This is a genomic window from Pseudomonas sp. Irchel 3H9, assembly GCF_900187495.1.
GTDB lineage: Bacteria > Pseudomonadota > Gammaproteobacteria > Pseudomonadales > Pseudomonadaceae > Aquipseudomonas > Aquipseudomonas sivasensis.
The window spans coordinates 56,249-111,230 of record NZ_FYDK01000008.1 but is presented as its reverse complement, the minus strand read 5'-3'; the positions used below and the strand labels follow the sequence as shown (position 1 = coordinate 111,230).

At 60.9% G+C, this 54,982-nt stretch carries 60 protein-coding genes (1 of these 60 only partly in view); 27 read left to right on the top strand and 33 right to left on the bottom strand.

Annotated features, from left to right (window positions below):
* Positions 1-44: 44 nt before the first annotated feature.
* The 13 genes from CKW32_RS24490 to CKW32_RS24430 all read right to left on the bottom strand — a co-directional run bounded on the left by CKW32_RS24490 (position 45) and on the right by CKW32_RS24430 (position 12,506).
* Positions 45-965: an LD-carboxypeptidase gene (locus tag CKW32_RS24490; protein WP_095186206.1), complete on the bottom strand. Its 921-nt coding sequence runs from the start codon at positions 963-965 to the stop codon at positions 45-47.
* 139 nt (positions 966-1,104) lie between these two features.
* Entirely contained in the window at positions 1,105-2,106 is a 1,002-nt protein-coding gene (gene lipA, locus CKW32_RS24485) for a lipoyl synthase (RefSeq protein WP_162163623.1), read from the bottom strand.
* Positions 2,107-2,132: 26 nt separating this feature from the next.
* Entirely contained in the window at positions 2,133-2,780 is a 648-nt protein-coding gene (gene lipB, locus CKW32_RS24480) for a lipoyl(octanoyl) transferase LipB (protein ID WP_032884599.1), read from the bottom strand.
* Complete coding sequence (locus CKW32_RS24475; RefSeq protein WP_032884598.1) at positions 2,780-3,055, bottom strand: DUF493 domain-containing protein; 276 nt, start codon at positions 3,053-3,055, stop codon at positions 2,780-2,782. Before CKW32_RS24475 ends, lipB begins: the two co-directional genes overlap by 1 nt.
* Positions 3,056-3,139: 84 nt before the next feature.
* Positions 3,140-4,297, bottom strand: a complete 1,158-nt coding sequence (locus tag CKW32_RS24470) for a D-alanyl-D-alanine carboxypeptidase family protein (protein ID WP_032884597.1) — start codon at positions 4,295-4,297, stop codon at positions 3,140-3,142.
* Positions 4,298-4,477: 180 nt separating this feature from the next.
* Positions 4,478-5,479, bottom strand: a complete 1,002-nt coding sequence (locus CKW32_RS24465; RefSeq protein WP_032884596.1) for a septal ring lytic transglycosylase RlpA family protein — start codon at positions 5,477-5,479, stop codon at positions 4,478-4,480.
* Entirely contained in the window at positions 5,479-6,489 is a 1,011-nt protein-coding gene (gene mltB / locus CKW32_RS24460) for a lytic murein transglycosylase B (RefSeq protein ID WP_032884595.1), read from the bottom strand. The genes CKW32_RS24465 and mltB overlap by 1 nt, the downstream gene beginning before the upstream one ends.
* A 17-nt stretch (positions 6,490-6,506) precedes the next feature.
* On the bottom strand, positions 6,507-7,610 hold the full coding sequence (gene rodA / locus CKW32_RS24455; RefSeq protein WP_050442794.1) for a rod shape-determining protein RodA: 1,104 nt from the start codon (positions 7,608-7,610) through the stop codon (positions 6,507-6,509).
* 31 nt (positions 7,611-7,641) lie between these two features.
* The gene (mrdA, locus tag CKW32_RS24450; protein ID WP_032884594.1) at positions 7,642-9,540 is read right to left on the bottom strand and encodes a penicillin-binding protein 2; all 1,899 of its coding nucleotides are present in this window, start codon (positions 9,538-9,540) and stop codon (positions 7,642-7,644) included.
* 15 nt (positions 9,541-9,555) lie between these two features.
* On the bottom strand, positions 9,556-10,023 hold the full coding sequence (gene rlmH / locus CKW32_RS24445; protein WP_003176297.1) for a 23S rRNA (pseudouridine(1915)-N(3))-methyltransferase RlmH: 468 nt from the start codon (positions 10,021-10,023) through the stop codon (positions 9,556-9,558).
* A gap of 9 nt (positions 10,024-10,032) precedes the next feature.
* Positions 10,033-10,527 (bottom strand): ribosome silencing factor, encoded by a 495-nt coding sequence (gene rsfS / locus CKW32_RS24440; RefSeq protein ID WP_003176298.1) that lies wholly within the window; start codon positions 10,525-10,527, stop codon positions 10,033-10,035.
* 69 nt (positions 10,528-10,596) lie between these two features.
* Positions 10,597-11,241, bottom strand: a complete 645-nt coding sequence (gene nadD, locus CKW32_RS24435) for a nicotinate-nucleotide adenylyltransferase (protein WP_095186205.1) — start codon at positions 11,239-11,241, stop codon at positions 10,597-10,599.
* Entirely contained in the window at positions 11,241-12,506 is a 1,266-nt protein-coding gene (locus CKW32_RS24430; protein WP_095186204.1) for a glutamate-5-semialdehyde dehydrogenase, read from the bottom strand. Before CKW32_RS24430 ends, nadD begins: the two co-directional genes overlap by 1 nt.
* A 174-nt stretch (positions 12,507-12,680) precedes the next feature.
* On the opposite strand from CKW32_RS24430, the gene CKW32_RS24425 reads away from it, so the two are divergent.
* On the top strand, positions 12,681-13,364 hold the full coding sequence (locus tag CKW32_RS24425; RefSeq protein WP_095186266.1) for a DNA-3-methyladenine glycosylase: 684 nt from the start codon (positions 12,681-12,683) through the stop codon (positions 13,362-13,364).
* A gap of 25 nt (positions 13,365-13,389) precedes the next feature.
* Positions 13,390-14,706 (top strand): bifunctional DedA family/phosphatase PAP2 family protein, encoded by a 1,317-nt coding sequence (locus CKW32_RS24420; RefSeq protein ID WP_032884591.1) that lies wholly within the window; start codon positions 13,390-13,392, stop codon positions 14,704-14,706.
* Here the strand turns inward: CKW32_RS24420 and CKW32_RS24415 are convergent.
* From CKW32_RS24415 to CKW32_RS24405, 3 genes are read right to left on the bottom strand one after another with little or no spacing between them, the layout of a single operon-like run.
* The gene (locus tag CKW32_RS24415; RefSeq protein ID WP_095186203.1) at positions 14,700-15,293 is read right to left on the bottom strand and encodes an LON peptidase substrate-binding domain-containing protein; all 594 of its coding nucleotides are present in this window, start codon (positions 15,291-15,293) and stop codon (positions 14,700-14,702) included. The genes CKW32_RS24420 and CKW32_RS24415 overlap by 7 nt on opposite strands.
* A 21-nt stretch (positions 15,294-15,314) precedes the next feature.
* On the bottom strand, positions 15,315-16,031 hold the full coding sequence (locus CKW32_RS24410; RefSeq protein WP_032884589.1) for an LrgB family protein: 717 nt from the start codon (positions 16,029-16,031) through the stop codon (positions 15,315-15,317).
* Complete coding sequence (locus CKW32_RS24405) at positions 16,028-16,381, bottom strand: CidA/LrgA family protein (protein ID WP_032884588.1); 354 nt, start codon at positions 16,379-16,381, stop codon at positions 16,028-16,030. The genes CKW32_RS24410 and CKW32_RS24405 overlap by 4 nt, the downstream gene beginning before the upstream one ends.
* Before the next feature lie 165 nt (positions 16,382-16,546).
* On the opposite strand from CKW32_RS24405, the gene CKW32_RS24400 reads away from it, so the two are divergent.
* The 3 genes from CKW32_RS24400 (at position 16,547) to CKW32_RS24390 (ending at position 19,497) form a co-directional block, all read left to right on the top strand.
* The gene (locus CKW32_RS24400; RefSeq protein WP_095186202.1) at positions 16,547-17,002 is read left to right on the top strand and encodes a MaoC family dehydratase; all 456 of its coding nucleotides are present in this window, start codon (positions 16,547-16,549) and stop codon (positions 17,000-17,002) included.
* Positions 17,003-17,107: 105 nt separating this feature from the next.
* Positions 17,108-18,826 carry a C13 family peptidase gene (locus tag CKW32_RS24395; RefSeq protein WP_095186201.1) on the top strand — a complete coding sequence of 573 codons (1,719 nt, stop codon included), beginning with the start codon at positions 17,108-17,110 and terminating at the stop codon, positions 18,824-18,826.
* A 29-nt stretch (positions 18,827-18,855) separates the two neighbouring features.
* Complete coding sequence (locus CKW32_RS24390) at positions 18,856-19,497, top strand: oxidoreductase (RefSeq protein ID WP_032884585.1); 642 nt, start codon at positions 18,856-18,858, stop codon at positions 19,495-19,497.
* 137 nt (positions 19,498-19,634) lie between these two features.
* Here CKW32_RS24390 and CKW32_RS24385 read toward each other — a convergent pair whose 3' ends face one another.
* The 4 genes from CKW32_RS24385 to CKW32_RS24370 all read right to left on the bottom strand — a co-directional run bounded on the left by CKW32_RS24385 (position 19,635) and on the right by CKW32_RS24370 (position 23,868).
* Positions 19,635-19,919 carry a YceK/YidQ family lipoprotein gene (locus tag CKW32_RS24385; RefSeq protein WP_032884584.1) on the bottom strand — a complete coding sequence of 95 codons (285 nt, stop codon included), beginning with the start codon at positions 19,917-19,919 and terminating at the stop codon, positions 19,635-19,637.
* On the bottom strand, positions 19,912-20,541 hold the full coding sequence (gene ubiX, locus CKW32_RS24380; RefSeq protein WP_032884583.1) for a flavin prenyltransferase UbiX: 630 nt from the start codon (positions 20,539-20,541) through the stop codon (positions 19,912-19,914). Before ubiX ends, CKW32_RS24385 begins: the two co-directional genes overlap by 8 nt.
* On the bottom strand, positions 20,538-21,887 hold the full coding sequence (gene mpl / locus CKW32_RS24375; protein ID WP_032884582.1) for a UDP-N-acetylmuramate:L-alanyl-gamma-D-glutamyl-meso-diaminopimelate ligase: 1,350 nt from the start codon (positions 21,885-21,887) through the stop codon (positions 20,538-20,540). The genes ubiX and mpl overlap by 4 nt, the downstream gene beginning before the upstream one ends.
* Before the next feature lie 79 nt (positions 21,888-21,966).
* Positions 21,967-23,868 (bottom strand): sigma-54-dependent Fis family transcriptional regulator, encoded by a 1,902-nt coding sequence (locus tag CKW32_RS24370; protein ID WP_095186200.1) that lies wholly within the window; start codon positions 23,866-23,868, stop codon positions 21,967-21,969.
* A 272-nt stretch (positions 23,869-24,140) separates the two neighbouring features.
* Here CKW32_RS24370 and CKW32_RS24365 point away from each other — a divergent pair, with 272 nt between their 5' ends.
* The 14 genes from CKW32_RS24365 to CKW32_RS24295 all read left to right on the top strand — a co-directional run bounded on the left by CKW32_RS24365 (position 24,141) and on the right by CKW32_RS24295 (position 39,959).
* The gene (locus CKW32_RS24365; protein ID WP_032884580.1) at positions 24,141-25,661 is read left to right on the top strand and encodes an aldehyde dehydrogenase family protein; all 1,521 of its coding nucleotides are present in this window, start codon (positions 24,141-24,143) and stop codon (positions 25,659-25,661) included.
* A gap of 145 nt (positions 25,662-25,806) precedes the next feature.
* Positions 25,807-27,240, top strand: a complete 1,434-nt coding sequence (gene eat / locus CKW32_RS24360) for an ethanolamine permease (protein WP_095186199.1) — start codon at positions 25,807-25,809, stop codon at positions 27,238-27,240.
* Between the two features lie 52 nt (positions 27,241-27,292).
* The gene (locus CKW32_RS24355) at positions 27,293-28,687 is read left to right on the top strand and encodes an ethanolamine ammonia-lyase subunit EutB (RefSeq protein ID WP_095186198.1); all 1,395 of its coding nucleotides are present in this window, start codon (positions 27,293-27,295) and stop codon (positions 28,685-28,687) included.
* Positions 28,684-29,517, top strand: coding sequence for an ethanolamine ammonia-lyase subunit EutC (gene eutC, locus CKW32_RS24350; protein WP_032884577.1), 834 nt, complete (start codon positions 28,684-28,686; stop codon positions 29,515-29,517). The genes CKW32_RS24355 and eutC overlap by 4 nt, the downstream gene beginning before the upstream one ends.
* Positions 29,518-29,608: 91 nt before the next feature.
* Positions 29,609-30,067 carry an N-acetyltransferase gene (locus tag CKW32_RS24345; RefSeq protein ID WP_032884576.1) on the top strand — a complete coding sequence of 153 codons (459 nt, stop codon included), beginning with the start codon at positions 29,609-29,611 and terminating at the stop codon, positions 30,065-30,067.
* 300 nt (positions 30,068-30,367) lie between these two features.
* Positions 30,368-31,024: a DedA family protein gene (locus CKW32_RS24340; protein ID WP_032884575.1), complete on the top strand. Its 657-nt coding sequence runs from the start codon at positions 30,368-30,370 to the stop codon at positions 31,022-31,024.
* Positions 31,025-31,030: 6 nt separating this feature from the next.
* Positions 31,031-31,846: a zinc-dependent peptidase gene (locus CKW32_RS24335; protein ID WP_032884574.1), complete on the top strand. Its 816-nt coding sequence runs from the start codon at positions 31,031-31,033 to the stop codon at positions 31,844-31,846.
* A 108-nt stretch (positions 31,847-31,954) separates the two neighbouring features.
* Positions 31,955-32,482 carry an inorganic diphosphatase gene (gene ppa, locus CKW32_RS24330; protein ID WP_003176323.1) on the top strand — a complete coding sequence of 176 codons (528 nt, stop codon included), beginning with the start codon at positions 31,955-31,957 and terminating at the stop codon, positions 32,480-32,482.
* 211 nt (positions 32,483-32,693) lie between these two features.
* Positions 32,694-33,470 (top strand): XRE family transcriptional regulator, encoded by a 777-nt coding sequence (locus tag CKW32_RS24325; RefSeq protein WP_095186197.1) that lies wholly within the window; start codon positions 32,694-32,696, stop codon positions 33,468-33,470.
* A gap of 422 nt (positions 33,471-33,892) precedes the next feature.
* The gene (gene ycaC, locus CKW32_RS24315; RefSeq protein WP_027605204.1) at positions 33,893-34,525 is read left to right on the top strand and encodes an isochorismate family cysteine hydrolase YcaC; all 633 of its coding nucleotides are present in this window, start codon (positions 33,893-33,895) and stop codon (positions 34,523-34,525) included.
* Positions 34,526-34,790: 265 nt separating this feature from the next.
* The gene (locus CKW32_RS24310) at positions 34,791-35,033 is read left to right on the top strand and encodes an exodeoxyribonuclease VII small subunit (protein WP_003176346.1); all 243 of its coding nucleotides are present in this window, start codon (positions 34,791-34,793) and stop codon (positions 35,031-35,033) included.
* On the top strand, positions 35,030-35,917 hold the full coding sequence (gene ispA / locus CKW32_RS24305) for a (2E,6E)-farnesyl diphosphate synthase (protein WP_032884572.1): 888 nt from the start codon (positions 35,030-35,032) through the stop codon (positions 35,915-35,917). Before CKW32_RS24310 ends, ispA begins: the two co-directional genes overlap by 4 nt.
* A gap of 111 nt (positions 35,918-36,028) precedes the next feature.
* Positions 36,029-37,927, top strand: a complete 1,899-nt coding sequence (gene dxs, locus CKW32_RS24300; protein ID WP_095186196.1) for a 1-deoxy-D-xylulose-5-phosphate synthase — start codon at positions 36,029-36,031, stop codon at positions 37,925-37,927.
* Between the two features lie 142 nt (positions 37,928-38,069).
* Positions 38,070-39,959 carry a TonB-dependent receptor domain-containing protein gene (locus tag CKW32_RS24295; RefSeq protein WP_095186195.1) on the top strand — a complete coding sequence of 630 codons (1,890 nt, stop codon included), beginning with the start codon at positions 38,070-38,072 and terminating at the stop codon, positions 39,957-39,959.
* Positions 39,960-39,978: 19 nt separating this feature from the next.
* On the opposite strand, the gene CKW32_RS24290 is transcribed toward CKW32_RS24295, so the two are convergent.
* From CKW32_RS24290 to nrdR, 11 genes are all read right to left on the bottom strand, one after another.
* Entirely contained in the window at positions 39,979-40,767 is a 789-nt protein-coding gene (locus tag CKW32_RS24290; RefSeq protein ID WP_177434309.1) for a cobalamin-binding protein, read from the bottom strand.
* Positions 40,764-41,180: a nuclear FMR1 interacting 1 family protein gene (locus CKW32_RS24285; RefSeq protein WP_095186193.1), complete on the bottom strand. Its 417-nt coding sequence runs from the start codon at positions 41,178-41,180 to the stop codon at positions 40,764-40,766. Before CKW32_RS24285 ends, CKW32_RS24290 begins: the two co-directional genes overlap by 4 nt.
* Entirely contained in the window at positions 41,177-41,794 is a 618-nt protein-coding gene (ribA, locus tag CKW32_RS24280) for a GTP cyclohydrolase II (RefSeq protein WP_032884567.1), read from the bottom strand. Before ribA ends, CKW32_RS24285 begins: the two co-directional genes overlap by 4 nt.
* 128 nt (positions 41,795-41,922) lie before the next feature.
* Positions 41,923-42,651, bottom strand: coding sequence for a transporter substrate-binding domain-containing protein (locus tag CKW32_RS24275; protein WP_095186192.1), 729 nt, complete (start codon positions 42,649-42,651; stop codon positions 41,923-41,925).
* Between the two features lie 66 nt (positions 42,652-42,717).
* Complete coding sequence (gene thiL / locus CKW32_RS24270; RefSeq protein ID WP_095186191.1) at positions 42,718-43,683, bottom strand: thiamine-phosphate kinase; 966 nt, start codon at positions 43,681-43,683, stop codon at positions 42,718-42,720.
* Positions 43,684-43,701: 18 nt separating this feature from the next.
* Complete coding sequence (nusB, locus tag CKW32_RS24265; protein ID WP_032884564.1) at positions 43,702-44,202, bottom strand: transcription antitermination factor NusB; 501 nt, start codon at positions 44,200-44,202, stop codon at positions 43,702-43,704.
* Positions 44,199-44,675: a 6,7-dimethyl-8-ribityllumazine synthase gene (gene ribE / locus CKW32_RS24260; RefSeq protein ID WP_003176356.1), complete on the bottom strand. Its 477-nt coding sequence runs from the start codon at positions 44,673-44,675 to the stop codon at positions 44,199-44,201. Before ribE ends, nusB begins: the two co-directional genes overlap by 4 nt.
* Positions 44,676-44,763: 88 nt before the next feature.
* A complete protein-coding gene (ribBA, locus tag CKW32_RS24255) occupies positions 44,764-45,855 on the bottom strand; it encodes a bifunctional 3,4-dihydroxy-2-butanone-4-phosphate synthase/GTP cyclohydrolase II (protein ID WP_032884563.1) in 1,092 nt (363 codons plus the stop codon).
* A gap of 15 nt (positions 45,856-45,870) precedes the next feature.
* Positions 45,871-46,533 carry a riboflavin synthase gene (locus tag CKW32_RS24250; RefSeq protein WP_032884562.1) on the bottom strand — a complete coding sequence of 221 codons (663 nt, stop codon included), beginning with the start codon at positions 46,531-46,533 and terminating at the stop codon, positions 45,871-45,873.
* Between the two features lie 47 nt (positions 46,534-46,580).
* Positions 46,581-47,717, bottom strand: coding sequence for a bifunctional diaminohydroxyphosphoribosylaminopyrimidine deaminase/5-amino-6-(5-phosphoribosylamino)uracil reductase RibD (gene ribD, locus CKW32_RS24245; RefSeq protein ID WP_095186190.1), 1,137 nt, complete (start codon positions 47,715-47,717; stop codon positions 46,581-46,583).
* The gene (gene nrdR / locus CKW32_RS24240) at positions 47,714-48,184 is read right to left on the bottom strand and encodes a transcriptional regulator NrdR (protein ID WP_163033267.1); all 471 of its coding nucleotides are present in this window, start codon (positions 48,182-48,184) and stop codon (positions 47,714-47,716) included. Before nrdR ends, ribD begins: the two co-directional genes overlap by 4 nt.
* A gap of 139 nt (positions 48,185-48,323) precedes the next feature.
* Between nrdR and CKW32_RS24235 the strand changes: the two genes are divergently transcribed.
* Genes CKW32_RS24235 through trxA form a run of 3 tightly spaced genes read left to right on the top strand, consistent with a single transcriptional unit; the run spans position 48,324 to position 50,343 of the window.
* Positions 48,324-48,779 (top strand): YbaY family lipoprotein, encoded by a 456-nt coding sequence (locus CKW32_RS24235; protein ID WP_032884559.1) that lies wholly within the window; start codon positions 48,324-48,326, stop codon positions 48,777-48,779.
* Positions 48,776-49,438, top strand: coding sequence for a methyltransferase (locus CKW32_RS24230; protein ID WP_095186189.1), 663 nt, complete (start codon positions 48,776-48,778; stop codon positions 49,436-49,438). The genes CKW32_RS24235 and CKW32_RS24230 overlap by 4 nt, the downstream gene beginning before the upstream one ends.
* A gap of 32 nt (positions 49,439-49,470) precedes the next feature.
* On the top strand, positions 49,471-50,343 hold the full coding sequence (trxA, locus tag CKW32_RS24225) for a thioredoxin (protein WP_032884557.1): 873 nt from the start codon (positions 49,471-49,473) through the stop codon (positions 50,341-50,343).
* On the opposite strand, the gene CKW32_RS24220 is transcribed toward trxA, so the two are convergent.
* A complete protein-coding gene (locus CKW32_RS24220; RefSeq protein ID WP_095186188.1) occupies positions 50,340-50,678 on the bottom strand; it encodes a hypothetical protein in 339 nt (112 codons plus the stop codon). The genes trxA and CKW32_RS24220 overlap by 4 nt on opposite strands.
* Positions 50,679-50,810: 132 nt before the next feature.
* On the opposite strand from CKW32_RS24220, the gene CKW32_RS24215 reads away from it, so the two are divergent.
* The 5 genes from CKW32_RS24215 to CKW32_RS24195 all read left to right on the top strand — a co-directional run bounded on the left by CKW32_RS24215 (position 50,811) and on the right by CKW32_RS24195 (position 54,723).
* Entirely contained in the window at positions 50,811-51,413 is a 603-nt protein-coding gene (locus CKW32_RS24215; protein ID WP_095186187.1) for a DUF2796 domain-containing protein, read from the top strand.
* A gap of 6 nt (positions 51,414-51,419) precedes the next feature.
* On the top strand, positions 51,420-52,130 hold the full coding sequence (locus CKW32_RS24210) for an ABC transporter ATP-binding protein (protein WP_032884554.1): 711 nt from the start codon (positions 51,420-51,422) through the stop codon (positions 52,128-52,130).
* 1 nt (position 52,131) lies between these two features.
* Positions 52,132-53,397, top strand: a complete 1,266-nt coding sequence (locus tag CKW32_RS24205) for an ABC transporter permease (RefSeq protein WP_027605183.1) — start codon at positions 52,132-52,134, stop codon at positions 53,395-53,397.
* Positions 53,398-53,408: 11 nt separating this feature from the next.
* The gene (locus CKW32_RS24200; protein ID WP_032884553.1) at positions 53,409-53,930 is read left to right on the top strand and encodes a DUF3299 domain-containing protein; all 522 of its coding nucleotides are present in this window, start codon (positions 53,409-53,411) and stop codon (positions 53,928-53,930) included.
* A 94-nt stretch (positions 53,931-54,024) separates the two neighbouring features.
* A complete protein-coding gene (locus tag CKW32_RS24195; RefSeq protein ID WP_095186186.1) occupies positions 54,025-54,723 on the top strand; it encodes an OmpW family protein in 699 nt (232 codons plus the stop codon).
* A 126-nt stretch (positions 54,724-54,849) separates the two neighbouring features.
* Here CKW32_RS24195 and CKW32_RS24190 read toward each other — a convergent pair whose 3' ends face one another.
* On the bottom strand, positions 54,850-54,982 hold the 3' end of the coding sequence (locus tag CKW32_RS24190) for a sugar nucleotide-binding protein (RefSeq protein ID WP_032884551.1). Its footprint extends 752 nt past the window's final position; only the last 133 of its 885 coding nucleotides appear in the window; its start codon lies off the right edge, out of view; it ends in the stop codon at positions 54,850-54,852.

Genomic DNA, 54,982 nt, shown 5'->3' with positions numbered 1-54,982 from the left:
GAGGGGGCTTGCCCCCGATGGCGGTTTGGCAGGCACCAACAGATTCAGGGTTTGAACACCACATCCTGCTCTAACACCACCCGCTTCTCCCCTGCATCCAAACGCACCAACGCGCCCATCGGCACAGTAAGATTGGGATCGCAATGCCCGCTGCGCCAACCGGACAGCACCGGAATGCGCAACGGCTCGAACGTCTGCTTCAGCAGGCGCTCCAGCGCAGCGTTATCCACCCCCGCCACATCCCCCACCAGCACACCCGCAACCTGGGCCAATTTACCGGCCAGGCGCAAGTGCGTCAGCAACCGGTCAATGCGGTAGATCGGCTCGTTGACGTCTTCGATAAACAGGATGATGCCTTCAGCGTCGAGTTCGTAAGGCGTCCCCATGACCGCCGCAATCATCGACAGATTACCTCCCAGCAAGCGCCCACAGGCAATGCCAGGCTCGATCGTGGTCAGCGGGTACGCCACCGGGTGCGACAGCACACTGCCGGCGCCCATTTGTCCGCGCAGAAGGCTGAACAGTGAGGACTCGGTAGGCTGCTGCTTGTCGCCCAGCAGATCGGCATTGAGCATCGGCCCGTGGAAGGTCACGAAGCCGGCGTAGCGGCTGATCGCCAAGTGCAGGGCGGTGATGTCGCTGTAGCCCACGAATGGCTTGGGGTTGGCGCGTAGCAGTTCGAAATCCAGGCTATCGAGCAGACGCGGTGTTCCATAGCCGCCGCGCAGGCAAAAGATAGCGTCGATGTCCGGATCGGCGAAGGCGGCGTGCAGGTCACGCAGGCGCACTGCATCGCTGCCGGCGAGGTAGCCGTCGCGTTCATAGACGCCGGGGGAAACTCGCAGATCGTAGCCGCGCGTGCGCATCCATTGGCCAGCCCTTTCAACGTCCAGCACGGCGGGGCCGGCAGGTGCGATCAGGGCGATGGTGCCTTCAGAACGAAGGGCTGGAACGGCTGCTGTCATACACAACTCTCCCTAACTAGCGCGGAACGAAATGTGGGAGGGGGCGTGCCCCCGATTGCGGTGGATCAGCCAGCACATGTAGCGACTGACATACCGCAATCGAGGGCAAGCCCCCTCCCACACTGGATCTAAACCCCTATCAGGAAACCAGGCTTGCCTTGACCAACTTGGCTTGTTCGTCAGCGTGGTACGAAGAGCGTACCAACGGGCCCGAGGCGACGTTCTTGAAGCCCATCTTGTAGCCTTCCTCGGCGAACCAGGCGAAGGTGTCCGGGTGCACGAAACGCTGCACCGGCAAGTGGCTGCGCGACGGTTGCAGGTACTGGCCCAGGGTCAGCATGTCGATGTCGTGTTCGCGCATGCGTTTCATGACTTCGATGACTTCTTCGTCGGTTTCGCCCAGGCCCAGCATCAGGCCGGATTTGGTCGGAATGTGCGGCATCATCTGCTTGAATTTCTGCAGCAGGGTCAGCGACCACTGGTAGTCCGAACCCGGACGCGCAGCCTTGTAAAGGCGTGGCACGGTTTCCAGGTTGTGGTTGAACACATCCGGTGGCTCGGCGGCGGTGATTTCCAGCGCCACGTCCATACGGCCACGGTAGTCCGGGACCAGGGTTTCGAGCATCACGTTCGGCGACAGTTTGCGGATTTCGCGGATACAGTCGGCAAAGTGCTGTGCACCGCCGTCACGCAAGTCGTCGCGGTCCACCGAGGTAATCACTACATATTTGAGTTTCAGGTCGGCGATGGCGATGGCCAGGCTTTCCGGCTCGTTCACGTCCAGTGGCTTCGGCCGGCCATGGCCAACGTCGCAGAACGGGCAACGACGGGTGCAGATGTCACCCATGATCATGAACGTGGCGGTTCCGCCGGAGAAGCATTCGCCCAGGTTCGGGCAAGAGGCCTCTTCGCATACGCTGTGCAGCTTGTGTTTGCGCAGCAGGGCCTTGATACGGTCGACTTCCGGCGAAACCGGGATACGCACGCGAATCCAGTCGGGTTTCTTCGGAAGTTCGGTGGTCGGAATGATCTTCACCGGGATGCGTGCAACCTTCTCGGCGCCGCGCAGCTTGACGCCGGCTTCCACCTTGGCACGCGGGGCCGGGGCCGGACGCTCGGTAACGTCCAGCGTCGGGATCATGGTTTGCACTGCATCAGTAGTCATAATCAGTCGATTCCGCCCGTTAGGGTCGTCTGCTCAGCATAGTCGAGGTGTTTGACGAGCTGCGCGCGCAGCCGGGCACTTACCTCGGCAAATTTAATCGGTGTAGCGTGTTCGCTCAGTTGGGTCATCGCCAACCCGGCATAGCCGCACGGGTTGATCCGCCGAAACGGGGCCAAGTCCATGTCCACGTTCAGGGCCAGGCCATGAAAGGAACATCCGTGACGAATCCGAAGCCCCAGGGAGGCGATTTTCGCGCCATCCACATACACACCGGGAGCATCAGGCTTGGCCGCGGCGGTCACGCCATAACTGGCCAGCAACTCGACCAGACAAGCCTCTATCCGGCTGACCAGATCGCGCACGCCGAATCCCAGCTTGCGCACGTCCAGCAACAGATAAGCGACCAACTGGCCGGGGCCATGGTAAGTCACTTGGCCACCTCGGTCGACCTGCACCACCGGAATATCCCCCGGCAGCAGCAAATGCTCAGCCTTGCCAGCCTGGCCCTGGGTGAACACCGGCGGGTGTTCCACCAGCCAGATCTCATCGGGGGCCGAGGTGCCACGCTCGTTGGTGAACCGTTGCATGGCGTGCCAGACAGGCTCGTAGGCCATCTGGCCGAGCTCGCGAAAGCCCAGGACCTCTGGCATCACAGCACCATGTGCACGAAGCCGGTGGCCCGCAGTTCGCTGTTGATGTCGTAGAGCTGGTCCTGGCCGGTCGCAACGATGTGCAACTGGATAGTCGTGTATTTACCGGTGGTGCTGGATCGCTCATCCACTCGGTTATCGTTGATCGTCGCGTGTTTACGCACGATCTCAAGAATCGTGTCCTTGCGGCCAACACCCGTGTCGCTGATCACCTTGATCGGGTAATCGACCACCGGGAATTCGATCTTGGGTGCCTTTACTTCGGTATCGGTCATGGCGTAACGGCCTCGTAAGCGGTAAGCCGTGGCGACGGCAAAGCCCCGCGTCGGATCAACGCGGGGCTTTGCAGGTGCACACTATCAGTTGAACAAGCCGTAGAAGAATAGACGGATGCTATCCCACACGCGGCGGAAGATACCACCTTCGTCGACAGCGTCCAGCGCGATCAGGTCAGCGCTGTGCACCACCTTGTCGTCCAGTTTCACTTCGACTTTACCGATCACGTCACCCTTGGCGATTGGAGCAACCAATTGCGGGTTCATGGTCATGCTGGCAGCGAGCTTTTTCAGCTGGCCTTTAGGCATGGTCAGGGTCAGGTCTTCAGCCAGGCCGGCCTTGACTTGAGAGGTTGCGCCCTTCCATACCGGCGCGGTCGCCAGTTCAGCACCCTTCTGATAGAAGGTCTGGGTTTCGAAGAAGCGGAAACCATAGGTCAGCAGCTTTTGCGTTTCGGCCGCACGGGCCTGCTCGCTGTTTGTGCCGAATACCACTGCAATCAGGCGCTGGCCGTCACGAACAGCGGACGACACCATGCAATAGCCAGCCTCTTCGGTGTGGCCGGTTTTCAGGCCATCAACGGTCTTGTCGCGCCACAACAACAGGTTGCGGTTAGGCTGCTTGATGTTGTTCCAGAAGAACTCCTTCTGGGAGTAAATCGCGTAGTGCACCGGGTCAACACGAATGATCGCGCGGGCCAGGATCGCCATGTCGTGAGCCGACGAGTAGTGCTCAGGGTTTGGCAAACCAGTCGGATTCATGAAGTGGCTGTTGGTCATGCCCAGGTCGGCCACGGTTTTGTTCATCATGTCGGCGAATGCATCTTCGCTGCCGGCGATGTGCTCGGCCAGCGCGACGCTGGCGTCGTTACCGGACTGGATGATGATGCCGTGCAGCAGGTCACTTACGGTGACTTGCGAGCCCACCTTGATGAACATGCGCGAACCGCCGGTACGCCAGGCGTTTTCGCTGACGGTCACCGGGTCGTTCTCGCCGATCTGGCCGCGACGGATTTCCAGGGTCGCGATGTAGGCGGTCATCAGCTTGGTCAGGCTGGCTGGCGGCAGGCGTTGGTCACCGTTGCTCTCTACCAGCACGTTGCCGCTGGCAGCGTCCATCAGGACCCACGCCTTAGCGGCCAGTTGCGGTGAAGCCGGCACCATTTCAACCGCCCAGGCGGCCGGGGTGATGATCAGCGAGATAAGCAGGCACGTGCGTTTGGCTAAGGTGGTGATGTTCATCCGTCTCTCGAAATTGCTTATGGAAACTTGCCCTCGCGGGCAAAACTTATTCAGACAGCCCGCTACCAGACTGTCACGTGTTCGGTTGCCCGCTCACCCCTTGCCCCTGGGTTTTTATTGTTCAACGAGCCAACAACCACAGCTCAAACCCGCGCACGGGCCTGAACCATCAATTCTGTGTTATTCGGCGGTGACCACGCTGGGTTGTCCCAGGTTGGCCATGCGCACGCTGTTCTGTACTTGCGCCACTTCGCTCGGCGAGCCGATAGGGCCCATGCGCACGCGGTGCAGGGTTTGCTGGTTACGCACGATGGAGCTGATAAAGACCGGCGCGTTGACCATGCCGCTGAGCTTGGACCTTAACAGTTCTGCCGCATCCGGGTTGGCGAAAGCGCCCACTTGCAGGTATTGCCCGCCAGCGACCGAAGCACCCGGCGCTGCGTGGGGCACGACCACCGTGTCCGGTGCGTGTTGCTGCGGTGGCGGTGTCCACTGTTCGATCTTGCCGGTGGATGCCGTCACTTGCGGCTGCGCACTCTGCGGTTCATTGAGCATCAGTGGGGCGGGCTTGCCACGCTGGGCCCAGTACTGCGCCGGGTCGATACCTTCGACCTTGACCCGCGCCGTACCGGTTTCGGCATAGCCGAGCTTCTTCGCGGCGGCGTAGGACAAATCGATGATCCGGTCCGAATAGAACGGCCCACGGTCGTTGACCCGCAGGATCACCGTGCGGTTATTGTCCAGGTTGGTCACCCGCACATAGCTGGGCAGCGGCAAGGTTTTATGCGCTGCGCTCATGCCATACAGGTCATAGACCTCGCCGTTGGCAGTGTTCTGACCATGGAACTTGGTGCCGTACCAGGACGCCGTGCCCGATTGCACGTAGGTCTTGGATTCCTGCAACGGAAAGTAGGATTTACCCAACACGGTATAGGGGTTCGCCTTGTAAGGGCCGGTGTGCAAGGTGGGCGTGGCATCCGGGATTTTCGACACGTCGACATCCCACCACGGCGCGCCGTCTTTGTGCGCGCGGTTGATGTCCAGGCCTGGCTGGGAACGTACGGCGGTACCGCCGGACTTCTGTGGTGCCGGGCCACGGCTTGTGGAACAACTGACGACCAGCAGGGACAACGCGGCGAACGCCACCAGCTTGAGCGGTTGATTGAACGGCGATGCCCGCATTACTTGTTGCCCCGTGCTTGGACCAGCATGTCTGACAGCTGATGCACGGCCATGGCGTACATCACACTGCGGTTATAACGCGTGATTGCGTAGAAATTCTTCAGGCCCATCCAATATTCAGGGCCATTTTCGCCTTCCAGGCGGAACGCCGTGACCGGCATATCATCGCGTGGCGCATTCTGACTCGACCAGCCCAGCGCCCGCAACTCCCCGACCGTCTTGGCCGGCTCGATGCCCTGGGTCAGGCCTTCATCGGCACGTTCCCCGCTGACGTCGGCGCGAATCACTACGGGCTCGCCGCCCACCCAGCCATGGCGCTTGAAGTAGCTGGCCACGCTGCCAATGGCGTCGTCGGGATTACTCCAGATGTTGATGTGGCCGTCACCGTCAAAATCCACGGCGTAGGCGCGAAAGCTGCTCGGCATGAATTGCGGCAAGCCCATCGCCCCGGCGTAGGAGCCTTTGAGGGTCAGCGGGTCGACCTGCTCTTCGCGGGCCAACAGCAGGAATTCGCGCAGCTCCTTGCGGAAGAAGTCGGCGCGAGGCGGGTAATCGAAGCCCAGGGTCGACAAGGCGTCGATCACCCGATAGCTGCCGGTATTGCGCCCGTAAAAGGTTTCAATGCCGATGATCGCAACAATTACCTGGGCCGGCACGCCGTATTCCTGCTCGGCGCGGGCCAGTACGGCTTCATGCTGGCGCCAGAAGTCCACACCGCGCGCCACGCGGGCGTCGGTGAGAAACATCGGGCGATATTCCTTCCACTGCTTCACGCGTTCGGCGGGGCGGGAGATGGCGTCGAGAATCGCCTGCTTTTTCTGGGCTTCGCGGAACACGCCCATCAGCTGCTCACCTGCGAAACCGTAGTCGCGGGTCATCTCACCGACAAATTCGGCGACCTGGGGTGAACCATCGTAGTCACCGGCCTGCGCCTCTTGCGTTGCGCCCAGTAGCCCAATCAGGCCCATCCAGGACGCATGCCGAGTGGCCCAGCCGCGCATTACTTGCATTGACATCTTCACCTTATTCAAACCTGTGCGATCCACTTGCGATGCGTATGAATCGACATCAAAACCCCAAACGCTGACAGCAATGTCACCAGCGAAGTTCCGCCGTAGCTAATGAACGGCAACGGCACCCCAACCACCGGCAACAGGCCACTGACCATACCGATGTTGACGAAAACATAAACAAAAAAAGTCATGGTCAGGCTGCCTGCGAGCAATTTGCCGAACAACGTCTGTGCCTGTGCGGTAATTACCAGGCCGCGCCCGATCAGCAGCAAATAGATCAGCAACAGTGCGCAGATGCCTACCAGGCCGAACTCTTCGCCCATCACCGCGATAATGAAGTCGGTGTGGCTCTCTGGCAAAAAGTCCAGGTGCGACTGGGTGCCCAGCAGCCAACCCTTGCCAAACACGCCGCCGGAACCGATGGCTGCCTTGGACTGGATGATGTTCCAGCCGGTGCCGAGCGGGTCGCTTTCCGGATCGAGAAACGTGAGGATGCGTTGCTTCTGGTAGTCGTGCATAAAGAAGAACCACATGGCCACGGCCACCGGTACGGCCGCAGCCAGCACACTGAGGATCCAGCGCCAGCGCAAGCCACCCATGAACAGCACGAACGCACCGCCGGCGAGAATCAGCAGCGAGGTGCCGAGGTCCGGCTGACGAACGATCAGGATGAACGGTACGCCAATCAGAATCAGGCTGATGCCTACGTGTTTAAGCTGCGGCGGCAAGGTGCGCTTGGACAGGTACCAGGCAATGGTGGCCGGCATCAGGATCTTCATGAATTCCGACGGCTGGAAGCGAATCACCCCCGGAATGTTGATCCAGCGGGTTGCGCCCATGGCGTTGTGGCCCATCACGTCCACCACCACCAGCAGCAATACACCGGCGACGTAGCCAAGCGGCACCCACCGCGCCATGAAACGCGGCTCCAACTGGGCAATCACCACCATGGACAGCAGGCCCAGGCCAAAAGACGACGCTTGCTTGATCAGAAGGTCCCAGTTCTTGCCGCTGGCCGAATACAGCACAAACAGGCTCCCGGCGGCCAGGGTCAGCAGCAGGATCAGTAACGGGCCATCAATGTGCATGCGCTGCAGCAACGTCGCGCGGCGACGCATCACATCCTCGCTGGAGAGGATGCGGTCAAAATTACTCTTCACTGGCCGTAACCTCGGGGTTTGAAGGGGGGCCGCCATATTCGGGCTTGAGCCTGCCGTCGTCGGCCAACAACCAGGCATCCATCACCTGGCGCACCACGGGAGCGGCAACACCGGAGCCGGACTCGCCGTTCTCCACCATGACGGCCACGACGATTTTCGGGTCGTCTGCCGGAGCAAAACCGACGAACAAGGCGTGGTCGCGGTGGCGCTCCTGGACCTTGGTGCGGTCGTATTTCTCGCCCTGCTTGATCGCGACCACCTGGGCCGTACCGCTCTTGCCGGCAATGCGGTACTGCGCACCGATTGCGGCTTTTCGCGCGGTGCCACGGGCGCCGTGCATCACTTGCTGCATACCATGGTTGACCTTGGTCCAGTCGGACGAGTCGCGCAGCACGATGTCCGGGATCGGGTTGTCATCCACCGGTTTCTCGCCCTCGATGGTCTTGGCCAGGTGCGGGCGATTCCAGATACCTTTGTTGGCCACCAGCGCGGTAGCCTGGGCCAACTGCAACGGGGTGGCCTGCATATAGCCCTGGCCGATGCCGAGGATCAGGGTTTCACCCGGGAACCACGCCTGACGACGGGTCGCACGCTTCCACTCCCGGGACGGCATCAGGCCAGGAGATTCTTCGAACATATCCAGGGAAACTTTCTGACCGAGGCCGAACTTGCCCATGTAGGCAGACAGCCGGTCGATCCCCAGCTTGTGGGCCAGGTCATAGAAATAGGTGTCGTTGGACCGCATGATCGCGGTGTCCAAGTCGACGTAGCCGTCACCGGTGCGGTTCCAGTTACGGTATTTGTGATCGTAGTTGGGCAGCATGTAGTAGCCCGGGTCGTACACGCGACTGGAAGCAGTGACCACGCCTGCATCCAGGCCAGCAATCGCCACCGCGGGCTTGATGGTCGAACCGGGCGGATACAGGCCGCGCAGCACGCGGTTGAACAGCGGTCGGTCGATGGAATCGCGCAACTCGGCGTAGGCCTTGAAGCTGATCCCGGTCACAAACAGGTTAGGGTCGAAACTTGGCTGGCTGACCATGGCCAGGACCTCGCCTGTTTTCGGGTCCAGTGCCACCACCGCGCCACGCCGCCCACCCAAGGCCATCTCCGCCGCTTCCTGCAGCTTGATGTCCAGGCTCAGCACAATGTCCTTGCCGGGAATCGGGTCGGTGCGCTTGAGCACGCGCAATACGCGGCCACGGGCATTGGTCTCTACTTCTTCGTAACCCACCTGGCCGTGCAGTTCCGGCTCGTAGAAACGCTCGATGCCGGTCTTGCCGATATGGTGGGTACCGCTGTAATTGACCGGGTCGAGGCTCTTGAGCTCTTTTTCGTTGATCCGCCCCATGTAGCCGACCGAGTGCGCAAAATGCGCGCCCTGCGGGTAATGACGTACCAACTGCGCCACCACTTCCACCCCCGGCAACCGGAACTGGTTCACCGCGATGCGGGCGATCTGCTCTTCGGTCAGCTCAAACAGGATCGGCACCGGCTCAAAGGGCCGACGCCCCTGCTTCATGCGCTTTTCGAAGATCACTCGGTCTTCCGGCGTCAGTTGCAGCACCTCGACGATGACATCAAGGACTTGCTGCCAATCGCCGGAACGCTCGCGGGTCATGCTCAGGCTGAAGCTGGGCCGGTTATCCGCGACCACCACACCGTTGCGGTCGAAAATAAGCCCACGGGTCGGCGGAATCGGCTGCACATGCACCCGGTTGTTTTCCGACAGCGTGGAGTGGTACTCGTACTGGATCACCTGCAGGAAATACAGGCGGGCGATCAGCACACACATCAGCCCGACGACCAGAATCGCACCAAACACGACCCGAGCGCGTACAAGACGTGCGTCTTTCTCGTGGTCCTTGATGCGGATCGGCTGGGTCATCGGGAGGGGCGCAGACTATTTGTGGTAAGGGTGCCCGGACAGAACTGTCCAGGCGCGATACAGCTGTTCACCGATCAGAATCCTTACCAACGGGTGCGGCAACGTCAGTGCCGACAGCGACCAACGCTGGTCGGCTCGCGCGCAGACTTCTGGCGCCAGCCCTTCCGGGCCACCGACCATGAAGTTGACGGTGCGCGAGTCCAGGCGCCAGCGATCCAGTTCCACCGCCAGTTGCTCGGTGCTCCAGGGTTTGCCGTGCACTTCGAGGGTGACGATGCGCTCGTTGGGGCCGACCTTGGCCAACATGGCTTCGCCTTCCTGACGGATAAAGCGCGCTACGTCGGCATTCTTGCCCCGGGTGTTGAGCGGTATTTCCACCAGTTCCAGCGACAGCTCAGCGGGCAGACGCTTGGCATACTCGTGCCAGCCTTCTTCCACCCACTTGGGCATGCGTGAACCGACAGCGATCAGACGCAGGCGCACAGCCGTTCCTTATTCCTGGTCTTTGTTGAGCTTGTCGAAGTGCGCGTGGCCCACTTCCGGGCTGTGGTGCTTGCCATCAGCGGCACGGCTCTGCTCGGCGCCTTTCCACAGACGCTCCAGGTCATAGAACTGACGGGCGTTGGAGGTCATCATGTGAACGATCACGTCGTCCATGTCCAGCAGCACCCAGTCGCTGTCGCCCTTACCTTCTTCACCCAGTGGCTTGACGCCTTGGGCTTTGACGGCTTCGCGGACCTTGTCCAGCATCGCGCCGATCTGGCGGTTGGAAGTACCAGTGGCGATGATCATGAAGTCGGTGATGCTCTGCTTGTCGCGTACGTCCAGAACCTGAATGTCCTGGGCCTTCACGTCTTCCAGGGCGGCAACGGCGACTTTTACCAGCTCTTCGCCAGCCAGTTCCGGACCAACGTGGGCTTCAACCGGCAGCGGGGCGCTTTTGAACGTGCCTTTGCGTTTTACTTTGCTTACGTCTTTGTTCGTCATAAAAAACTCGTTTTGCTCATATGTTCGGGCGCTCGCTGCACGACTGTTCGTGCGTTCAAGCGCGCCTTTTCAGTTCGACGCACGGTAAAGCCCGTGCGCATCGATGTAGGCCAGGACCGCGTCAGGCACCAGGAAACGTACCGACTTCCCGCTGGCCAGCAGTTGACGGATCTGGGTGGCAGACACCGCAAGCGGGGTCTGCCAGACGAATGCAATATTCCCGTTCGGCCCGGTCAGGGCCAAGGGGTCACTTACCGACCGCGCGGCCAGCAGGTTGCGCAAGGCATCCGGCGGTTCGCTGTCGGCATCCGGGCGTTGCAAAACCAGGATGTGGCAATGCTGGAGGAGTTCCTCCCAGCGATGCCAAGAGGGCAGGCCGCAAAATGCGTCCCAGCCCAAAAGCAGAAACAACTGGTCATCTACGGCCAACTCGGCGCGTATCAGCTCCAGGGTGTCGACAGTGTAGGACGGTTTATCGCGTTTGAGTTCGCGGTCGTCCACCACCAGCGGCGGTATGCCTTCTACGGCAAGGCGCACCATTTCCAGGCGTTGTTGCGGTGACACCTGCGGCGTGTCGCGATGAGGCGGCCGCGCGTTGGGCATCACGCGCAACTCGTCCAGTGCAAGGGCATCTGCGACTTCGAGAGCGCTGCGCAAATGGCCGATGTGCACGGGGTCGAAAGTACCGCCGAGCAGCCCGATGCGTTTAGCCATCAAGTGCGCACATGACCGTCGCCGAACACCACGTACTTCTCGCTGGTCAGACCTTCCAGGCCAACCGGGCCGCGTGCGTGAAGCTTGTCGGTGGAGATGCCGATCTCGGCGCCCAGCCCGTATTCAAAGCCGTCGGCAAAGCGCGTCGAGGCGTTGACCATCACCGAAGCGGAATCCACTTCGTTGAGGAAACGACGCGCATCGCTGAAGTGCTCGGAGACAATCGCGTCGGTGTGCTTGGAGCCGTATGTGTTGATGTGTTCGATGGCCTGATCCAGGTCATCAACGATGCGGATTGACAGGATCGGCGCCGTGTATTCGGTGTACCAGTCCTGTTCAGTCGCTTCGATCACGTCCGCACCCAGCAGCGCGCGGGTGCGTTCGCAGCCGCGCAGTTCCACGCCCTTGTCGCGATAGATGGCAGCCAGCGGCGGCAGCACGCAATCGGCAATGCCGACGTGCACCAGCAGAGTCTCCATGGTGTTGCACGGGGCGTAGCGATGGGTCTTGGCGTTGTCGGCGATGCGGATGGCCTTGTCGATATCGGCGGCGATGTCGATGAACACATGGCATACGCCGTCCAGGTGCTTGATGACCGGAACCTTGGCATCACGGCTGACGCGTTCGATCAGGCTCTTGCCACCGCGCGGTACGATCACGTCGACGAATTCCGGCATGGTGATCAGCGCGCCAACGGCCGCGCGATCGGTGGTTTCCACCACTTGCACCACTTCGGCCGGCAGTTCGGCCACGGCCAGGCCTTGCTGGATGCAGGCGGCAATTGCGCGGTTGGAATTGATCGCCTCGGAACCGCCACGCAGGATGGTGGCATTGCCGGACTTGAGGCACAGGCTCGCGGCGTCAATGGTTACGTTAGGGCGCGACTCATAGATGATGCCGATCACGCCCAGGGGCACGCGCATCTTGCCAACCTGAATACCGGACGGTAGGTAACGCATATCGCGGATTTCACCGATGGGGTCAGGCAGCTTGGCCACCTGACGCAGGCCTTCGATCATGTCGTCGATACGTGCCGGGGTCAGCGCCAGACGGTCCAGCAGGGCCGGTTCCAGGCCATTGGCGCGGCCGTTGGCCAGGTCCAGTTCGTTGGCCGCGGCGAGTTCGGAGCGCGAAGCATCCAGAGCATCAGCGGCGGCCAGCAAGGCACGGTTCTTCTGCGCGGTGCTCGCACGGGCGATCAACCGCGAGGCCTGACGGGCAGCGCGACCCAGGCGGGTCATGTAGTCAAGAACGGACTCAGTCATGGTCAGGGAGTCTTGGCAAAGAGGAAAGCGGCAGATTATAGCTGTGACGCCGCCCGACTGACAGCGGTCAGGGGCGGATGGTCGAAATGAACTGTAAAAACCTGGGGTTCAGCGGTAATTAAGGTGGGAGTTGTTATGATTCCGTCACATTTAGCCGCATTTCCCCTGACCGCCATGCCCAGCTCATCGCCCCAACGCCCCGCCAGCGCCCTGCCCGACGGCTTCTTCGACCGTGACGCGCAAATTCTTGCGCGGGAACTGCTCGGCAAAGTTGTACGCCATCGCGTCGGCGAAATCTGGCTTTCGGCTCGAATTATTGAAACGGAAGCCTATTACGTGGCCGAAAAAGGTAGCCACGCTTCACTCGGCTACACAGAAAAGCGTAAGGCTTTGTTTCTGGATGGCGGCCATATCTACATGTACTACGCCCGTGGCGGCGACTCCCTGAACTTCAGCGCACATGGACCGGGCAATGCCGTATTGATCAAATCGGCCTATCCGTGGGTCGATGACCTTTCCGGCCAGGCGAGCCTCGCGCAGATGCAGTTGAACAACCCGAATGCCGATGGCAGCCCGCGCACCTCGCAGAAGCTGTGCGCCGGCCAAACGTTGTTGTGCAAAGCGCTGGGGCTCAAAGTGCCGATGTGGGACGCCAAGCGCTTCGACCAGGAAAGGCTGTATGTGGAAGATGTCGGCCAGGTACCGACGCAAATCATCCAGACGACCCGCCTGGGCATCCCCAGTGGCCGCGATGAACACCTGATGTACCGTTTTGTCGATGCGGGCTATGCACCGTACTGCACACGGAACCCGCTGCGCCGAGGCCAGGTCGAAGGCCGCGACTATTTTCTGATTTGAATTTTGTGGTGATGGAGTGACGTTTATGGGCCAATGGCTCGATAGCATTACCGGCTGGCTGACCCTGAACCCACAATGGCTGGCGGTGGCGGTGTTTATCGTCGCGTGCGTGGAATGCCTGGCGATTGCCGGTTTAATCGTACCGGGCACGGTATTGCTGTTCGCCATTGCCGCATTGGCCGGCAGCGGCGCGCTGTCGTTGAGTGAAACGCTGTTGCTGGGCTTTCTCGGCGGTTTGCTGGGCGATGGGGTTTCCTACTTCCTGGGCAGACATTTCCACCAGAACATCCGCCGCCTGCCCGGTCTGCGCCACCACCCCGAATGGATGAACGGTGCAGAGACCTACTTCCACAAGTACGGCATCGCCAGCCTGCTGGTCGGACGCTTCATCGGCCCCTTGCGCCCGATGCTGCCGATGGTGGCCGGCATGTGCGATATGCCGTTCCCACGCTTTGCGGCAGTGAGCGTCCTCGCCGCAGCCGGCTGGTCGGTGGCCTACTTGCTGCCGGGCTGGGCCACCGGCGCCGCGTTCCGCCTGCCATTACCGGAAGGCTTCTGGCCTGAGGCCGGCGTTGTCACGGCGTGCCTGGCGGTCCTGCTGGGGCTGGGTTTGAACAGCAGCCTGCGCGACCACCGGCGCACCACCTTGTGGATAGGTTGCGCCAGCCTGACGTTGTTGATCGCACTGTTTATCGGTTATCCACACCTGAATGATTTCGATCAGGGTCTTAGCGCACTGGTGCAGGAGCATCGCAGCGCCTGGCTGGATGAAGCCATGGTGATGGTCACCCAATTGGGTGAGTTCAAGAAGATGTTTGTCGCCAGCGCCGTCTTCACCGGGCTTTTGCTACTGGCTCGACAGTGGCGCCACGCCATCTTTGTGGGCGCCACACTGGCCGGATCGGCGGTAATCAACACCGGGAGCAAATTGTTTTTCGCCCGCGGCCGCCCTGAAATCCTTACCGACCCCCTGACCAGTTTCAGCATGCCCAGCGGCCATGCCTCCGGCGCCTTCGCGTTTTTCCTGGCGCTGGCGGTGCTGGCAGGTTGTGGCCAACCGACACGGCTGCGCCTGACGTGGATACTGCTGGGCTGCATTCCCGCCGCCTTTATCGCCTTGTCCCGAGTTTACCTGGGCGCCCACTGGCCCTCGGACATCCTGGCCGGCACGCTCCTGGCGATGACGGTGTGTGCCTTCAGCCTCACAGCCATCCAGCACCGCAGCCCACTGCCACCCTTGCGCAAAAAAACATGGTGGCTGCTGCTGCCTGCCATAGTGGCAGTCTTGAGCTTTATTGCACTCACCGGCACATCCCACGCACTGCTGCGCTACGCCTACTGAGTGAAAAGCTCTTCCTGTAGCTCATCAAGCAGCATCTGGATCGCATCCAGGCGCTGCTGCGGGTCGTCGAGTTGCAGCAGGTCGATCTTGTCGGCCTCGGTAAAGGGCAAGAGATAAGCAAGCTGATTGCCCAAGGCTTGCTGGCCCTCGGCGTGAGCGTCCATGTCCAGCGAAGAGACCATCGGATGCTCGGCCAGGGCCTGGAGCAATGCCAACAGATCAGCGTCCTCTTCGTCTAACGGCTGGTCCGGCTGCTCATCCAGCCATTGCACCTCGGCCACCAGCAACTGGTCTTTTTGCACGCCCGTATCGAGCACGCGAAAACGCCGCCCGCCTTCGACACGAATCCCCAGCAGGCCATTGTCCTGCTGCTTGAAGTCGCGAATCAGCGCTTCACAGCCGATCAGCGCGTAGCCGTCCGGAGCCATGCCTACTTCCTTGCCGTCAAGGATGCACACCACGCCGAAGCTTTCGCCCTTTTTCATGCAACGGCTGATCATGTCCAGGTAGCGCGCCTCGAACAGTTGCAGGTCGAGGGTGCAGCCAGGGAACAGCACGGTATTGAGCGGGAACAGCGCCAGACTCATAAAGGTTTCCTTAAACCTGGTTTAAACAATCACTGACACAGCCAACGGCAGGAACACCGCCGTGGCCACGCCCATCAGACTCATGGCCAGCGCCGCAAAGGCGCCACACTCTTCGCTCTCCTGCAGGGCCACCGAGGTGCCGACCGCGTGGGCGGTCATGCCCAACGCCATGCCACGCGCCTCGGGACTGTGCACACCCAGGCGCGAAAGTAACGCCGGCCCCACCATCGCCCCCACGACCCCAGTGATCAGCACAAACACCGCGGCCAGTGCCGCCACGCCGCCGATCTGCTCGGCCACCAGCATGGCGATCGGCGAGGTCACCGACTTGGGCGCCATGGTCATCAGCATCATGTGTTCAGCGCCGAACCACCAGCCGAGCAGCACACACAGGCCGGTAGCCAATACACCGCCTATCACCAGCGTAGTAAAAATTGGCCAAAATAATTGGCGAATGCGCCGCAGATTCAGATAAAGCGGCACCGCCAGCGCCACCGTGGCAGGCCCCAGCAGAATGCCCATGATCTCGGTGCTCTTGCGGTACTCGGCATAGCTCAGGCCGCAGGTGAGCAACACGCCGATCACCAGCAGCATGGAGACCAGCACCGGTTGCAGGAAGATCCAGCGGGTTTTCTCGAACCCCGCCAGCACCAGTTGATAGGCGCCCAGGGTAATACCGATACCGAACAGCGGGTGATGAATCACGGACGTCCACGCGCCATGCCAGTCGAAGATCATTGATCCTTCTCCTTGCGCTTGACCATCTGCTGCATCAGTACGCCAACGAATGCCATGGCGATCACCAGTGACAACACCAGCGCGCCGACGATGGCCCAAAAGTCAGCCGCGATGTCCTTGGCGTACACCATCACGCCGACTGCCGGCGGCACCAGCAGCAGTGGCAGATACCGCAACAGGCTGCCAGCGGCCAGGCTCAACGGCTCGCCCACCTCGCCACGCCAGATCAGGAAACCCAGCATCAGCAGCAGGCCAATGATTGGCCCCGGCAGAACCGGCAACAGCAAATGATTGATCGCCGTGCCGATCAACTGAAACAACACCAGCCATGTCAGACCACGTAACAGCATCCGCTTTCTCCCCCCTCTGAACTCGCCCGCATTATAAGCATGCCGGCCCTATGCATCGGCATTCGCCAAAAGCATGGTGGGTTGACCGGGCTGGTTGCCCGTGATGATCTACATTGGTTCTCTGTAATCCATAAAAACAGCATCGATGAACCAAGGAGAGACGCAATGCCCTATGCACCTGTAGCGCAGCTCAAAGATTATGTCGGCAAGGAACTGGGACGTTCCGAATGGCTCACCATCGACCAGGCACGTATCAACCTGTTCGCAGAAGCCACTGGCGACCATCAGTTCATCCACGTCGACCCGGTCAAGGCTGCGCAAACGCCGTTCGGCAGCACCATTGCCCACGGTTTCCTGTCGCTGTCGCTGATACCCAAGCTGATGGAAGACATCCTGATCATGCCCGAAGGCCTGAAGATGGCGGTCAACTATGGCTTGGACACCGTGCGCTTTATCCAGCCGGTCAAGGTCAACTCCAAGGTGCGCTTGAACGTGATCCTCACTGACGTCACCGAGAAAAAGCCCGGCCAGTGGCTGTTAAAGGCCACTGCCACACTGGAGATCGAAGGCCAGGAAAAACCGGCCTACATTGCCGAGTCGCTTTCACTCTGTTTCGTGTAAGGCCATCCCTGTGGTGAGAGGCTGAAACTCACCACGGGGTATGTAAATTTATGTATGAAACTCGCAGCTGCGGCATACTCGGCGCTCAAATATCCGGATCCCGCTATGCGCCCACTCGCCCCCCTTGCCCTTGCCCTGTTGCTCACCGCTTGCGGAGACGGCGAATCGCTGTTGCCGCCCGATGCGCGCCTGCCCGACGGCGGCCGCTATCGGGGCGATGTGGTCAACGGCCTGCTGCAAGGCCAGGGCCGTGTGGACTACCCCAACGGCAGTTGGTACGCCGGCGCGTTCGACAAAGGCCAGTGGCACGGCCAGGGCGAGTGGCATGGCAGCAACGGCGAAGTCTATAAAGGCCAGTTCCAGCAAGGCCTGTTCGATGGACAGGGCAGCCTGACCACCGCAGCCAGCCAGTATGTCGGCGGGTTCCGCAACGGTCGGCGCAACGGCGAAGGCACCCTCAAAGAGGGGCAAATGACCTATCGCGGCGAATTCAAAGACGATCAGTATTCCGGTCTCGGCCGCCTGGAGCTGGCCGACGGCAGCCAATACCAGGGCCAGTTCGCCCACGGCAAGCCGAACGGCGAAGGCCAGCGCAACGACGACAGCGGCAATCAGTTCAGTGGTCGCTTCGTCGATGGCCAGTTGGAGGGCAACGGCACCTTCAACAGCGCCGACGGCGACATCTATGTCGGTCAGTTCAAGCAGAACCAACTCAACGGCAAGGGCCGCTATGAAAACGCTGACGGCGACGTGTGGATCGGCCAGTTCAAGGAAGGCGCGCTCAGCGGTAAGGGCGAACTGATCGGCGTGGATGGCAGCCACTACGTCGGCTATTTCAGCGATTGGCGCTTTACCGGAGAAGGCCGCCTGAACCTGACCGACGGCAGCTTCTACATCGGCGGCTTCGACAGCGACAACTATCAGGGACGCGGCACGCTGGTCCTCGCCGACGGCACGGTGCAGGCCGGCACCTGGGTCAACGGCATGCGCGTGCGTGACGCGGACGGCACATTGTTGCCTGACCCACTGGAGATCGGCGTGCTGGCCCAAGGGCATTTGCTCGATGCTGCCTTTGCCGCCGTGCCCGCCTCCACCCCTGCCGTGGAGTTGTACACCCTGGCGGTGGCCGGCGACGGCAAACAAAGCGTGTTCCTGCGCGAAGCCGATTACGTCAGCAACATGCTCGCCACCCGCTTCGGCGCACGTGGGCAGATCCGTTTGGTCAACCACCGCGACCATATCGCCGACCGCCCCCTGGCCACCCGCGAAAGCTTGCGCCGTGCCGTGCAAACCCTGGCCGAGCGCACAGGCCCGGAAGACCTGGTGTTTATCTACATGACCAGCCACGGCACCCACGAACACGAACTGGTGCTGGATCAGCCGCGCATGGAGCTGGCCGATTTGCCCGCCGATGAGCTGGCCGCCGTGCTGACACCGCTGAAAAACCGCGACAAGATCATCGTAATTTCCGCCTGCTATTCCGGCGGTTTTATCCCGGCACTCAAAGACGACCGTACGCTGATTATGACCGCGTCCCGCGCCGACCGCGTGTCCTTCGGTTGCTCCGAAGAGGCCGACTTCACCTACTTCGGCGACGCCCTCTTCGCCCAAGCCTTCAACCAGACCGACGACTTGCAGCAAGCCTTCAAGCTGGCACAGCTGCATGTGAGCGAGCGCGAACAGGCCGACAATTTCGAAGCGTCCGAACCGCAGATCTGGGCCCCCAAAGGCGTGATTGCCCACTGGCAACTTTTACGTAAACAGCAGGCACGAAAGGCGCTCGAAAGCGTCTCAATGAATAGCAAGGAAGCCAAAGGCAACTAAGCTGCAACGTGTAACAAGGGGGAAACACTATGTACCTGACACCTCAGCATATCTTGCTCGCAGGGGCCTCCGGCCTCACTGGCGAACACCTGCTCGACCGCCTGCTCAACGAACCCACCGTGACCCGCGTGCTCGCGCCGAGCCGCAAGCCATTGGCCGAACATCCACACCTGGAAAACCCGGTGGGCGACCCAGCGGTGTTCCTGCCGCAACTGAGCGGCCGGGTGGATATCGCCTTCTGCTGCCTGGGCACCACAATCAAAAAAGCGGGCTCGGAAGAGGCCTTCCGTGCGGTTGACCTGGATATGGTCGTCGCCTTCGCCAAGCGCGCACGGGAAATGGGCGCACGGCACCTGATCGTGATCAGCGCGATTGGCGCCGATCCGAAATCTTCGATTTTCTACAACCGAGTCAAAGGGGAAATGGAGCAAGCACTCAAGGCCCAAGACTGGCCGCAACTGACCATCGTGCGACCGTCGCTGTTATTGGGCGAGCGGCTGGAACCCCGTTTGGCCGAACAACTGGCAGGGCCGCTGTCACGGCTGATTCCCGGCAAGTACCGAGGCATCGAAGTGTGTGAACTGGCCCGGGCCATGTGGCGCCTGGCGCTGGAAGAGCAGAATGGGGTGCGGATCGTAGAGTCGGACGAACTGCGCAAGCTCGGTAAATAAAGCCGAACACAAAGCAAAATGTGGGAGGGGGCTTGCTCCCGATGGCGGAGGGTCAGTCAACATATTGGGTGACTGATACACCGCTATCGGGGGCAAGCCCCCTCCCACATTGGTTTTGTATTGCCTTCGGGTCAGCGCTAGAGCCCGCCTGTGGCGTTAAATCCCACTCCTAGCACCGTCAACACCGACAGCGGCAACAGCAAAGTGTCGAGCAACGCACTGGCCGGCAGGTCGACACCGGGATAGCTCGGCGCCTCAGCACCAAACCGATCCTTGGCGCAGCAACCTCCATTCATTGCGTACAAGTCCAACCGCGTGCCGGCATACACCACCGGCGCGCCGGGCTGCGCAGCGTCCAGCGTACGTGCGGTGGCGCAGCCGCCCAATTGCAACGCCAGTATCACCAACAGTGCCTTATTCATCGCTGCTCAAATGGTGTTCGCCCCAACGCGGCAGCATGTCCTGTGGAATATTCAGCAGGTTGAGAATCCGCGCCACCACAAAATCCACCAGGTCATCGATGGTCTGCGGCTGATGATAAAAGCCCGGCGACGCAGGCAAGATGGTCACGCCCATGTTCGACAACTTGAGCATGTGTTCCAGATGAATGCTCGAATACGGCGCCTCGCGCGGCACCAGGATCAACTGGCGGCGCTCCTTCAATGTCACGTCTGCCGCGCGCTCGATCAGGTTATTGCAGGCCCCGGTGGCAATCGCCGACAAGGTGCCGGTGGAGCACGGCACAACAACCATTGCCGCCGGTGCACCGGAGCCCGAGGCCACCGGCGACATCCAATCTTCTTTGCCGTAAACCTTGATCTGCCCCGGCGCCGCACCGGTGTACTCGGTGAGGAAGGCCTGCATCATCTGCACCTTGGGAGGCAGTGCCACGTCGGTCTCGGTCGCCATCACCAACTGCGCGGCCTTGGAGATCAGGAAGTGCACCTCGCGATCTTCACGCACCAGGCAGTCAAGCAGACGCAGGCCGTAGGGCGCGCCCGAGGCACCGGTCATCGCCAGGGTGACGCGTTCCGGCCCGCTCATTTCAGCGCCTCGGCCAGTTTGCCGTGCAAGCCGCCGAAGCCGCCGTTGCTCATGACCACCACATGGGTGCCAGGCTTGGCCTGCTGCTTGACGAACTCAATGATGCCCTCGATGGAATCACAGACTTTCGACGGCACCGTGCACTGGGCCGCAATCGCCGGCAAGTCCCAGCCAAGATTGGTCGGGGCGTACCACACCACCTGGTCGGCATCGTTGACGCTTTCCGGCAGGCCGTCGCGGTGTGCACCGAGCTTCATGGAGTTTGAGCGCGGCTCGACAATAGCAATGATCGGGGCATCGCCAACGCGCTTGCGCAGTCCGTCAAGGGTGGTGGCAATGGCGGTTGGGTGGTGGGCAAAGTCGTCGTAGATGGTAATCCCATTCACGTCGGCGACTTTTTCCATGCGGCGTTTTACGCTTTTGAATGCGCTCAGCGCAGCAATGCCCATGGAAGGCACCACGCCCACATGCCGTGCGGCAGCCAGGGTGACCAAGGCATTGGCAACGTTGTGCTGACCAGTCATGTCCCACTCGACGATGCCTTGGGCCTCACCCTCAAACAGCACTTCAAACCTGGAACCGTCTTCACTGAGCAACTTGACCTGCCATTGCCCACCCGCACCGGTGGTTTGCACCGGTGTCCAACAGCCCATCTCGATCACGCGCTGCAAAGCCGGCTCGGTAGTCGGGTAGATGACCAGGCCTTCGCTTGGGATAGTGCGCACCAAATGGTGGAACTGCCGCTCGATAGCGGGCAGATCGGGGAAGATGTCCGCATGATCAAACTCAAGGTTATTGAGGATCGCCGTGCGCGGACGGTAGTGGACAAACTTGGAGCGCTTGTCGAAGAAGGCGCTGTCGTATTCGTCAGCTTCGATCACAAAGAACGGCGTGTCGCCCAGGCGCGCGGAGACCGAGAAATTTTGCGGCACGCCGCCGATCAGGAAGCCAGGACTCATGCCCGCGTGCTCCAGCACCCAGGCCAGCATGCTGCTGGTAGTGGTCTTGCCGTGGGTACCGGCAACGGCCAGTACCCAGCGGCCTTGCAGCACATGATCGGCCAGCCATTGCGGGCCGGAGACGTACGGTAAACCTTTGTTGAGCACGTACTCGACGGCCGGGTTGCCACGGGACATAGCATTGCCGATCACCACCAGATCCGGCACCGGGTCGAATTGCGCCGGATCGTAACCCTGGGTCAGTTCAATGCCCTGCGCTTCGAGTTGCGTGCTCATGGGCGGGTAAACATTGGCATCGGAGCCTGTCACGTGATGGCCCAGCTCTTTAGCCAGAACCGCCATCGAACCCATGAAGGTGCCGCAAATACCAAGAATATGAATGTGCATAGTCGACCTCGTAAACATCGAGGCAGGTTAGCGCAGGGGGGCGAAAATCGCACTCTTTAGCTGTAGGACCAAACCACGATCACCCGGGCAGAGACGCGCGTGCGATGCCGTGCCGGCGCAGCTTTCTATACAACGTATTGCGGCTGACCCCCAGTTGCTCCGCCGTATGGGACATGTGCCAGCGCTGTTGTTCCAAGGCCGTTAGCAAGGCAAGTCGCTCGGCGTCTTCCAGGGGCGACTCGGCGGGCTTAGCCTCAACCACCGGTTGCGGCCGGGCCTGGCGGATCGACGCGGGCAAATCTTCAAGGCCCACGCGCCCGTCGTCACACAGCGCCGCCAACGTACGCAGCACCGTGCGCAGTTGTCGGACGTTACCGGGCCAGGCAAAGGTCAACAACGCCGAACGCGCCGCCGGCTCAAGTTGTACAGTCTGCCCGCCCGCCTCTTCAGCCAGCAGAAAATCCAGCAACTGAGATTTATCGCTGCGCTCACGCAGCGGAGGCAACCCAACTTCCAGCCCGTTGAGCCGGTAATACAAGTCCTCACGGAAACTGCCGTCCTGGACACGCCCCAGCAAGTTGCGGTGCGTCGCGCTGATAATTCTGACGTTAACCGCCTGAGGCTCACCGCCGATAGGCACCACCATGCGGTCCTCCAGAACCCTTAATAAGCGGGTTTGCAGAGCCAGAGGCATATCACCGATTTCATCGAGGAACAGAGTGCCGCCGTCGGCCTGTTGCAACTTACCTTGCATGCCCTCCTTCCGCGCGCCAGTGAAACTGCCACCGCGATAGCCGAACAGCTCGCTTTCGATCAGGCTTTCCGGGATGGCGGCACAGTTGAGGGCGACGAAGGCTTTGTCGGCACGCTGGCTGGCATGGTGCACGGCCTTGGCGAAGGCTTCTTTACCGCTGCCGGTTTCCCCATTAATCAGTAGCGGCACATCTCGCTCGAATACCCGCAGCGCCTTGCGAAAATCATTTTGCAACGCCGGATCACCCAGGCAGATGCCAGCCAGGCGGGCGGGCTCAGCCTTCGCGATGGGTAAAGACACGCTGCGTGGCTGACCACGCAGTGCGGCAAATAAGCGCCGCCCATCGCGGGTGCGCAGTGGCCAACTGGCGGTCGCATTGGCACTGGCGCGACCGAGTAATTGATCCAGAGAACAGTCGAAGAACGCCTCCACCGGCTGACCCAGCAGGTTTCCTCGAACCTGCCCTAGCAGATTCAGCGCGCTCTGGTTCATCGCGCAAATGCGCCCTTCGCCATCAAACGCCAGCAACCCTTCGCTGAACAGGCCCACGGACTCGGCCTGCAGATGAAAGCGCAACAGCCAGTGGTGCTCGAAATGGCGCAGGAAGTAGCAGCTCTCGATCATCTTCGCTGACAGGTTCACCAGCGCCATGGTGTGAAACTGACTCTGGCGCGATACCGCTTCCCGGGCTGACGACACGTCCAGCACCGCCAGCAATTCACCATGGGGGTCGAACACCGGGCTCGCCGAGCAGGTCAGACCGGTGTGGCGGCCACGGAAGTGTTCATCGCGATGAATGGTCAGGGACTGACGCTCCACCAGGCAGGTGCCGATGCCATTGGTCCCTTCGCAGGCTTCACTCCAATCGGCACCGAGCCACAGACCGGCGCGCTCGAAAATCTTGCGCTCGGACGGCGCGGTGACACAGTTGAGGATCACTCCGCGCGCATCGGTCAGCAGTACCGCGTGGCCGGCACCGGAGAGCTGCTGGTGCAGGCTATTCATCTCACTGCCGGCGATGTGCAGCACTTGCTGCAGACGCTCGCGGCTTTCCAACAGGCGCCCGTGTTCAAGCACGGTGGGTGCGATGGTCTGCGCGGGATCCAGGTGGTAATCCTCCAGGCACCGCAGCCAGGAACGGGCGATGGACGGATCGCTGGAGGGGTCACGGCCACGTGCCACGGTGAGGACTTGCTGGGCATGGCGACTGAAATGATCGTTGTGCATGTTCTTATTATTCTCCCTGCGTGAGAGCGTCCAGCATCCCCCAGCCCTGCAAGAGATGCAATCCCGTGCAGACCCACCGGTCACAGGCTGTACCGTTTATGGCACAAAGTGTCACCCAGGCTGTGCCAGGCGTGTGACAGCAATGCCTTTCAACAAACCTCAACCCCTTGATTTACCTGGCCCTCAAGGCAGTGGCCCGACCTTTGCTCTACGCTTTACCAAGCGCTTGAGCGCTGCACTCCAATAAACATAAAAGCCAGGAGATACCCACCATGCGTTACGCACACCCCGGTACTGAAGGCGCGATCGTTTCGTTCAAGGCCAAGTACGGCAACTACATTGGTGGCGAATTCGTTGCGCCGGTCGACGGCAACTATTTCACCAACACCTCGCCGGTCAACGGCAAGCCCATCGCCGAATTCCCGCGCTCCACTGCCAAAGACATCGACAAGGCCCTCGACGCCGCCCACGCCGCCGCTGACGCCTGGGGCAAGACCTCGGCCCAGGACCGCTCGCTGGTGCTGCTGAAAATCGCCGACCGCATCGAACAGAACCTCGAACTGCTGGCCATTACCGAAACCTGGGACAACGGCAAAGCCGTGCGTGAAACCCTCAACGCCGATATCCCGCTGGCCGCCGACCACTTCCGCTACTTTGCCGGCTGCATCCGCGCCCAAGAAGGCACCAGCGCCGAGATCAACGAACACACCGCGTCCTATCACTTCCACGAGCCTCTGGGCGTGGTTGGTCAGATCATCCCGTGGAACTTCCCGCTGCTGATGGCCGCCTGGAAACTCGCCCCGGCCCTGGCGGCCGGTAACTGCGTGGTGCTCAAGCCCGCCGAACAAACCCCGCTGGGCATCAACGTGCTGATGGAAGTCATCGGCGACCTGCTGCCACCGGGCGTGCTGAACGTAGTACACGGTTTCGGCAAAGAAGCCGGCGAAGCTCTGGCCACCAGCAAACGCATCGCCAAGATCGCCTTCACCGGCTCCACCCCGGTGGGTTCGCACATCATGCATGCGGCGGCGGAGAACATTATTCCGTCCACCGTTGAGCTGGGCGGCAAGTCGCCGAACATCTTCTTCGCCGACATCATGAAAGCCGAACCGTCCTTCATCGAGAAAGCCGCCGAAGGCCTGGTGCTGGCGTTCTTCAACCAGGGCGAGGTGTGCACCTGCCCATCCCGTGCGCTGGTGGAAGAGTCGATCTACGACGACTTCATGAAAGTGGTGATGAAGAAAATCGAGCAGATCAAACGCGGTGACCCGCTGGACACCGACACCATGGTCGGCGCCCAGGCGTCCGAGCAGCAGTTCGACAAGATCCTGTCTTACCTGGAAATCGCCAAGGGCGAAGGCGCGCAGTTGCTCACCGGCGGCAAGGTGGAGCAGCTTACCGGCGACATGGCCGGCGGTTATTACATCCAGCCGACGCTGCTCAAGGGCACCAACGAAATGCGTGTGTTCCAGGAGGAAATCTTCGGCCCAGTGGTGAGCATCACCACCTTTAAGGACGAAGCCGAAGCCCTGGCCATTGCCAACGACACCGAGTTCGGCCTGGGCGCCGGCGTGTGGACCCGCGACATCAACCGCGCCTACCGCATGGGCCGGGCGATCAAGGCGGGCCGAGTGTGGACCAACTGCTACCACCTGTACCCGGCGCATGCCGCGTTCGGTGGCTACAAGAAGTCCGGTGTGGGCCGCGAGACACACAAGATGATGTTGGACCACTACCAGCAGACCAAGAACTTGCTGGTGAGTTACGACATTAATCCGCTGGGCTTCTTCTAACTAACATCCCCTCCCACTTTTGAAACAAGGTCAATGATGGGAGGGGGGTTTCCCCTCCCACACTTAGATCGTCACAAGTACTTGCGAATAGCATTCGGCACACAGAGGCCGAGTTAAAAACAATAACAACGAAAGGTACTTCTTCATGCCTAGCGAACCGACTGGATCTTCTGTCGACTTCGAAAAAGTCGACTCCCAATACTTCCAACAACGCGAACTTAAAAAAGGCGCCGCCGGCTGGGTGCTGTTAGTTGGGCTCGGCGTTGCCTACGTTATTTCCGGCGACTACGCCGGCTGGAACTTTGGCCTCGCCCAGGGTGGCTGGGGCGGTATGTTCCTCGCCACATTGCTGATGGCCACCATGTACCTGTGCATGTGTTTCTCCCTGGCCGAACTGTCTTCGATGATCCCTACCGCTGGCGGTGGCTACGGCTTTGCTCGCAGTGCCTTCGGGCCTTGGGGCGGTTTTCTCACGGGCACGGCCATTCTGATCGAATACGCCATAGCCCCCGCCGCCATCGCGGTGTTTATCGGCGCTTACTGCGAGTCGCTGTTCGGCATTGGCGGTTGGATGATCTACTTGGCGTTCTACATCATCTTTATCGGTATCCACATCTTTGGCGTTGGCGAAGCCTTGAAGCTGATGTTTGTCATCACTGCCATCGCCGCGATTGCACTGGGCGTGTTCCTGGTGTCGATGGTGCCGCACTTCAACGTCGCCAACTTGCTGGATATTCCGGTGACCGAGGCCAAGGGCGCCAGCACCTTCCTGCCGTTTGGCTACGTCGGCGTGTGGGCGGCAATTCCCTACGCGATCTGGTTTTTCCTCGCCGTAGAAGGCGTGCCGCTGGCCGCCGAAGAAACCAAGAACCCCAAGCGCGACCTGCCTCGTGGCCTGATCGGCGCCATTGTGGTGCTGACCAGCTTTGCCTTGTTGATCCTGGTGATTGCACCGGGCGGCGCGGGCACTTACGCGTTGATCAAATCCGGGAACCCGCTGGTGGAAGCGCTGGCGTTGTCCTACGGCGGTTCGACCTGGATGGGCAGCTTCGTCAACCTGGTTGGCTTGGCCGGACTGATCGCCAGCTTTTTCTCGATTATCTATGCCTATTCGCGGCAGATCTTCGCCTTGTCCCGTGCCGGCTACCTGCCGCGCAAGCTGTCTGAGACCAACAAGAGCAAGGCACCGGTACTGGCGCTGGTGATCCCCGGCATTGTCGGTTTCGGCCTGTCGCTGACAGGCCAGGGGGATTTGCTGATCCTGGTGGCGGTGTTTGGCGCGACCATTTCCTACGTACTGATGATGGCCGCGCACATAACCCTACGCATCCGTCGCCCCAAAATGGACCGTCCTTACCGCACGCCGGGTGGCATTTTCACTTCAGGGGTTGCCTTGGTACTCGCCTGCGTGGCCGTCGTTGCGGGCTTTCTGGTGGATCCACGGGTGGTGATTGGCGCCGCGATCATCTATGGAGTATTAATTGCTTACTTTGCTTTCTACAGCCGGCATCACTTGGTAGCAGGCACGCCCGAAGAGGAATTCGCGGCAATCCAGGCCGCAGAGGCCGCCTTGCACTAACTGCCGTAAACCTCGACGCGGGCTGCTGCCCGCGTCGTCAAGGAGACACTGTATGGCAAGCTTTTCCCACGCGGTGGGTGCACAAACCTACCGCTTCGACAGCCTCAAGGACGTGATGGCCAAGGCCAGTCCCGCGCGCTCCGGAGACTTTCTCGCCGGCGTCGCCGCGCAGAACGACGGTGAGCGGGTGGCGGCGCAAATGGCGCTGGCAAATATCCCGTTGAAACACTTCCTCGAAGAAGCGCTGATCCCCTATGAAAGCGATGAAGTCACCCGACTGATCATCGACACCCACGACAAACAGGCTTTCGCCGTTGTCAGTCACCTGACCGTCGGTGGCCTGCGCGACTGGCTGCTCAGCGACGCTGCCGATGAACATTCCCTACGCGCCTTGGCGCCGGGTCTGACACCGGAAATGGCTGCTGCGGTGTCCAAGATCATGCGCGTGCAGGACTTGGTACTCGTGGCACAGAAGATCCGCGTCGTCACCCAGTTTCGCGGCACCATGGGCCTGCGCGGTCGCCTGTCGACCCGCCTGCAACCGAACCACCCGACCGACGAGCCGGCGGGCATCGCTGCGAGCATTCTCGACGGCCTGTTGTACGGTAACGGCGACGCCATGATCGGCATCAACCCGGCCACCGACAGCATCGCCTCGATCTGCGCGATGCTGGAGATGCTCGACGCCATCATCCAGCGCTACGAAATCCCCACCCAGGCCTGTGTGCTGACCCACGTCACCACCTCCATCGAAGCCATCAACCGCGGCGTGCCGCTGGATCTGGTGTTCCAGTCGATTGCCGGCACCGAAGCGGCCAACGCCAGTTTCGGCATCAACCTGAATGTGCTGCAGGAAGGCTACGACGCGGGCTTGAGCTTGAACCGAGGCACTCTGGGCCAAAACCTGATGTATTTCGAAACCGGCCAGGGCAGCGCCTTGTCGGCCAATGCGCATTTTGGCGTTGACCAGCAAACCTGCGAAACCCGCGCCTATGCCGTGGCACGGCATTTCAAACCGTTTCTGGTAAACACGGTGGTCGGGTTTATCGGCCCCGAGTACCTGTACAACGGCAAGCAGATCATCCGTGCCGGCCTGGAAGACCACTTCTGCGGCAAATTGCTGGGTGTACCGATGGGTTGCGACATCTGTTACACCAACCACGCCGAAGCCGACCAGGACGACATGGACACCCTGCTGACCCTGCTGGGCGTGGCCGGGATCAACTTCATCATGGGTATCCCCGGCTCCGACGACATCATGCTCAACTACCAGACCACCTCGTTCCACGACGCCTTGTACGCTCGCCAGACGTTGGGTTTAAAGCCGGCACCGGAGTTTGAACAGTGGCTGGCAAAAATGGGCATTTTTACGCAAGCCGACGGAAAGGTGCGCTTCGGCAACAGCCTGCCACCGGCGTTTCGCCACGCCCTGGAGCAATTGGGATGAAGGAGCCGCCTGTGCAACTCGACCTGCCTGAAAACCCGTGGTTGGAACTGCGGCGCCTGACCCCGGCGCGTATTGCCTTGGGCCGTACCGGTACCAGCATTCCTACCAACGCCCAGCTTGATTTCCAATTTGCCCACGCCCAGGCGCGGGACGCGGTGCATCTGCCTTTCGACCATGCTGGCCTTAGCAGTCAACTGGCCGAACGTGGGCGTGACAGCCTGTTGCTGCACAGCGCCGCAACCGACCGGCATAGCTACTTGCAACGTCCGGATTTGGGGCGGCGCTTGAGCGACGAATCGGCACAGAGCCTGCGGGATTACGCGGCAGCGCATCCCGGCGGCGTGGACCTGGCGGTCGTGGTGGCTGATGGTCTGTCGGCGCTGGCGGTGCATAAACATACGTTGCCGTTTCTTACGCGCATGGAAGAACAAACCCACGCCGAAGGGTGGTCCTTGTCGCCGGTGATCCTGGTGGAACAGGGGCGCGTGGCGGTGGCCGACGAAATCGGGCAACTACTCGGCGCCAAAATGGTGGTGATCCTCATCGGCGAACGGCCGGGGCTCAGTTCGCCGGACAGTCTGGGGCTGTATTTCACATACAACCCTAAGATCGGACTCACCGATGCCTATCGCAATTGCATCTCCAACGTGCGCTTGGAAGGCTTGAGTTACGGGATGGCGGCCCATCGTTTGCTGTATTTGATGAAAGAGGCGTGTCGCCGGCAGCTCTCGGGGGTAAACCTCAAGGATGAGGCACAGCTGCAGACCATCGAGTCCGACGATCCGAACCTGATGAAAGGTAATTTCCTGCTCAGCCCACCGCAGGACTGATCCCGGCACGATTGCGCTTTTTGGCGTCTTTAGGCAGCATCAATTCACGGCCGCACGTGTGGTCATACCCATCTGGAAGTTGAGGCCTGGCATGCGGATTACTCAAGCGACCCTGGAACACCTGGACCTGTTGACCCCGCTGTTCGTCAAATACCGCGAGTTTTATGGGGCCTTGCCGTTCCCGGACTCATCGCGGGCTTTTTTGGAAAAGCGCCTGCGCCGCAAGGAGTCGGTGATTTACCTGGCCTTGGCCGATGATGACGACAAGAAGTTGCTTGGTTTTTGTCAGTTGTATCCGAGTTTTTCGTCGCTTTCGCTCAAGCGGGTGTGGATCCTCAATGACATCTACGTAGCCGAAGACGCGCGTCGGCAGCTGGTGGCGGATAACCTGATGCGCACCGCGAAAAAGATGGCCAAAGAGACGCACGCAGTGCGGCTGCGGGTGTCGACCAGCAGTGACAACCAAGTGGCGCAGAAGACGTACGAGTCAATCGGGTTTCGTGAAGACACCGAGTTCAAGAACTACACCTTGCCGATCAGCGAAGACTGACTCCCGGACACCGTAGACACCTTGTGGGAGGGGGCTTGCCCCCGATAGCGGTTTGTCAGTCAGACTATTTATAACTGACCCACCGCTTTCGCGAGCAAGCCCGCTCCCACATTGATTTCTGGCGATCTTCAGACCTCACGCCACGACATCCCCCGCTACAAAACCAACACGCTTTTCACCTCTCAATCCGTATAATGCGGACCTTTCAGGGTTGTAAGAAATGCGGCATACACTTGTAGCCTTATTACCCGAGCTTCCGCACAGGCCTGCTGAGCCGGGCCGTTCACACAGGTGCCATCCATGGATTTCAACCCGCTCGACCTTATCCTGCATCTCGACGTCTACCTCGACCTGCTGGTAACCAATTACGGTCCGTGGATCTACGCCATTCTGTTTCTGGTCATCTTTTGCGAAACCGGCCTGGTGGTCATGCCGTTCCTGCCAGGCGACTCTTTGCTGTTTATCGCCGGAGCCATCGCCGCAGGTGGCGGCATGGACCCGGTATTGCTGGGCGGCCTGTTGATGTTGGCGGCAATCCTCGGCGACAGCACCAACTACGTAATCGGACGAACAGCCGGAGAACGCCTGTTCAGTAACCCGAACTCGAAGATTTTCCGCCGCGACTATCTGCAAAAAACCCACGACTTCTACGACAAGCACGGCGGTAAAACCGTGACCCTGGCGCGCTTCCTGCCGATTCTGCGCACCTTTGCGCCGTTCGTGGCCGGCATCGCGAGAATGCCCTACCCACGGTTCTTCGGATTCAGCGTGCTGGGCACTATCCTCTGGGTCGGCGGCCTGGTGACCCTGGGCTACTTCTTCGGCAACGTGCCCTTTATCAAGAAAAACCTGTCGCTGCTGGTGGTGTTCATCATCCTGCTGTCCCTGGTGCCGATGATCATTGGCGTGTTCCGCAGCCGTTTTGGCCGCACTTCCTCCGAAGCCAAGCAGCAGTAACCTGCGATGTGGTCCCTCAGCGCCTGGCGTCGCCGGCGCCTGCTGGCCAAGCACCCGATTGCCGATGAAACCTGGCAACGGGTGCGCCACCACCTGACCTTCCTCGACGGTATCAGCGCCGAGCAGGACCAGTGGTTGCGCGAAGCCTGCGTGGTGTTTCTCGCCGAAAAACACCTCACCGCCCTGCCGGGCGTCGAGCTGCACCAGGAACAACGCCTGCTGCTCGCCGCTCAGGCGCAATTGCCACTGATGAACCTCGGCGACCTCGACTGGTATCAGGGCTTCCACGAAATCGTGTTGTACCCCGACGATTTCCTGAGCCCCCAGCGCCATCGAGACAGCAGCGGTATCGAACACGAGTGGGACGGCGAACACAGCGGTGAAGCCTGGCAGCAAGGCCCGGTGATCCTCGCCTGGCCGGGCGTACTCGCCAGCGGCCAGTGGGAGGGCTACAACCTGGTGATCCACGAACTGGCCCACAAACTCGACATGCTCAACGGCGACGCCAACGGCCTACCGCCGCTGCACCACGACATGCGCGTGCAGGAGTGGGCCAGCGTGATGCAAAGCGCTTATGACGATCTCAATCGCCAGTTGGACGCCAACCCGGACGCCGACACCGAGATCGACCCCTACGCCGCAGAAAACCCCGCGGAATTCTTTGCGGTCACCAGCGAATATTTTTTCAGCGCCCCGGATTTACTGGTCCGCACTTATCCACAGGTGTATGCCCAACTCAGTCGCTTTTATCGCCAAGACCCCTTGGCCCGCCTGACCCATCTGCAAGCCCACGACCCGCGTTATCAGCCACAAGACGAATGACCGTACGACGTCTGGCGCATGGCATCGCCGTCAGAATATGCCTATAATCGCCGCCACTTTTAGGCCAATCCGGCCATGTCATATGGCCAACTACGGGGGCAACGCCCAATGAGCTACAGCAAGATTCCGGCTGGCAAAGACCTGCCGAACGACATCTACGTCGCCATCGAGATTCCGGCCAACCACGCGCCGATCAAATACGAAATCGACAAAGACAGCGACTGCCTGTTCGTTGACCGTTTCATGGCCACCCCAATGTTCTATCCGGCCAACTACGGTTTCATCCCGAACACCCTGGCTGACGACGGTGATCCCCTCGACGTGCTGGTCGTAACGCCCTACCCGGTCACCCCTGGTTCGGTCATCCGCGCACGTCCAGTCGGCATCCTGAACATGACCGACGACGGCGGCGGCGATGCCAAAGTTATCGCAGTCCCACACGACAAGCTGTCCCAGCTGTATGTGGACGTGAAGGAATACACCGACCTGCCACCACTGCTGCTGGAACAGATCAAGCACTTCTTCGAGAACTACAAAGACCTCGAAAAAGGCAAGTGGGTGAAGATCGACGGTTGGGGCAACGCAGACGCCGCCCGCGCCGAGATCATGAAGTCGGTTGCAGCCTACAAAGGCTGATACCCGCTCTTCATTGCCCCGGCAATTAAAAAGCCCCGATTATTCGGGGCTTTTTTGTGGGAAAACTAAACAACAAGTTCAAAAATTAGTACACGCCGTTCAACTAAGCGATACAACTGAAAGATCAAGCCACAACTAAGCAAAAACCTACAGGCGCAATTCAACGCATGGTTTATTTGATTGGTTTTCTTGGCCAGTAAACTCTGCGTTTATGAATACATCAGGTGATCGTTTAAAAGTGCTATTGCAGGAAGTTCATCTTTCCGCATCCGACTTCGCCAAAAACCGTGGTGTCACGCCTCAACACGTGAACAACTGGTTCAAACGCGGTGTACCCATGGGCCGACTCAACGAGTTTGCAGAACTTCTCTGCGTCTCCAGCCGTTGGCTGCGCACCGGCGAAGGCCCCAAACACCCACCGGCCAACTTCCTGCTGGAAGGCCCAGACGCCCGGAAAGGACTGCCCAGCACCCGAGAAGGAGGCGGAAAGTACCTCACAGGCCCAACCTGCCCTCCGGAACCACTCGATGTGGAGATTCCCCTCCACCCCACATTCACCTCAACCGAGCGCATCCGCGTCTCCCTGCATACCCTCGAAACCCTCACCGTCAACCCTGACCGCGCGGTAGGCGCCTACATGGTCGACAACAGCATGATCGACATCATCCAACAGGGCGCCACCCTCGCCATCGACAAAGGCCGCACCCAAATCATCGATGGCGAAATCTACGCCGTCGAACACGACGGCATGCTGCGTATCAAATATCTCTACAACCGTCCAGGGGGAGGGTTGCGCATGCGAAGCCACAACGCCAGCGAACACCCGGACGAATACCTCAACCATGAAGAACGCTTCGAGCAGAACTTCAAAATCGTCGGCTGGATATTCTGGTGGTCCACCCTCAACAACCGCCGCCCGCCCGTGCCGCTGGATGAGCACCTATTAGGCTGGGAAGGCTCTAAATCGGAACCGGAGGTGGGCATTTAAGGTGAATGTGGGTATCATGCGCCGCACATTTGGCAGGGGGTGGCTTAAGGCTAACCACCCTGCTCGGTGAAGCGGAGGAGTTCCCGCGGATGCCCCTACTATTCAGCCCGACGCAATGTGGGCTGAGCGATTTGAAGGCTGGTGAGGTTTGTCAAAAACAAGCTGAGGCAGTCCCCGAGAAGCCGGCCACAAGCCGGCTTTTTAATGCCTCTAATAATCTCCCGCTCTGCAAATCAAGCCAACGTGCACCCATCCTCTTTGTCTCCGCTCGCTCCCAACCCCATGCCCAGCCTCCATCCTTTGTCCCTTTTTAGTTGACAGTAAGACTCCCCTCGCCCGATTTATCCTCCAATCACGACCCATTAATCTGTGCCCATGTTGAACGCAACGCCAAACCCACTTAAACAAAAAAGGATTCAACCATGAGCACTCCGACCTACAACCGCTTGAACAAAGACGACGCCGTAGTCCTGCTGGTCGACCACCAGACCGGCTTGATTTCCTTGGTGCAAGACTTCTCGCCCAACGAGTTCAAGAACAACGTGCTGGCACTGGCCGACCTGGCCAAATTTTTCAACCTGCCGACCATTCTCACCACCAGCTTTGAGCAAGGCCCCAACGGCCCTCTGGTGCCTGAGTTGAAGGAGATGTTCCCGGACGCGCCGTACATCGCTCGTCCTGGCCAGATCAATGCGTGGGACAACGAAGACTTCGTCAAGGCGATCAAGGCTACCGGCCGTAAGCAGATCATCATTGCCGGCGTAGTGACGGATGTGTGCGTAGCGTTCCCGACCTTGTCGGCGTTGGCAGAAGGGTTTGAGGTGTTTGTGGTGACCGATGCATCCGGCACGTTCAATACCACCGTGCAACAAGCGGCATGGAGCCGGATGACGCAAGCCGGTGCACAGTTGATGAACTGGTTCTCGGTGGCGTGTGAGCTGCATCGCGACTGGCGCAACGATATCGAAGGCCTGGGCAATCTGTTGTCCCAGCGTATTCCCAACTATCGCAACTTGATGAATGGTTATGCGGCGCTGACAGCCCATCAGAAATAAGTCAGCCGAAATTCCCGATAAGCCTGCCTTGAAAAGCAGGCTTTCGGTGTTCACCTGAGCGTAACCCCCCAGTTCACGCTCAACTTGCTCGAGGCTTGGCAACTGTTTTGCGACTGCCGGCAACGTGCCCATCCCGCGTGTTGCGGGACCACCTGTGTTCAATCGACGGTGCGATTTACCACCTCGTAATTCCCACCACTCATTTGCCCCACTCCCCCATGTCTGCTAGTGTCCCGCCGGTTTACCGTCTACCGGAATAGCCGCCATGGCCCGCAAAAAAGTTGCACTCGATTTCGAACAATCCCTCGCCGACCTGCAAACCCTGGTCGAGCGTCTGGAGAATGGCGAGTTGTCGCTGGAGGACTCGCTGACGGCGTTTGAGCAAGGCATCGGCCTGACTCGCGACTGCCAGAGCGCGCTGGCGCAGGCGGAGCAGAAGGTACAGGTGTTGCTGGAGCGTGACGGGGAGTTGGCCGAAGAACCTTTCGATGCGGAACAGCCGGAATGATCGACGCGTATCAGGCCAGTAGCCAAGCCCGGGTGAATGCGGCGCTGGAGCCCTTGTTTGTTGCGCCCAGCCCAGAAATGAACCGTCTCTATGCAGCCATGCGCTATAGCGTGATGAATGGCGGCAAGCGTGTGCGCCCGTTGCTGGCGTATGCGGCGTGTGAAGCCCTCGGTGCGCCTGCCGAGCAGGCCAACGGCGCGGCGTGTGCGGTGGAGCTGATCCACGCTTATTCCCTGGTACACGACGATTTGCCGGCAATGGACGACGACGATCTGCGTCGCGGCCAGCCAACCACTCATAAAGCCTTTGATGAAGCCTATGCGATTCTGGCCGGTGACGGCCTGCAAAGCCTGGCATTCAGCGCATTGCTGGACCCGGGCTTGAGCAGCGTCAACGCCGAGACTCGCCTGCGCATGGTCACCGCCCTCGCCCACGCTGCGGGCCCGGCCGGTATGGTCGGTGGGCAGGCGATCGACATGGGTTCGGTCAGTCTCAAGCTGGATCAAAAAGCTCTGGAACATATGCATCGCCACAAGACCGGCGCGCTCATCGAGGCTGCCGTGCACCTCGGTGCCCTGGCCAGTGGCCGTGCCGAAGCTGCGCAGTTGGCGGCCTTGCAGACGTATTCCCGGGCCATCGGCCTGGCTTTCCAAGTGCAGGACGACATTCTCGACGTGGAAAGTGACACGGCCACCTTGGGCAAGCGCCAAGGTGCCGATATCGCACGGGACAAACCGACTTATCCTGCGCTGCTTGGTCTCGACGCTGCCAAGGCATATGCCCTGGAACTGCGCGACCAGGCCCTGGACGCCCTGCGACCTTTCGACGCGGCAGCCGCGCCACTGCGTGACCTGGCGCGGTATATCGTCGAACGCCGCCACTGATAACAGCGGCCATTGCAGCCGCATATCGGCCAAGTTCGGCGCTCTGCGTGGGCAGTTTGCGATGCTTGAGGTAAACTGCCGCCTCTTCTTATACCTATAACGATTCGCCTGATGCCCACGACGTTTCAAGAGATTCCCCGCAAGCGCCCGTCCACGCCCCTGCTCGACCGTGCTGTCACGCCGGACGGCCTGCGTCGTCTGGGTGAAGCCGAGCTGGAAACCCTGGCCGATGAACTGCGCCTGGAATTGCTCTACACGGTCGGTCAGACCGGTGGGCATTTTGGTGCAGGCCTGGGCGTCATCGAGCTGACCATCGCGTTGCATTACGTGTTCGATACCCCGGACGACCGGCTGGTGTGGGACGTGGGCCATCAGGCGTATCCGCATAAAATCCTCACCGGCCGACGCGAGCGCATGAGTACCCTGCGCCAAAAGGACGGTGTTGCCGCCTTCCCGCGTCGCGCCGAGAGCGAGTACGACACCTTTGGCGTCGGTCACTCCAGCACCTCTATCAGTGCAGCGCTGGGCATGGCGATTGCCGCCCGCCTGCAAAACAGTGATCGCAAGGCGATTGCGGTGATCGGTGATGGCGCGTTGACCGCCGGCATGGCCTTCGAAGCGCTGAACCATGCGCCTGAAGTGAACGCCAACATGTTGGTGATCCTCAATGACAACGACATGTCGATCTCTCGCAACGTCGGTGGCCTGTCCAATTACCTGGCAAAAATCCTCTCCAGCCGTACCTACGCCAGCATGCGCGAAGGCAGCAAGAAGGTGCTCTCGCGTCTGCCCGGCGCGTGGGAAATTGCCCGACGCACCGAAGAATATGCCAAGGGCATGCTTGTCCCCGGCACCCTGTTCGAAGAGCTGGGCTGGAACTACATCGGCCCTATCGACGGCCACGACCTGCCCACTCTGATCGCCACGCTGCGTAACATGCGCGACCTCAAAGGCCCGCAGTTCCTGCATATCGTCACCAAGAAAGGTAAAGGCTTCGCCCCGGCGGAAGTCGACCCGATTGGTTACCACGCGATCACCAAGCTGGAACCTGTGGACGCCCCAGCCGCTGCGCCGAAAAAGGCCAGCGGGCCGAAGTATTCCGGTGTGTTTGGCGAATGGCTGTGCGACATGGCCGCTGCCGACTCGCGCCTGGTGGGCATTACCCCGGCGATGAAGGAAGGCTCCGACCTGGTGGCGTTCAGCGAGCGTTTCCCGCTGCGCTATTTCGACGTGGCGATTGCCGAGCAGCACGCGGTGACTTTCGCCGCCGGTATGGCCTGTGAAGGCGCCAAGCCAGTAGTAGCGATTTACTCCACGTTCCTGCAACGCGGTTATGACCAGCTCATTCACGATGTGGCGGTGCAGAACCTTGACGTGCTGTTCGCCATCGACCGCGCGGGTCTTGTAGGCGAAGACGGCCCAACTCACGCCGGCAGCTTCGACCTGTCGTACCTGCGTTGCATCCCCGGCATGCTGGTAATGACGCCGAGCGACGAGAACGAACTGCGCAAGATGCTCAGCACTGGCCACCTGTATAACGGCCCGGCCGCCGTGCGTTACCCGCGTGGTAATGGCCCGAATGCAGTGATCGAAAAAGATCTGGAGCCGATCGAGATCGGCAAAGGCATCGTGCGTCGCCAGGGCAGCCAGGTCGCGTTCCTGGTGTTCGGCGTGCAATTGGCCGAAGCACTGAAAGTCGCCGAAAAGATCGACGCGACCGTGGTCGATATGCGCTTCGTCAAACCGCTGGATGAAGCCTTGGTACGCGAGATCGCCGGTAGCCATGAGTTGCTGGTGACCGTTGAAGAGAACGCCATCATGGGCGGCGCCGGCGCGGCAGTCAGTGAGTTCCTGGCACGGGAGAATATCCTCAAGTCGGTGCTGCACCTGGGCTTGCCGGATGTGTACGTCGAGCACGCCAAGCCAGCGCAGATGCTGGCGGAGTGCGGCTTGGACGAAGCAGGGATCGAGGCTTCGGTGCGCGCACGAATGGCGCTGCTGGACCTGTAGAAACCGGATCAACATGTGGGAGGGGGCTTGCCCCCGATAGCGGCAGTTCAGTCAACAACTTTGCTGACTGACAGGCCGCCATCGGGGGGCAAGCGCCCTCCCACATTTGATTTGTGTCACCTTCAAAAGCTGTGAACAGTCTATGAATCGCCTGTACCTTGCCCTGCTGCTTCTGCCCTCCCCTGAATTGCTCGCCGAAACCCGCGACGAGGCCCTGAAGCTCCCCGAAGTGGTCATCAGCGCAAACCGTCAGGTGCAGGCGCGCAACGACAGCAGCGCCGCCAACTCCGTCTTCACCCGCGACGACATCGACCGCCTGCAACCGAGCAGCCTCACTGACCTGCTCAGCCGAGTGCCCGGCGCGCAAGTCGCGCGAACCGGCGGACGCGGCAGTTTGCCGGGGATCTACCTACGCGGCACTAAATCCGCCCAGAGCCTGGTGCTGGTGGACGGCCAGCGCATCGCTAACGCCACGTCCGGCGACAGCGGCCTGCAATACCTGAATATCGACCAGATTGAGCGCGTGGAAGTCCTGCGCGGCTCGCGCTCGGTGATCTACGGCAGCGATGCCATCGGCGGTGTGATCCAAGTGTTTACCCGGCGCAACGCCGAGCAAGGCCTGCAACCGCGCGTGAAACTGGGTTTTGGCAGCAATAACACTTGGGAGCGCAGCCTCGGTCTCTCGGGTGGCGATGAACACACGCACTTCAACCTCGGGGCGAGCCTGGATGAAACTGCCGGGATCAATTCGACCCACGAATCCTTCCCCAGCGACGGCGACCATGATGCCTATCGCAACCAATCGGTGAGCCTGAACCTCAGCCATTCGTTCAGCGATGCGCTGGAGGTGGGTTTCAACCTGCTGGATAACCGTGGCAAGTCGGAGTACGACAACAGCTTCGGCCGCTACGACATCGTCACCAAGCAGACTGTTGGGCAAAAACCCTACACCGACTACGCCGTGAGCAGCGCCAGCGGTTATATCGACGCCACGTTCAGTGAGCGCTGGCAATCGCGCGTGGAACTGGGCCACAGCGAGAACCGTGACACCAAACGCGACACCCTCAGTGATTATTTCAGCGCATTCAACACCTACCGCGACTCCGTCAACTGGCAGAACGACCTGACCCTGGATGAACAGAACAGCCTGATCTTGGGCGGTGATTGGTACGAAGACCGCTTCCACGGCTCCACCACTTTCACCGAAAACAGCCGCTGGAACCGCGCCGCCTTTGTGCAGCACCGTTTCCGCAGCGAACGGTTCTCCACAGAGCTGGGTTTGCGCCACGACGAGAACCAGCAGTTCGGCGGCCAGAACAGCTGGAGCGGTACGCTCACCGTGCCGGTCAATCCCGACAATGACCTGTTACTGAGTTACAGCGAAGGATTCCGTGCGCCGAGCTTCAACGACTTGTATTACCCGCAAACGCAATACAGCAACCCCAACCTGCAGCCCGAAACCTCGAAAAGCTACGAACTGCAATGGCGCAGCCAACTGAGTGACAGCACGCGCCTGGAAGCCTCGGTGTACCGCACCGACCTGAGCAATGCGATCATCCTCGACCGTACCGACAAGCCCCAGAATGTGGCATCGGCGCGCATCGATGGCTTTGAAGCGGCGCTGAAACAGGAACTGTTCGGCTGGCAGGGCAACCTGGGTGTTTCGATCATCGACCCGCGCGACCGCGACAGCGGCCACACCTTGGCCCGTCGTGCACGCCGCACATTGAGCCTGGATATGGATCGGCAATTCGATCAGGTGGGCGTGGGCGCCAGTTGGCAGGCCATCAGCAATAGCTACGACAATGAAGACAACACGCAGCGCCTGGGCGGCTACGGATTGCTCGGGTTGCGCAGCAGTTGGGCGGTTAGCCGAGAAGTAGCGCTGTCGCTGAAGGTTGATAACGTGCTGGATAAATCCTATTCGCGGGCACGTTATAGCTACAACGATCCGGCATTTCTGAACAATCAGGATTACCGTGAAGAGGGCCGGGCGTGGATGTTTGGTGTGACCTGGACACCTGAAATCTGATTGTCGCCTGGTACTGGCTTCATCGGCTCGGGGCAATTACCTGACACAGCCGCGCCAGCGCTTCCAGCATCTGCCCGCTGGGCCGTTCCAGGCCTTTGTCCGGAACCAACTGTACCCGCGCCGCCATGCTTGGCCAGGCCTTCCAGGCGTCCTTCTGAGCCTGATCGCCCACCAGAATCATCTCGGGATTACGTTGCAACACCGACTCGATGCTGACCTGCGGTGCGGGTAGCTTCAGGTCGTCAAACACGTTGCGCGCACCGCACACGCTCAGCGCGTCGCTGATGATCTGGCCACCGCCCACGGTGTACAGCGGCTGGTTCCACACCTGATAGAACACCCGCAACGGTTCGACACGTTGATAACGCTGGCGCAACCCGGCCAGGCGCTCGCGCAGTTGCGCTGCCAATTGCCGGCCGGCGTCGGCACGGTCTAATTGCTCGGCTATGGCCTGGACTTGGGTGGTCAACTGTTCGAGGCTATGGGGTTCGGCGACGTACACCGGAATATTCAGGCGTTGCAGCTGCTCGCGCTGGGCCAGGCCGACACTGCCGGGCCACAGCAGAATCAGGTCGGGATTGAGGCTGAGCAGGCGCTCCATGTCTAACTGGCCGTAATGCCCCACCGATGGCACCTTCAGCAACTCGGCCGGCCGTTCGCCGCCATCAAGCACGCCTACCAGCAGATCGGCAGCACCCAGTTCGACCACGATTTCAGACAGGGATGGCGCCAGGCTCACCACCCGCTCGGCGGCCAAGGCCTGTGCACTCAGTGTCAGCAGCAGAAGCGCCAGCCAGCGGTGCATCATCCGAGTTGACGGGGAATGCGGTAGAGGTAAAACAGCACCATCGTCGACAGCGCCAGCAGGAACAGCGGCACCGCTTCCAGGCCAACGAACACCGCCAGCGCGCCCACCCACGCGGGAATCGCCGCCACCAGCAAAGCCGTGCGCCGGCGGGCCGCGAGGGTGATCCAGGCAGCCGGTTCTTCGGGAGTATCGAGAGCTTTTGAGGTGGCGATCAGCGCGTGTTTATAGCCGTGGAAGTAACGCAGGCTTAGGAACATCGAGGCCACGCCAGCGATGAAGAACGGCATCGCCAGCACGGGCAGCAGCGCTACCTGGCCAAACACCAGGTTGAGCACGAACAACGGAAGCAGCGCCAGGGCCAGGTACTGCCACCAGTTGAAGGACAGTCGCCGCTTTACCTGGCCACGGGTCACGCGCGGTCGACCTCGCCCTGATGCTCGTTGCCCATCATATGGTCGAGCTTGCTGGCTTTGGTCGCCAGATAGAGCTTGTTGTGGGGGTTTTGCCCGGTATGCAGCGGCACACGCTCGGCCACGGTGATGCCCATCTCGGTCAAGGCTTTGACCTTGCGCGGGTTGTTGGTCATCAGACGCAGGGATTTCACGCCCAGGTGCTCAAGCATTGGCAGGCAGATCGCGTAGTCACGCTGGTCTGCAGCGAAGCCCAGGCGCTCGTTGGCCTCAACGGTATCAGCGCCGCCGTCTTGCAGCTCGTAGGCGCGGATTTTGTTCAGCAGGCCAATACCGCGGCCTTCCTGGCGCAGATACAGCAGCACGCCACGGCCTTCACGGGCGATGGCGCGCATGGCCGCCTCCAGTTGCGAGCCGCAGTCACAGCGCTGGCTGAACAACGCATCGCCGGTCAGGCACTCGGAATGCACACGACCCAGTACTGGCGCGCCATCCGCGATATCGCCGAGGCTGAGCACAACGTGCTCACGCCCGGTGGCTTCTTCGAGAAAGCCGTTCATGGTGAACGTGGCAAAAGGGGTAGGCAGCTTGGAAGCGGCGACGAAAACGACGGGCACCGTGTGCTCCTGATTTCAGATTTTACAGAGGCGGGCATTGTAACAGCAGGTTCCTGCAGACGCTTAAGCTGAATGATCGCTGATAAAGATCAATCGGTTCGATTGGCCTTCATCTCGGTTCTATGCATTTAGAAGGGATACGGCAGGTTCCAGCGCTGGAAGATCGGCTTCAGCACGCCGCTTTTGACCAGCACGGCCATGCGCTGATCGTACACGGTGCTTAACGAACGGCCGCGCTCGGTATCGGCAAAGCCAACGTATAGCGGCAGGTCGATGATGTGGGTAAGCCTGAACGTGGAAGGGTCTCGCGCCTGTTTGAGGACGTATTGCGTTTCGCTGAGGGCATCGATGTAGAAATCGGCCCGACCATGCTGGAGCATCGGTAAAATCCCATCGCGCCGCTGAATCTGGTTGAAACGTCGCACATTGGGCAAGTACGCCTCGTACCGATAGCCGCGCACCCAAGCCAGGCGGTATTCGCCCAGCGTTGCGGCGCTCGGAGTCGGGGAGGTTGCCAGCCCAAGGGCGTAGATAGCGTCGGAGTCCAACTTCCAGTGCGGGTAAAGGACGCCCGTGACTTCGTCACGGTAAGAGCCGACCCAACCATCTACCTCACCGCGCTGGGCCAGGCCCACCGAGCGGGTATAGGGCTCGATGCGGGTGTGCAGAGTGATCCCGACCGGCTCGAAGACCTGCCGCAGCACATCCCAGGCCAGACCGCTGCCGTCCGCATTGGTGTAGCCGTCCCAAGCCTCACTGGCAAGCATGATCTTGCCTGGTACAACAGACTCATCCTGCGCCAGGACCCACGCCGGAATGACACACAGCAGTGTCAGCAGCCAGTGGCGCACATCCATGGGTACGACCTCCTGCAATGCCTTGCTTGCGTAATGACGTAGTAGAGGGTAGCGCAGCACGCCGACTCAGGGCGTCTCGCGAAAGTGCTGATAACCCCGGATGGCCGGAGTGATGTCCTGCCCGTTGGCGTCGAGGAGCGTCACACCCTGCCCCGCCTGGACACGACCAATAACGTGCACCGGCCAACCTGCGGCCAGCAGCGGTGCCAACTCGACGGACGGCAAGGTGAAGGCCAGCACGTAGTCGTCGCCACCGCTCAATGCAGCCACCCGCGCCTGGTCATCACCGACAAACGCCAGCAAGGCGCTGGACAGCGGAAGCTTCTGACGCTCGATCAACAGGCTGACGGCCGACGCCTTGGCGATATGCCCGCAATCGGCCAACAGCCCGTCGGAGATATCCATCGCAGCCGTCGCCTTGCCCCGCAGCGCCAGCCCTAAAGCCAACTGCGGCTGCGGTGACCAGTAATGGGCCAGCAGAGGATCAGCGATGGCCGCATCGGCGTTGCGCTGGCCCAGCACGAGTGGCAAGGCGCCAGCGGCATTGCCCAACTCACCGCCCACGCACAGCAGGTCCCCCGGCTGCGCACCGCTGCGCGTCAACGCTTGGCCCGCTGGCACACGGCCGAACACCGTCAGGGTCAAACTGAGCGGCCCCCGCGTGGTGTCGCCGCCCACCAAGCCCACGCCGCAGCTTAGCGCCATGGCGTTCAAACCCTGGGCATAGCGTTGCAACCAGTCGGCATCGACGGTGGGCGTAGTGAGTGCAAGGGTAAACGCGACGGGGTTGGCGCCCATGGCAGCCAGATCGCTCACCGCCACCGCCAGCGAACGCTGGCCGAGCAGGAACGGATCGCAGGGGTCGGCAAAGTGCACGCCGGCCACTAAGGTATCGGTGGAAATTGCCAGTTGCTCCCCGGCAGGAAGCGCCAGCAGGGCACAGTCGTCGCCGATCCCCAAGGCAATGCCCTCGCCGCCCTGCGCACAGGGCGCGGCGGCAAAGTACTTGTGGATCAGCTCAAACTCGCCCATCGAGAACTCAAGCGCAACTTAGCGCTTGTGTTCCTTCACTTCGGCTTCACGCAGGCGCGGAGCCAGCTTGTCGAGCACGCCGTTGACGAACTTGTGACCGTCGGTCGAACCATAGACTTTCGCCAGCTCGATACCTTCGTTGATCACCACGCGGTACGGCACGTCGACGCGCTTGAGCAGTTCCCAGGTGGACAGGCGCAGTACGGCCAGTTCAACCGGGTCCAGCTCTTCAAGGGTCAGGTCCAGGCACGGCGTCAATGCAGCGTCGATCTCGGTCAGGTTGGCCGGAACGCCGTGCAGGATGTCGTGGAAGTAGCTCTGGTCGGCAAAGGTGAAGTCGTTGTCGACGCGAAATTGCGCTTCGATTTCGTTCAGCGAAGTACCGGCCATATGGCGCTGGTACAACGCCTGGGTGGCGAGCTGACGGGCAGCACGGCGCTTTTCGCTCTTCGAAGGTTTGCCGGCGTCCGCTGGACGCTCGTCGCGCGGGTTGAAACGATCGCTCTCGTCGGAAATCACTTGGCCTCCAACTGCGACAGCAGGCTGACCATTTCCAGGGCGGACAGAGCAGCTTCAGCGCCTTTGTTGCCGGCCTTGGTGCCGGAACGCTCGATGGCTTGTTCGATGGAATCAACGGTCAGTACGCCGAAAGCGACTGGCACGCCGAACTCCATGGACACCTGGGCCAGGCCCTTGGTGCATTCGCCGGCCACGTATTCGAAGTGCGGGGTACCGCCACGAATCACAGCGCCCAGGGCGATGATTGCTGCGTATTCACCCTGCTGAGCAACTTTTTGCGCAACCAGTGGAATTTCGAAGGCGCCAGGGGCACGGATAATCGTGATATCGCTTTCGCTCACACCGTGGCGAACCAGGGCATCCACGGCACCGCTTACCAGGCTTTCAACCACGAAGCTGTTGAAGCGGCCAACCACCAGGGCATAGCGGCCTTTGGGGGCGATGAAGGTACCTTCGATGGTCTTCAGGGTCATTCGACAAATCTCTTAAAGAGCCGGGACGCGAAAAGTGCGTCCCTCAGTGATGATTTAACCGCGAACAAGGGGCAATAGACGCCAGCCTTTATTCGGAGGGCACGTATTCTACAACTTCCAGATCGAATCCGGATATCGCATTAAATTTCATCGGTGCGCTCATGAGGCGCATTTTGCGCACACCGAGGTCACGCAGGATCTGCGAACCGGCACCGACGATGCTGTAGGTGGTCGGTGTTTTAACCTGGGTCTGCTCGGCGGTCTCGCGGATATGGGCAAGCAATACATCGCCGTCCACCGGGTTACCCAGCAGCAGCACCACACCGCTGCCCGCCTCGGACACCGCAGCCATCGCGGCGCGCAGGCTCCAACGGCCCGGTTGCTTGACCATCAACAGGTCGCGCAGCGGGTCCATGTTGTGCACACGCACCAGGGTCGGTTCGTCTGCGCTGATGGTGCCCAGGGTCAGGGCCATGTGCACATCGCCCTCCACTGAATCACGGTAGGTCACCAAATTGAATTGGCCCAGTTCGCTGTCCAGTGGCTGCTCGGCAATCCGCTGAACGGTACGTTCGTGGATCATCCGGTAGTGAATCAAGTCGGCAATGGTGCCTATCTTGATGTTGTGCTCGGCGGCAAATGCTTCGAGTTCGGCGCGACGAGCCATGGTGCCGTCGTCGTTCATCACTTCGCAGATCACACCGCTCGGCTCGAAACCGGCCATGCGTGCCAGGTCGCAGGCTGCTTCTGTGTGGCCGGCACGGGCCAGGGTGCCACCCGGTTGGGCCATCAGCGGGAAGATGTGGCCTGGGCTGACGATGTCTTCGGCCTTGGCGTCTTTCGCGGCAGCGGCTTGAACGGTGCGGGCGCGGTCAGCGGCGGAAATGCCGGTGGTCACGCCTGTGGTCGCTTCAATCGACACGGTGAACTTGGTACCAAAACCCGAGCCGTTACGCGGCGCCATCAACGGCAGCTTGAGCAGCTCGCAGCGCTCGCGGCTCATGGGCATGCAGATCAGCCCGCGAGCGTGCTTGGCCATGAAGTTGATGTGCTCAGGCTTGCAGGCCTCGGCGGCCATGATGATGTCGCCTTCGTTTTCACGGTCTTCGTCATCCATCAGGATGACCATCTTGCCTTGGCGGATGTCTTCAACCAGTTCTTCGATGTTATTGAGCGCCACGCGGCACCCCCTTGGTCAGGATTTCAGGTAGCCGTTAGCGGCCAAAAAACTCTCAGTGATGTTCCCAGTTGCAGGCTCTGCGGCCTTATCGCCCATCAGCAGGCGCTCCAGGTAACGGGCAAGCAAGTCGACTTCCAGGTTCACCCGGCGACCTGGCTGGTACGACGCCATAATGGTTTCGCTCAGGGTGTGGGGAATGATGGTCAGTTCAAATTCGGCGCCATTCACGGCGTTCACGGTCAGGCTGGTGCCGTCGACAGTGATCGAACCTTTGTGGGCAATGTATTTGGCCAGCTCTTTGGGCGCGCGGATGCGGAATTCTACGGCACGGGCATTTTCGCTGCGGGCAACGACTTCGCCGACACCGTCGACGTGGCCGCTGACCAGGTGACCACCGAGACGGGTGGTGGGCGTCAGGGCTTTTTCGAGGTTGACCGGGCTGCCGGCCTTGAGGTCATTCATCGCGGTGCAGTCCAGGGTTTCCCGGCTGACGTCGGCGGCAAAGCCGTTGCCCGGCAGTTCGATGACGGTCAGGCACACGCCGCTGACGGCGATGCTGTCGCCCAGCTTGACGTCGCCGAGGTCGAGCTTGCCGGTTTCAACCAGCAGGCGCACGTCGCCGCCCTTGGGGGTCATGGCGCGAATGCTGCCGATGGATTCGATAATGCCGGTGAACATGGCCTTCTCCTGGAAAACGGGGCGGGCACTTGAGCGCCCGGTCAGAATTATACGCTCGCTGCTGGCACAGGGATGGCAGTGACTCGCCAGTCGTCGCCTACAGCGCGCATTTCAGTGATCTTGAGTTGGGGGGCATCAGCCAGTTTCTCAAGCGGCCAGTCCAGCAAAGGCCGGGCAGCGGAGCCGAGGAACTTGCCGGCGACGAAAATCATGTATTCGTCCACCAGACCTTGCTGGGCAAACGCCCCTGCCAGGCTTGGGCCAGCTTCCACCAAGACTTCGTTGACGCCACGGGCGGCCAGCGCCACCAGCGCCGAGCGCAGATCGACCTGGCCTTCTACGCCTGGCACCACCAGACACTCGGGGCCTCGGGGGAACTGGTTTTCCGGGGTGACACAAGTGATGACCAATGCCGGGCCCGCCTTAAAGAAGGGTGCGTTGAGCGGCACCCGCAGGCGGCCGTCGATCAACACACGCAACGGCGGGCGCGACATGGCCAGGGCGGTGGTTTCTTCATCCAGTCCCAGCTCGGCCGCGCGGACGGTAAGCCGCGCACCGTCGGCCAACACCGTGTCGGCGCCAGTCAACACCACGCTGGACTCGGCGCGCAGGCGCTGCACGGCGGCGCGGGCGGCGGGACCGGTGATCCATTGGCTTTCGCCGCTGGCCATCGCGGTACGACCGTCCAGACTCATCGCCATTTTGATTCGCACGAACGGCAACCCGTGTTCCATGCGTTTGAGAAAGCCTTTGTTGAGCGCCCGCGCCTCACCTTCCAGTACGCCACTGCGCACCTCGATCCCGGCTTGGGCCAAGCGCTGCATACCGCGCCCGGCAACTTCCGGGTTAGGGTCCTGCATCGCCGCGACCACCCGCGCCAGCCCGGCGCTCACCAGCGCATCGGCGCACGGCGGGGTGTGACCATAGTGGCTGCACGGTTCGAGGGTGACGTATGCCGTGGCGCCTCGGGCCTTATCGCCGGCAGCCCACAAGGCATGCACTTCCGCATGGGGCTCGCCCGTGCGCACATGCCAGCCTTCGCCGACAATCTGCCCATCGCGCACAATCACGCAGCCAACACGCGGATTAGGGTGGGTGGTGTACAGGCCGTTGCGCGCCAGTTCAAGGGCGCGGGCCATGTAATGGGCGTCGAGGACAGTTTGTTCAGCAGAAGGAGGAATCATGGTTTGACCGGCTCACGGGCCAGGCGGTCGATCTCTTCGCGGAACTCATTGAGGTCCTGGAAGCGTCGATACACCGAAGCGAAACGGATATAGGCGACTTCGTCGAGCTTTTGCAGCTCGCCCATCACCAACTCTCCCACCACCAGGCTCTTGACCTCGCGCTCGCCAGTCGCTCGCAGCTTGTGCTTGATATGCGCCAGCGCCGCCTCCAGCCGCTCGACACTCACCGGGCGTTTTTCCAGCGCGCGCTGCATACCGGCGCGCAGTTTTTCTTCGTCGAAAGGCTGGCGGCTGCCGTCGGACTTGATCAGACGTGGCAATACCAGTTCGGCGGTTTCGAAGGTGGTGAAACGTTCACCGCAGCCAGAGGCCAGGCATTCGCGCCGGCGACGTACTTGATCGCCCTCGGCGACCAGACGCGAGTCAATGACCTTGGTGTCGTTGGCACCGCAGAAGGGACAGTGCATGGTGGCAGGCAACAAAAAAAGGGAGGGCCATGGTAGCGCATCCCTGTGGCAAGACAAGCCATAGCCTTTACGGTATACAGGCGGGCTATTATGTTTCTTACATTTCAAGCCACGGATTTTGTCCTTTCTGGAGCCGTACATGCAGTTACGACCACTTGTTTTGCTCACCCTGTTCAGTGTCCTGGTCGCCTGCAGCAGCGAAGCCCCCAAGCCGTCTGCGCCCCAACCGGTGCCTGCGCAGGAGAAAAAAGTCCCTGGCATTGAAGACCTGGGCCCCCTACCCGCCTACCAACGTGAAATCAACGGCAGCCTGACCAACGTCCCCGCCGGTGCCGAAGTCGAGATGGCCCTGCTGGTGATCGACGACCGTTCGCGCCCGCAACAACTGCTCGCCAGCAGCGTACTGACCGGCAACGGCAAGCCTGTGGCCTTCCGCCTGCGTTTTAACCCAGAGGCTTTCCCGGCCGGTGCACGGGTTGAGCTGCGTGGCCGCGCCAGCCAGTCCGGTCAGTTGATCCTGCACCTGCCCGCCGTACGCATCACCCAGGCAATCACCCAGACCACCGGCCCCCTGGAACTCGTCAAGGCACCATGACGCCCCCGTTAGACTTGCAGCGCGCCCTGAGCGCGCTGATCGGCGACGCTCAACTGGTGCCCTGCCCGCTGCCGGGCACCGAGCTCTCGTTGTGGCTGTTGGATGCGGACAACATGGACCGCGCCTTCAGCCCGGAAGAAACCCGGCGCATCCTGCATGAGCCGCCCTACTGGAGTTTTTGCTGGGCCAGCGGCCTGGCATTGGCGCGGTATTTGGCGGCGAACCCTGAGTGGGTCGCGGGCAAGCGCGTGCTGGACTTCGGCGCCGGTTCCGGCGTGGCCGCGATTGCGGCGGTTAAGGCAGGTGCGGTGGAAGTAGTTGCCTGCGACCTGGATCCGCTGGCGTTGGCATCTTGCCGCGCCAATGCCGAGCTCAATAACGTGGAATTAACCTATTCGCCGGACTTCTTCGCCGAAGCCGATCGCTTCGACCTGATCCTGGTAGCCGATGTGCTTTACGATCGCGCCAACCTGCCACTGCTGGATCATTTCCTCAGCCGCGGCCGCGAAGCACTGGTGGCGGACTCACGGGTGCGCGACTTCCAACACCCGGCTTATCAGCGCCTGGAAATCCTCGATGCGCTGACGTTGCCGGACTTGGCCGAGCCTTGGGAGTTTCGCAAGGTGAGCCTGTACCATTCGCGGCGCCAGCCCTTATAGTTGCCCCATTCCCGCTTTATTCGAGACGCCCCATGAGTGAGCCCACGCCGTACATCTTCGACGTCACCGCCGCCAACTTCGACCAGGCCGTGATTCAGAACTCCTTCGAAAAACCCGTATTGGTGGATTTCTGGGCCGAGTGGTGCGCGCCCTGCAAGGCCTTGATGCCAATGCTGGCGCAGATTGCCGAGAGTTATCAGGGCGAGTTGCTGTTGGCGAAGGTCGATTGCGAAGCCGAGCAAGACATCGTTGCGCGCTTTGGTATTCAAAGCCTGCCGACGGTGGTGCTGTTCAAGGATGGCCAGCCGGTAGACGGGTTCGCCGGAGCCCAGCCGGAGTCGGCTGTGCGAGCGCTGTTGGCGCCGCACGTGCAGATGCCCGCGCCGAAGGCGGCGGATCCATTGGTACAGGCACAAACGTTGTTTGCCGAAGGGCGCATCAGCGACGCCGAAGCCGTACTCGTCGCGCTGCTGGGCGAGGACAACACCAACGCCGCCGCGCTGATTCTGTACGCACGCTGCCTGGCCGAACGCGGTGAGCTGGGTGAAGCCCAAACCGTGCTCGACGCAGTGAAAAGCGACGACCACAAAGCCGCGCTCGCCGGGGCCAAGGCGCAAATCACTTTCCTGCGCCAAGCCGCCGACCTGCCGGACGCCGCCGACTTGAAAAGCCGTCTGGCGCAAAACCCGCAGGACGATGAAGCAGCGTATCAGTTGAGCATCCAGCAACTGGCGCGCCAGCAGTACGACGCCGCGCTGGAAGGCTTGCTCAAGTTGTTTATCCGCAACCGCGGCTACAGCGAAGGCCTGCCGCACAAGACCCTGTTGCAAGTGTTCGAACTGCTGGGCAATGACCACCCGCTGGTCACCGTGTACCGCCGCAAGTTGTTTGCCGCGCTGTACTAATCACCGATCCAACTGTACAGCGGCGTATCCCCGCCGCTGCTCACCTTGACCTTAGCGCTGTGGCGCAGGCGCACCAACAGTCGCTTGCCCGCCGCAGCATCCCCCGCCAAACCTTCCAATCGATCAAGCAACTCCAGGCCACTGAGTTGTCCGGCGTTGCGCAACAGGTCCTGGGCGTTCTGCCACAGGTCATCATTGTGTTTGACCGGCGCGGCGGCGGCGCTGGCTGCCGGCGTCGCCTGCAATTGCGCGCCCAACTTTGCCCAATCGCCGTCGTCCAGTTCCAGGGTTAAGTCCACCGGCAGGTCGCCGATGGTTCCACGAATTCGCAACATCGTCCTGACTCCTGCAGTTTTTCTGACGGGCATGCTCCCATGCGGCTTGCGCAACGCCAAGCAGACGGTCAAACTCTCGGCCTTATTGTTATAAGATCACATAACATAACTTTCATGTTCTGGAGCCCTCTCATGCGCCGTCTGCTGCTCGCTTTGCCGTTTGCCCTGCTGCCACTGGCCATTGCCCATGCGGCTGAGCACCATGATCACGACCACGAACACGGCAGCCTCGGCGCGCACGAGCACGGCGTCGGGCGTCTCAACGCCGTACTCGACGGGCAGACCCTGGAGCTTGAGCTGGACAGCCCGGCAATGAATCTGGTGGGGTTCGAGCACGTCGCCACCACTGCTGCCGATAAGGCCAAAGTCGCCGCTGCACGCAAACAGCTGGAAAACCCATCGACCCTGTTCAACCTGCCCAAGGCCGCCGGTTGCGTGATCAGCTCCCAGGAGCTCAACAGCCCGCTGTTCGGTGACAAGCCGGAAGCCGACCACGACGACGATGACCACGATCACGACGCCAAAGACGGCGCCCACGAACATCATCACGACCACAGCGAAATCCACGCCCACTACCAATTCACCTGCGCCTCGCCGACTGCGTTGAGTAATCTGGACCTGACCCAGGTATTCAAGACCTTCCCCGCCACTCAGAAAATTCAGGTACAACTGATCGGCCCGAGCGGCCAGCAAGGTGTTGATGCCACCGCCACAGCAGCCACCCTGAAGTTCTGAGTTCACATGACCCAAGCACTGATCGAACTGTCTGACCTGGGCTTCAACTGGCCCGGTCACCCACAGTTGCTGGACATCCCCGCCTTCCGCCTGGAAGCGGGTGAAACCCTGTTTCTCAAGGGCCCGAGCGGCAGCGGAAAAACTACGCTGCTTGGTCTGTTGGGCGGCGTGCAGAAACCCAGCCGAGGTAGCATTCGCTTGCTCGGCCAGGAGCTGACCGAACTCTCGGCCGGCGCCCGTGATCGTTTCCGCGTCGACCATACGGGCTACGTCTTCCAGCAGTTCAACCTGCTGCCGTTCCTGTCGGTGCGCGAAAACGTCGAGTTGCCTTGCCACTTTTCCAAACTGCGAGCGCAGCGGGCAAAGCAGCGCCACGGCAGTGTCGACCAGGCCGCCGCTACATTGCTCGCGCATTTGGGCTTGAAGGATAAACACCTGCTGGAGCGCCGCGCCGATTCGCTGTCCATCGGCCAGCAACAACGGGTGGCTGCCGCACGCGCGCTGATCGGCCAACCGGAATTGGTGATCGCCGACGAACCCACCTCAGCCCTGGACTACGACGCCCGCGAAGCTTTCCTTCAGTTGTTGTTCGCTGAATGCCGCGACGCCGGCGCCAGCCTGTTGTTTGTCAGCCATGATCAGAGCCTGGCGCCGCTGTTCGACCGCAACCTGTCGCTGGCCGAACTCAATCGCGCCGCCACGCCCGCAGAGGTTTGAGATGTATTTGTTTCGTCTAGCCATGGCCAGCCTGGCTAACCGTCGCTTTACCGCGATCCTCACCGCGTTTGCCATCGCGCTTTCAGTCTGCTTGTTGCTCGCAGTGGAACGGGTTCGCGTTGAGGCGCGCAACAGTTTCGCCAGTACCATCAGCGGCACCGACCTGATCGTCGGCGCCCGCTCCGGTTCGGTCAACCTGCTGCTGTATTCGGTATTTCGCATCGGCAACGCCACCAACAACATCCGCTGGGACAGCTACGAGCATTTCGCCGCCAGCCCCCAGGTGAAATGGGCGATCCCGATTTCCCTCGGCGACTCCCATCGCGGCTACCGGGTGATGGGTACCAACGAGTCGTACTTCGAGCATTACCAGTATGGCCGCAAGCAAAACCTCGAACTGGCCAGCGGCCGTGCCTTTGCCACCGACCCGTTCGAAGTGGTGCTCGGTGCCGAGGTCGCTGATGCCCTGCACTACAAGCTCGGCGACAAGCTGGTACTGGCCCACGGCGTGGCGGTGGTCAGCCTGGTCAAGCACGATGACAAGCCGTTCACCGTGGTCGGTATTCTCAAGCGCACCGGCACGCCGGTGGATCGCACGTTGCACATCAGCCTGGGCGGCATGGAAGCTATCCATATCGACTGGCACAACGGTGTGCCGGCCCAGGGCAAAGGCCGCATCAGCGCCGATCAGGCGCGCAATATGGACCTGACCCCGCAGGCCATTACCGCCTTCATGCTCGGCCTGAACAACAAGATTTCCACCTTCGCACTGCAGCGCGAGATCAATGAATTCCGTGGCGAGCCGATGCTGGCGATCCTGCCCGGCGTGGCGCTGCAAGAGCTGTGGAGCATGATGGGCACCGCCGAAAAAGCGCTGTTCGTGATCTCGCTGTTTGTGGTGCTGACCGGCTTGATCGGCATGCTCACCGCCATCCTTACCAGCCTCAACGAACGCCGCCGCGAAATGGCGATCCTGCGTTCGGTGGGTGCACGGCCGTGGCATATCGCAACGTTGCTGATCTTCGAAGCCTTCGCCCTGGCCCTGTCCGGCGTGATCGCAGGCGTGGGCTTGCTGTATGTGTGCATTGCCGCGTCGCGTGGGTATTTGCAGGCCAATTACGGGCTGGACCTGCCGATGTCCTGGCCGAGCGAATATGAATGGACCTTGCTCGCCGGTATCCTGGCTGCTGCGCTGTTGATGGGCAGCGTGCCGGCCTGGCGCGCCTACCGACAATCCTTGGCCGATGGCCTGTCCATACGTTTATGAGGAAGGACTCGATGCGTCGTGCCCTGTTTGCACTGTTGTTGCTGGTGGCGGTACCCGCCTGGGCCGATGAGCAGCCCAAGGATTTGTCCTGGCAGGAGATGATCCCACCGGACGCGCCGCCAGAAGTCCCCAATATGAAACCACTGCACGACCTGTCGAACATGGCCGACGCCTTGTCCGTCGAAGCCGCGCCGGCGGCCAAGCAGGACCTGCCCAACGCGCCGGTGGTGCAGAGCCTCAATGGCCAGCACATCCGCCTGCCGGGTTATATCGTGCCGCTGGAAGTCAGCGAAGAAGGCCGTACCACCGAGTTCCTGCTGGTGCCGTATTTCGGCGCGTGCATCCACGTACCGCCGCCGCCGTCGAACCAGATCGTGCATGTGAAAAGTGAAGTCGGCGTGAAGCTCGATGAGCTGTACCAGCCGTATTGGATCGAAGGCGCGATGCAGGTCAAGCCGTCTACCAGCGAACTGGCGGACGCCGGTTACCAGATGGATGCCGAGAAGATTTACATGTACGAACTGCAGGAATAACGCTGATCGTCCTTTCATTGAGCTGAGTCAACAGACCGAACGGAACGATCTTTACCATTGGACGTACAACTTTTAAACGTCCTTTGGAGCTCCCATGAACAAGTCTCTGCTCGGCGCGTCCCTCTTCGCGCTCGCCCTCGTCGCCCCCATTGCCCATGCTCACGAAGCGGGCGACATTCTGGTTCGCGCCGGTGCTATCACCGTGAACCCGAAGGCCGACAGCAGCACCGTCAAGGTTGACCAGGGCCCGCTGGCCGGTACCAACCTGGGCGGCAAGGCGACCATGAGCAGCGACACCCAACTGGGCCTCAACTTCGCCTACATGCTGACCAACCACGTGGGTATCGAACTGCTGGCCGCCACGCCGTTCGAGCATGACGTGAAAATCAAGGGCACCGCCCTCGGCGGCGCCAACGGCAAGCTGGGTACGCTGAAACACCTGCCGCCAACCCTGAGCGTCGTGTACTACCCGCTGGACAACAAATCCCCGTTCCAACCGTACGTAGGCGCCGGTATTAACTACACCTGGATCTACGACGAACACGTCGGCAGCCGTGCCCAGGGCGCAGGCTTCAGCAACTTCAAAGCCGAGAACTCATGGGGTTGGGCTGCGCAGATCGGCGCGGACTACATGATCAACGACAAGTGGATGATCAACGCCCAGGCGCGTTACATCGACATCAGCACCAAGGCTACCGTGGAAAACAATGCCGTGGCGCCGGGCACCCGTGCCAAGGTCAATGTGGACGTGGACCCAATGGTTTACATGGTGGGTATCGGCTACAAGTTCTAAGCAAAACTGCATAAACAACTGTGGGAGGGGGCTTGCTCCCGATGACGGTGGATCAGTCAACAAACCAATGACTGGTACACCGCTATCGGGAGCAAGCCCCCTCCCACATTTGGTTGTGCGTTGGGTTCAGCTGTGGCGGTAAAACCGATCCAATAGCGCCGGAAGCCCCGCCCGCCAGGCCCGTGGCTTGATGCCAAAGGTATGCAGGATTTTCTTGCAGGCCAACACCGCGTGCTGCGGCTCGTCCGTCGCATCCGGC

What these genes read in the sequence shown, in the direction of transcription:
- CKW32_RS24215 (WP_095186187.1), top strand. Translation starts at nt 50,811, where the DNA reads ATGCGCCGTCTGCTGCTCGCTTTGCCGTTTGCCCTGCTGCCACTGGCC.
- CKW32_RS24370 (WP_095186200.1), bottom strand. Translation starts at nt 23,868, where the DNA reads ATGCACAACGATCATTTCAGTCGCCATGCCCAGCAAGTCCTCACCGTG.
- CKW32_RS24405 (WP_032884588.1), bottom strand. Translation starts at nt 16,381, where the DNA reads ATGCTGTTACGTGGTCTGACATGGCTGGTGTTGTTTCAGTTGATCGGC.
- ispA (WP_032884572.1), top strand. Translation starts at nt 35,030, where the DNA reads ATGATCGACGCGTATCAGGCCAGTAGCCAAGCCCGGGTGAATGCGGCG.
- CKW32_RS24365 (WP_032884580.1), top strand. Translation starts at nt 24,141, where the DNA reads ATGCGTTACGCACACCCCGGTACTGAAGGCGCGATCGTTTCGTTCAAG.
- CKW32_RS24210 (WP_032884554.1), top strand. Translation starts at nt 51,420, where the DNA reads ATGACCCAAGCACTGATCGAACTGTCTGACCTGGGCTTCAACTGGCCC.
- mltB (WP_032884595.1), bottom strand. Translation starts at nt 6,489, where the DNA reads ATGCAAGTAATGCGCGGCTGGGCCACTCGGCATGCGTCCTGGATGGGC.
- CKW32_RS24400 (WP_095186202.1), top strand. Translation starts at nt 16,547, where the DNA reads ATGCCCTATGCACCTGTAGCGCAGCTCAAAGATTATGTCGGCAAGGAA.
- CKW32_RS24420 (WP_032884591.1), top strand. Translation starts at nt 13,390, where the DNA reads ATGGGCCAATGGCTCGATAGCATTACCGGCTGGCTGACCCTGAACCCA.
- nadD (WP_095186205.1), bottom strand. Translation starts at nt 11,241, where the DNA reads ATGGCTAAACGCATCGGGCTGCTCGGCGGTACTTTCGACCCCGTGCAC.
- trxA (WP_032884557.1), top strand. Translation starts at nt 49,471, where the DNA reads ATGAGTGAGCCCACGCCGTACATCTTCGACGTCACCGCCGCCAACTTC.
- ubiX (WP_032884583.1), bottom strand. Translation starts at nt 20,541, where the DNA reads ATGAGCGGGCCGGAACGCGTCACCCTGGCGATGACCGGTGCCTCGGGC.
- CKW32_RS24465 (WP_032884596.1), bottom strand. Translation starts at nt 5,479, where the DNA reads ATGCGGGCATCGCCGTTCAATCAACCGCTCAAGCTGGTGGCGTTCGCC.
- dxs (WP_095186196.1), top strand. Translation starts at nt 36,029, where the DNA reads ATGCCCACGACGTTTCAAGAGATTCCCCGCAAGCGCCCGTCCACGCCC.
- ycaC (WP_027605204.1), top strand. Translation starts at nt 33,893, where the DNA reads ATGAGCACTCCGACCTACAACCGCTTGAACAAAGACGACGCCGTAGTC.
- ppa (WP_003176323.1), top strand. Translation starts at nt 31,955, where the DNA reads ATGAGCTACAGCAAGATTCCGGCTGGCAAAGACCTGCCGAACGACATC.
- eat (WP_095186199.1), top strand. Translation starts at nt 25,807, where the DNA reads ATGCCTAGCGAACCGACTGGATCTTCTGTCGACTTCGAAAAAGTCGAC.
- CKW32_RS24325 (WP_095186197.1), top strand. Translation starts at nt 32,694, where the DNA reads ATGAATACATCAGGTGATCGTTTAAAAGTGCTATTGCAGGAAGTTCAT.
- CKW32_RS24295 (WP_095186195.1), top strand. Translation starts at nt 38,070, where the DNA reads ATGAATCGCCTGTACCTTGCCCTGCTGCTTCTGCCCTCCCCTGAATTG.
- nrdR (WP_163033267.1), bottom strand. Translation starts at nt 48,184, where the DNA reads ATGCACTGTCCCTTCTGCGGTGCCAACGACACCAAGGTCATTGACTCG.
- ribD (WP_095186190.1), bottom strand. Translation starts at nt 47,717, where the DNA reads ATGATTCCTCCTTCTGCTGAACAAACTGTCCTCGACGCCCATTACATG.
- CKW32_RS24235 (WP_032884559.1), top strand. Translation starts at nt 48,324, where the DNA reads ATGCAGTTACGACCACTTGTTTTGCTCACCCTGTTCAGTGTCCTGGTC.
- CKW32_RS24475 (WP_032884598.1), bottom strand. Translation starts at nt 3,055, where the DNA reads ATGACCGATACCGAAGTAAAGGCACCCAAGATCGAATTCCCGGTGGTC.
- lipA (WP_162163623.1), bottom strand. Translation starts at nt 2,106, where the DNA reads ATGATCCCGACGCTGGACGTTACCGAGCGTCCGGCCCCGGCCCCGCGT.
- thiL (WP_095186191.1), bottom strand. Translation starts at nt 43,683, where the DNA reads ATGGGCGAGTTTGAGCTGATCCACAAGTACTTTGCCGCCGCGCCCTGT.
- CKW32_RS24200 (WP_032884553.1), top strand. Translation starts at nt 53,409, where the DNA reads ATGCGTCGTGCCCTGTTTGCACTGTTGTTGCTGGTGGCGGTACCCGCC.
- CKW32_RS24205 (WP_027605183.1), top strand. Translation starts at nt 52,132, where the DNA reads ATGTATTTGTTTCGTCTAGCCATGGCCAGCCTGGCTAACCGTCGCTTT.
- CKW32_RS24290 (WP_177434309.1), bottom strand. Translation starts at nt 40,767, where the DNA reads ATGATGCACCGCTGGCTGGCGCTTCTGCTGCTGACACTGAGTGCACAG.
- CKW32_RS24310 (WP_003176346.1), top strand. Translation starts at nt 34,791, where the DNA reads ATGGCCCGCAAAAAAGTTGCACTCGATTTCGAACAATCCCTCGCCGAC.
- rsfS (WP_003176298.1), bottom strand. Translation starts at nt 10,527, where the DNA reads ATGACGAACAAAGACGTAAGCAAAGTAAAACGCAAAGGCACGTTCAAA.
- CKW32_RS24410 (WP_032884589.1), bottom strand. Translation starts at nt 16,031, where the DNA reads ATGATCTTCGACTGGCATGGCGCGTGGACGTCCGTGATTCATCACCCG.
- mpl (WP_032884582.1), bottom strand. Translation starts at nt 21,887, where the DNA reads ATGCACATTCATATTCTTGGTATTTGCGGCACCTTCATGGGTTCGATG.
- CKW32_RS24355 (WP_095186198.1), top strand. Translation starts at nt 27,293, where the DNA reads ATGGCAAGCTTTTCCCACGCGGTGGGTGCACAAACCTACCGCTTCGAC.
- ribE (WP_003176356.1), bottom strand. Translation starts at nt 44,675, where the DNA reads ATGACCCTGAAGACCATCGAAGGTACCTTCATCGCCCCCAAAGGCCGC.
- rodA (WP_050442794.1), bottom strand. Translation starts at nt 7,610, where the DNA reads ATGCGTCGCCGCGCGACGTTGCTGCAGCGCATGCACATTGATGGCCCG.
- CKW32_RS24275 (WP_095186192.1), bottom strand. Translation starts at nt 42,651, where the DNA reads ATGGATGTGCGCCACTGGCTGCTGACACTGCTGTGTGTCATTCCGGCG.
- CKW32_RS24195 (WP_095186186.1), top strand. Translation starts at nt 54,025, where the DNA reads ATGAACAAGTCTCTGCTCGGCGCGTCCCTCTTCGCGCTCGCCCTCGTC.
- mrdA (WP_032884594.1), bottom strand. Translation starts at nt 9,540, where the DNA reads ATGACCCAGCCGATCCGCATCAAGGACCACGAGAAAGACGCACGTCTT.
- CKW32_RS24385 (WP_032884584.1), bottom strand. Translation starts at nt 19,919, where the DNA reads ATGAATAAGGCACTGTTGGTGATACTGGCGTTGCAATTGGGCGGCTGC.
- CKW32_RS24345 (WP_032884576.1), top strand. Translation starts at nt 29,609, where the DNA reads ATGCGGATTACTCAAGCGACCCTGGAACACCTGGACCTGTTGACCCCG.
- CKW32_RS24470 (WP_032884597.1), bottom strand. Translation starts at nt 4,297, where the DNA reads ATGAACATCACCACCTTAGCCAAACGCACGTGCCTGCTTATCTCGCTG.
- eutC (WP_032884577.1), top strand. Translation starts at nt 28,684, where the DNA reads ATGAAGGAGCCGCCTGTGCAACTCGACCTGCCTGAAAACCCGTGGTTG.
- CKW32_RS24220 (WP_095186188.1), bottom strand. Translation starts at nt 50,678, where the DNA reads ATGTTGCGAATTCGTGGAACCATCGGCGACCTGCCGGTGGACTTAACC.
- CKW32_RS24415 (WP_095186203.1), bottom strand. Translation starts at nt 15,293, where the DNA reads ATGAGTCTGGCGCTGTTCCCGCTCAATACCGTGCTGTTCCCTGGCTGC.
- CKW32_RS24335 (WP_032884574.1), top strand. Translation starts at nt 31,031, where the DNA reads ATGTGGTCCCTCAGCGCCTGGCGTCGCCGGCGCCTGCTGGCCAAGCAC.
- CKW32_RS24430 (WP_095186204.1), bottom strand. Translation starts at nt 12,506, where the DNA reads ATGACTGAGTCCGTTCTTGACTACATGACCCGCCTGGGTCGCGCTGCC.
- CKW32_RS24250 (WP_032884562.1), bottom strand. Translation starts at nt 46,533, where the DNA reads ATGTTCACCGGCATTATCGAATCCATCGGCAGCATTCGCGCCATGACC.
- lipB (WP_032884599.1), bottom strand. Translation starts at nt 2,780, where the DNA reads ATGCCAGAGGTCCTGGGCTTTCGCGAGCTCGGCCAGATGGCCTACGAG.
- CKW32_RS24230 (WP_095186189.1), top strand. Translation starts at nt 48,776, where the DNA reads ATGACGCCCCCGTTAGACTTGCAGCGCGCCCTGAGCGCGCTGATCGGC.
- CKW32_RS24340 (WP_032884575.1), top strand. Translation starts at nt 30,368, where the DNA reads ATGGATTTCAACCCGCTCGACCTTATCCTGCATCTCGACGTCTACCTC.
- CKW32_RS24395 (WP_095186201.1), top strand. Translation starts at nt 17,108, where the DNA reads ATGCGCCCACTCGCCCCCCTTGCCCTTGCCCTGTTGCTCACCGCTTGC.
- CKW32_RS24490 (WP_095186206.1), bottom strand. Translation starts at nt 965, where the DNA reads ATGACAGCAGCCGTTCCAGCCCTTCGTTCTGAAGGCACCATCGCCCTG.
- CKW32_RS24425 (WP_095186266.1), top strand. Translation starts at nt 12,681, where the DNA reads ATGCCCAGCTCATCGCCCCAACGCCCCGCCAGCGCCCTGCCCGACGGC.
- CKW32_RS24390 (WP_032884585.1), top strand. Translation starts at nt 18,856, where the DNA reads ATGTACCTGACACCTCAGCATATCTTGCTCGCAGGGGCCTCCGGCCTC.